Below are 57,671 nucleotides of genomic sequence, written 5' to 3'. Positions count from 1 at the left end.
AACTTGAAATTGCAGGGTATGAACCTGAAAGGGTGGATGACTTCAGGTGGCCATCAAACATCTATTACACCCTTGACCTCCTACCATCGGGCCTTGCACGCGCCATCAGGAAGCTCTGGTGGTCGAGACCTGCCATAGACCCTGAGAGGTGCAGGAACTGCAATGTCTGTGTTGAGAGCTGCCCGGTTGAGGCTCTGAAGGCGGGTGCAGTCATACCGGAGTTCGATTATTCCCGCTGCATCAACTGTCTCTGCTGCATGGAGGTATGTCCACACGCAGCATTCTATCAGGACAGGAGTCTCCTTTACAGGTTCACAGGCCTATTTTCAGGGGTGCTGAAGTAGCCAGCAATGCGGCTAGTATTCGCTTCAGACTGATCCATCAATTATCCAGCTCCAGTCCCATCAGAATCCCGCACTATCCCCTTCACTCCACACTTTCCCGGGTGAAGCTTTTATTAAAATGAGGGACATAAATGAAATGTGGTGTTTTTATGGAAGTCTATACACAGGAACTCCCCCTGAGGACATCCCGAAGGGTTGAGCTCATTGACATAACCTCCATGGTCTCGGGTGTTCTTGAGTCCTCAGGGATAAGGAACGGCATACTGAATGTCTTCTCAAGGCATTCAACATCAGCGATATTCATAAATGAAAATGAAAGCAGACTCCTCAGCGACATTGAATCCATGCTTGAGGGCACCGTACCGGTGGATGCATCCTATGGACACAACGCCATTGACAACAATGCCGACTCCCATCTGAGGGCCGTGCTCCTCGGGGGAAGCCAGACGGTTCCGGTTATCAACGGATCAATGGACCTTGGGACCTGGCAGAGCATCTTCTTCGCAGAACTCGACGGACCCAGAAACAGAAGGATAAGGGTATCAGTGGCTGGAAAGCCCTGAAAGTTCATATTCCATTTATTTCTCCTTAAATTCGATTTCAAGTGCAATAACAGGATATTCCAGGTTGAAGTTTGTTACAACCTCAGGATGGACCTCACCGAAGAATCCACCTATGGCTGAGGATTTGCCCTCAGATTCTATGGCTGCACATCTTCCCTCTATGAAGGATGGGTGTTCAAGGGGCTCTATCCTGAACTCGTAACCGAGGTTCTCAACCACAGCCGCTGCAAGGGACTTTATCTCGGTGAAACCTGCACTGGAGTGCGTGACTGCGCATGCAAGCTTCTTAACCACCCTGCTACGGGTCTCAGATTCAGGGTCAATGTACACCACATCCCCGACCTCGAATATCTTCTGTGGAAGATCCTCGTGCTTGTTGTCCTCGAAGAACTCAAGGAGGCCGTTGAGCAGACTCTTGCGGATCATGGTCCTGTCTTGGGAAATGGGCTGGGCAACCTCAACCCTTTCATCCTCCTCAAGCCTCATCCTCCTGTAGTGGCTCTCCTCACTGGTTAACATGAGGCTCATAACCTCCTGGAATCCGAGGCCCACCATGACCTCCCTTATAGACGCGTCTGCCCTGCTCCAGGTGTCCTCCTCTGCAATGGTCGCTATATCAGGAAGTTCGGGTTCAATCCTCCCTATGCAGTGCTGCACAGCTATGTTCTCAACAAGGTCAACCTCGTGGAGTATATCCACCCGGTAGGCGGGTATAACCGCAACCACCTCATCATCTGAGGTCCTCCGGGCGTCCATCCGGGCCTTCATGAGGAGATCCATGACCTCATCTGCACTGAGTTCAAGTCCGGTTATCCGTGAGGCTTCTGAGACAGATACCCTCATCTCACGTGGTGTGAGGTCTGGTAGATGCAGCTCTCCATCAGGACGCTTAACCCTCACCGAGCCTATCCTTCCACCCGCCTCTGCAAAGGATGTGCATATGATATTCAGGGTCTGTCTGACAGCCCTATCATCGGTTCCTGTGACATCCACAAGTATTCTGCGGGTGTTCACGGTTAACTTGGTGAGCTCCCCATTTATTATGGGGGGCATGGAGAGAACGTCCCCATTCTTATCTGTTATCAGGGGGTAACGGTCATGGTCCCGGAGGAGGTGGGCGTAACTGACACCCTTGGGGTGCTCCTCGAGTATTTCATGGGGTGTCATTTCACATACACTGTCAAGGGGTGTGAATGTGACTCCCTCCGGTTCAACGCCACTGTAGAGGAAGGGTGGCTCGACACGGTCAAGGTCATGGATACCTATGGCCACCTTCCTGCGGTCCCTGCCTATGACCCAGTGCAGGTCCTCCTGGAACTCCATGACCTGTTTAAGTTTTTTATCGGTGAACTGAACGTCCTCTATGACGGCCATTCCAAGGTATGGCCTCACATCAAGTACAGACTCATCTACTGTGACCTCCACCCCGGAGTCATGGACATCATAGGATGGCATACCCTTTTCAATTCCAAGGAATCCGCGGAGGCTCCTTGCAACACCCTCAACCGAGAGCAGGTCAGGACGGTTGGGAAAAAACTCCACCTTAATGCTTTCGTCATCAAAGTCCTCTATATCACTTCCCATCATCGGCAGAACGTCAAGGAGCTTCTCCCTATCAATATCAATGCCCAGTTCCTTCAGGTCATCGTAATCGAACGTTATAACAGGCATGGTGATCCTCCAGTAAATGTGATGTTTGAATGTTATCATGGTATCAAATAAATAATTAACCGCCACCAGCGAGTCCGTGGGTGTGGGCTGCATCAACGAGTCCACAGGCAAATAAATTATCTTAAGGATTTTCAGGGGTTGGTTTTTCCATTCCTCCGGCACACACCCGGTTATATATGCATCAAAATACAATTAAATATTAGAGATTTCTTGGGGGGTGTAATATGAATAAATACTGGGGGGTTGCTTTTCTGATTTTCCTTGCAATCTCCCTTGGAACGGCTTCAGCAGCCACTGAAAATGATACATGGAGTAGATGGGGGTCCAAAGGTAACCACTCCCATATTAAAGCCACCTCTAATTGCTGTTCAGTCATCGTCAACGTAAATGATACATGCGCGGTCTTCGCCTACCGGAGGGATTCGACCTACGCAGCGACCCTCAAAATCCAGAGGACGGTATGGAATGGCAGGGAGACCCTCAAGGAATACAAGACAACCAACGGTTACTTCTTCCACACAGTAATCTCAGAGGGCGGCTGGATGATGGGTGCCGGGGGGCCCGATATTGTATGGATAAACCGGGCACTTGAGTCCATTGGTGGTGACATTATCAGAAGGGGTAATGTGACCTCCTATGATATGAAGAGGGCCCACAGCCTTGTGAGAAGACTGGGACTCGGTCACTTTGTTATAAGAGGTCCAGGTGGACAGGCAGGAGTTTCAATTTACCGGAGGGGATATTCAAGGCTCTCAGTCTTCAGGTTGAAAAGTGGTGAATACCTGAGTGTCCCGAACAGCCCTTCATACTACCGGAGGGGCTACTATTCCAGGTGGAGCAGGGACCCACTGAAGGCCGCTGTTTATGTGGCAGGAACAGACAGGTGGGGTATTAACAGGAGAAACATACTGCTCTATGAGACATGTTCAGAGAAAAACTCAACATCTGTGAAGGTGCATGTAACCTTCGATGGAGGAAGTCTCATAGGAAGATACAGGGGAAGGCCTGATAACATACTGTTCCTTGGAAAATACATTTCAGCATCATCAATTCCCAGAATACCCAGAACAAGGTTCCTTGGCACTGTAAACCTTGCAAGAAGGATTAACTGATTAAAAAGGTATCCTGGGACTTCAGATGGACCTTATTTTACTTTTAGTTTCATGCCTGTAATCACCTATATCACGTATCAGCTCGTAAATGGTGTCCCTTTCATTTCATGATAGATTCAGGCTGCTGAGAAGATCATTATAAAGAAGAGGGATTCAACCGTGAAGTGAAGCGCCCTGTGGTACAGCCATCCATGATCAACCCCGCTCAGCTGGTGGTACAGATCAACAACCAGGTGTATTGTGGCTGCAAGGAACCCGATTTCGAGGGATAAAAACACGACCGACAGGATCACGAAGTGGAAAAGGGCCTCCAGACACTCGTGGACCAGCCAGAGCTGTATATTCGATGAGAATGTCTCCTTGAGAATCCCGGCCAGGAGTATGTAAAAGTCAAAGAACACATTCCAGAGTATCTTTGTATGTATCTCATCACTTATTGCAAGGAAAAGTGCTATGTAGAACCAGATTAACTCCATCGGTATTCACCATATGAGAACTTGCTTCCCCTTATTTCTCCTACAAGGTTAGAGTATTCAAACATCTTTATAAAGATTGGGTAGTGAATATTATCTATAACTACCGCAGCACTAATCACAGCTTCTATCAGGGAGAGAATAAGATGACCGATAATCAGATCCCGAAGGATTACAACCATAAAAACGAGGTTAAATGGCAGAAAAAATGGCAGGAAGAGGACATATACCGCTTCATAGGGTCAGGGACAAAGCCAAGGTACATTATAGACACACCACCACCCTACCCCACAGGTTCAATACACATGGGCCACGTGCTCAACTGGGTCTACATGGACATAATAGCCCGTTTCAAGAGGATGAGAGGTTTCGATGTTCTCTTCCCACAGGGATGGGACTGCCACGGCCTCCCAACGGAGGTTAAGGTCGAGGAGACCCATAACATCAAGAAGAGCGATGTTTCACGTGAAGAATTCAGGCGCCTCTGCGTGGAGCTCACACAGGAAAATATAAGGATGATGAAGGAGCAGATGCAGCGCCTTGGCTTCAGCCAGGACTGGAACCATGAATTTGTAACCATGACCCCCGAGTACATGAGGAGGACGCAGCTATCATTCCTCCGCATGTACAGGGATGGACTCATATACCAGGGTGTGCACCCGGTGAACTGGTGCCCGAGGTGTGAGACTGCAATAGCCTTCGCAGAGGTTGAATACATTGAGAATGAGACAAACCTCAACTACGTCAGGTTCCCTGTTGAGGGTGCAGATGAGCACATCACAATAGCAACAACAAGGCCAGAACTCATGGCTGCCTGTGTGGCCGTTGTTGTGCACCCCGATGATGAGCGGTTCAGGGAATTTGAGGACAAACTCATAGAGGTGCCCCTCTTTGGACAGAAGGTTAAACTCATAAAGGACCCTGAAGTGGACCCTGAATTCGGTACAGGGGCAGTTATGGTGTGCACATTCGGTGATAAAACCGACGTGAGCTGGGTCAACCGCCATGGACTTGACGTGATAGATGCAATAGACGAAAGGGGTTACATGACAGAGGCCGCAGGTAAATACCAGGGGCTTACCATAGCAGAGTGCAAGGAGAAGATAGTGGAGGACCTTGAGAATGAAGGCTTCCTCTTAAAGAAGGAGCCTGTCAGACAGAACGTTGGGACATGCTGGAGGTGCAAGACACCCATCGAGATCCTTGTCAAGAAGCAGTGGTTCGTGGCTGTCAAGAAACTCATACCCCAGGTTAGGGAAGCTGCAGAGGAGATGAAATGGGTACCAGGGCATATGAAGACAAGGCTCCTCAACTGGACAGGTTCAATGGACTGGGACTGGTGCATATCACGTCAGAGGATATTCGCAACACCCATACCCGTCTGGTACTGCAGTGAATGTGGCAGGGTCCACGTGGCCGATGAGGAGATGCTGCCAGTAGACCCCACAAGGGATGGACCCGGGATAACATGTGAATGCGGGAGTACAGAATTCATAGGAGAGGAGGACGTCCTTGACACATGGATGGACAGCTCGATATCACCCCTCTCAGTTGCAGGATGGCCCGATGAGTCCTACAGGGAACTCTTCCCAGCCGACCTGAGACCGCAGGGCCATGACATAATCCGTACCTGGGCCTTCTACACGATACTCAGATGCATGGCCCTCACAGGCGAGAAACCATTCAGTGAAATAGTTATAAATGGTATGGTATTCGGAGAGGACGGCCACAAGATGAGCAAGTCCCGTGGAAACGTAATAGCACCAGAGGAGGTCCTGGAGGATTACGGTGCCGATGCCCTGAGGTTATGGGCGGCAGGGAGCGTGCCGGGATCAGATGTCCCCTTCGCATGGAAGGACGTGAAGTATGGGTATAAGTTCCTGAGAAAATTCTGGAACGCCTTCAGATTCATAAGCATACACCTCACAGAGAACCCGGAGGTTGAAGCCAGACCCATGGACCGCTGGATACTCTCCAGGCTCATGAACCTGGTGGCTGAGGTAACAGAGAGCCTGGATGATTACAACTTCGCAGCAGCGGTTAACCGTGTCCAGACCTTCATCTGGCATGACTTCTGCGACGAATACATTGAGGCAGTGAAATACAGGCTCTACTCAGATGAGGATCCCGAATCAAGGATGGCGGCCCAGAACACCCTCAGAATGGTACTTGACACATGTCTGAGGCTCCTGGCCCCGGTGGCACCCCACTTCACAGAGGAGGTGCACCAGCACGTGGGAGAGGGATCCATACACCTGAGGGGCTGGCCAGAGCACATACCTGAAATCGTTGACCCTGAAATCGAGAGGAGCGGAGACCTTGCAGTTGAAATTATAGGAGAGATCAGGAGGTTCAAGTCCTCCTCCAAGATGCCCCTGAACGCACCACTCAAAGCAGCCACCATCTACACCGATAATGAATCCGCAGAAATGATAAAACCCTTCCTGGACGATATCGCAGGTACAATGAACATAGGTGATATCAGCCTCGTGGCTGGCAAACCCGAGATAACCGAGAGGGCCGTGGAACTTGAGCCAAGGATGGAAAAAATAGGTCCTGAGTTCAGATCAGATGCCCCAGCTATAATATCCTGGCTCACAGGTGCTGATCCCCATGAGGTCTACGAGGAGATCCAGAGGAACGGTGAAATCGAGGTCGAGGGTAACAGACTCACCATGGATCATATCAGCTTCAGGAAGGAGGTCATCGGAACAGCAGGCGAGAGGGTAGATGTTCTAAACCTGGACGAACCAGAGGTCATAATTGAAATAGTGCGCTGATCCATCTGGAGGTATCTGCAGGTGTTTTTATGGATCTCACAGTTGAAAAATCAGGTAACCTTGAAGGAACCGTTAAGGCACCCCCATCGAAGAGCTACACCCACCGGGCAGTCATAATCGCAGCACTGGCAGAGGGGGTATCAGAGATCAGGGACCCACTCATAGCCGAGGACACCCTTTCGTCCCTGAACGCCTGCAGGGCCTTCGGCATAAGGGTTGATGAGGGGGATGCCTGGACCGTGCATGGAAGCGGAGGGGAACTTGAAACCCCTGATGACGTTATCTATCTGGGGAACTCTGGCACAACCCTCCGCCTCATGACCTCTGTGGCTGGCCTTGCAGAAAACTACACGGTACTCACAGGGGACGAATCCCTCAGAACAAGGCCAATGCAGCCACTCCTTGATGCCCTGAGACCCCTCGGTGTCGAGGCACTGTCATCACGGATGAATGGACTTCCACCGATTATCGTAAGGGGTGGTTTAAGGGGTGGCAGTACATCCATCAGGGGGGATGTCAGTTCACAGTTCATATCATCCATCCTCATCGCAGCACCCCTCACCGAGGGTGTTGAAGTGATGGTGGAGGGCGACTTCATCTCAAGGCCCTACGTTGACATGACAGTTGATGTGATGGAGAGGTTCTCTGTCCCCGTTGATTACTCCGAAGGCACCTTCCGGGTTGAACCAGCAGTTTACAGGGGACTGGACTACACGGTTGAGGGTGACTACTCATCAGCATCCTACCTTGCAGGGGCGGTGGCTGCTGCAGGTGGGGATGTCCTCATCGAAAACCTCTTCAGGGATTCGAGGCAGGGAGACCGCATCATACTGGACATAATCAGTGATATGGGGGCCGAGGTAAGGAGGGGGGAGGACCACGTCAGGATAGCCTCCACCGGTGAGCTCTCTGGGGTCTCCGTCAACCTCCACGACGCCCCCGACCTCCTGCCAACGGTGGCTGTCCTCGGGGCCCTTGCAACTGGCCGGACCGAGATAGGCGGTGTTGAACATGCAAGGTACAAGGAAACAGACAGGATAAGCACATGCGCTGCTGAACTCAGAAGACTTGGAGTGGATGTCACCGAACTTCCCGATGGGATGATCATAGAGGGAGGTGCCTCCGGGGGGACTGTCTGGTCCCATGGTGACCACAGACTTGCAATGGCCTTCACACTCATAGGCCTCAGGGAGGGTATAACTATAAGGGATGCAGAGGTTTTCAGCGTATCATTCCCTGATTTCCCAGAGAGGATGATGCAGATTGGTTGCAGAATGAATTTATCCTAAAATATATAAAATAGGGTTAACCCATATTCAAATGTTAGACTAACTGAATGACTGTGAGTTGATTATATGAAGAAAGCCAAGGAGACAAAGGTTGTAATCTTTGGAGATTATGATACCGGTAAAACAACAACCCTTGAACAGCTCTGTGATAAGATAACCAAGGTTGAATACAAGGGCACAACACTTGCACTTGATTATGGTAACTGCATTGTTAATGGTGAGAAGATACACCTCTTTGCAACACCCGGCCATGAGAGATTCAAGTTCATGCTTGAGATAATATCAAACGGCCTTGACGCTGCAATAATAGTTGTTGATAACTCAAGGGGCGTCACCCTGGCGGAGAAGGAAATAATGGCTGAACTTGATGAGAAAAACATACCCTACGTTGTATTCTCAAATAAACAGGACCTCGATGATTCTGAACTGGAAATAGACTCCGAAGTGGAGGTATTCCCTACAGTTGCAACGGAGGGCAGTGGGCTCATGGAGGGCCTTGAAGTTCTACTTGAAAAGCTCAACTGATTTCATCTTTTTTTCTCAGGATAAACTTTTTTCTGGTGATCTCATCAAGGATATTGATGCCATAATTGGGGGTCTGAGGAGTGTATACTCCATGAGGGTCTTTGAGGACCGTGACCCCTACCGCGTACTTATAAGGACCATCCTGTCACAGAGGACAAGGGATGAGAACACCGATGAGGCCACAGCCAGTCTCTTTGAGAGGTACCCCTCCATTGAGGATGTGGCCTATGCACCCCTCGAGGAAATCGAAGCCCTCATCAGGAAGGCAGGCTTCTATCATGTGAAGGCCAGGAGGGTGAGGGAGGTTTCCAGGATAATCCTCGAGGAATATGATGGTAAGGTGCCGGATGACATCAACGAGCTCCTGAAACTCCCCGGGGTGGGCAGAAAGACAGCCAACTGTGTCCTGGTCTATGCCTTTGGCAGGCCAGCCATACCGGTGGATACCCATGTCCATAGGATATCCAACAGGATAGGACTTGTGGATACCAGGACCCCCGAGGAGACCGAGAGGGCACTGATGAAGGTGATTCCCAGGGAATACTGGATAGAGCTCAATGACCTCATGGTACAGTTCGGCCAGGACATATGCAGGCCTCTGGGTCCACGCCATGAGGAGTGCCCCATAGCAGATCACTGCGACTATTACTTCAGGATTAAGGAAGAGGGCAAAAAGAAAGTTTAGGCCATGCTCCAGAAAATTTAACGCCACTCATGGCTCCATGCCCTGTTTCAATCTTATTTAGTGGTCAGAGGGATCACCCCTTAAGGGCTGCAACCTTCTCTGCAAAGGCTGATAGCACCTTCTTTGAGAGTCCCTCAATATACTTGAGTGAACCGGCACATTCATGGCCACCACCATCTATCACTGCCTCTGGGATCTCCTCTGCGAGTTCCCAGACTATCTCGTTGAGGTTAAATCCAAATTTCTCATTGACAGCATCAGTGGCCCTTATAACACCGAAGTCAGGTCCGTAGGCCAGGGTGATTATGGGTGTGTCCTCACCATGCTTCTGGACCATGTAATCATGGACGAATCCACAGGTCTTCCCCGGGGCAGGGAATGTGAAGCGGTGTGAGTACTTCTCAACATCCAGGACATTGAAGAGTATCCCGTTGGGCAGCCTTGTGGATTTGAGGTTGGGTATGGCTGCCCTGAGCTGGGTGTCAACCTTCCTCTCGTATTCCCTGTAGAGCGCATCAACCAGTTTCTTGTGTTTATCAAGACTTCCAAGCCCAAGTATGGTGTCGATGATGCCCCTCCCGTTCATGAACCTGAGGTAGAAGGCCTCGAAGTCTATACATGCGGCGATCCTTTCAAGGTCCTCCCTTTCATAGCCGCGCTCTGCTGCAAGTTCAATGTAGGCCTCGGCCTCAGGGGAGTTCGCATGGTCACCAACCGCAGCGATACCAGGGAGATGGAGAATCCTCTCTGCAATTTCAGGGTTTATCATCTTGGCTATCTCCACTGACAGCGCCCCCGCAGTTATCTGGGAGTCGCCACCGACCAGGTATGGATTCACGTGGGTGTCAACATATTCATCAACCTCAACACGTCCATCCTGGACCTCGCCAGGGTAGTGGTGGTCCACAACCACGATTTCAATGTCATATATCTTGGCCTTCATGAGGGCAAGTATATCCTCCTCTGTCGACCCGTTATCAAGCAGTACAAGGAGCGGCAGTTTCTGCCCGTGCCTCTCGAGGTCCTCCAGGGCATATGAGAGGTCCTTCACAACGTCCTCGAGTTCATAGAAGGGTGCCTTGCTGGGGGCCCTCTTGAAGTAGTGCCACTCAGCATCTGTGCTGGGGTTGAGGTCACGGAGGAGGGGTAAAACAGCCTTTTCAATGGCAACACCGGCACAGATACCATCAGCGTCTGCATGGTGTCTCACAAGGATGGATCTTCCATCATAGACGGCCCTCCTTATTGCCTTGGCCGCCTCCACAAGTTTTGGTCTTAATTTTTCCAGGGTTTCGCTTTCAATTAAGAGGTCCTTTCTTTCTGGTTCAGCCCTCCTGTCTATGGCCTCATCGATGAGCCGCCTGGCTTCCGCAGCTTCATTACCTATGAGGCGTTCAATTGACTCGGATTCGATCTGAATCTTTCCTGTGTGCTGGTTAACCTCTCCTATAACCTCAACTATGTGGCCGATCTGTATGTGGGGGTAGACCCTTATACCTGGCTCATCGAAGGCCGCAGCCCATGTGGTCCCGGTTTCATCGGATACCGTGAATATGGTTGGACCGGATGTCTGCTGGATCTGAATGACCTCCCCCACTATCCGCACGGTTTTACCAAGGCTCTTTGTATCTATGTCTGCTATCCTCGTCCTTGGCAGGTCCTTCTTTAACTTGATAACCTCGTAGGGCCCCTTTATACTGGCCGGGATCATGTCCACCTCGCCCTTGTAGGGTTTCACCTGGGATACCCTGACGAATAGTTCATCCCCCACCTTGTAGTCTGGGAACAATCCCCTCATGAGTCCCCAGACGTGGCTGTTGAGGCTCACAAAGACCCCATATTTTTCAACCCTGGTTATCTTCCCACGGTATATGCTTCCAACCTCGAGGTCGTCCATTGTGCATGCAGGGTGGAGGATGTAGACCTTCTCCTTCTTCTGACATTCCGGGCAGTACTCATCCCTACCCTTTATCATCCTTCCACATGATGGGCAGATGTTAACCTCACCCTTACCGCCACAGGTGGGGCAGGTTTCCCTCACCTCCACCTCACCCTTACCCCTGCATACCTCACAGGGGACCTCATGGGAGTCCTCGAGGTCGAACCTCTGCCTTGCACTGTTTGAAACACCCTTGAAATGATCCTTTATATCCTCTGTTGATCTGAAACCTGTTCCATGGCATGCGCTGCATATCTTGTAACTCTTAACACGGTAACCTTTACCCTTACATTCATTACATGACTGAATCATGGTATTCCTCATAGAAACGATTTATTTAAATGATAAATGTTAGGTTTATTATATTAAACTGGAATCCATATATATTTGTGTGCCCTGAGAGGGAGGTTATGAATGTTTGATCCCCCAGCACTGAAAAATTCGGTCATAAGTTTTCTCAATAAAAGGAGACATTCCAGCGGCGGTTACACACTCTATGAGGGACTGCCAGATTCAAAGAACACCTACTATGCCATCAGGTCCTTCGAGGTCCTTGACCATGAGCCGCCCCGGCTTGAGGAGACCCTGGACTGGCTCGAGGATGTCCACAGGGGAGGGACCTTCGCTGCCCAGGGACTCTTCTACAGGTGCAGTATCCTCAGGGATTATGGCAGGAACTTTGAAATACCTGAGAAATTCACTGAGATGCTGAGGACATCATACAGGAAATCAAGCCTTGAGATAACCTTCTACATGGACTCCGTCCTCAGGATGCATGGGGAATACCTTGATGAAATACCGGAATGGGTCCTCTCAATTCAGAATGAGGATGGGGGATTCGGTGCCTATGGTTCAGATATAATCAACACCCGCTTTGCCCTTGAGATACTCAACGGCCATGGCATGAAGATTCCGGGCGATGAGGTCCTTCAGTTCACAGACTCCTGCTTCTCGGATGGTGCCTGGAACTTCACACCCATATCATATCCACCATACATTGAAACCGTCCATTCGGGGTTCCGCATCAATGAGATCCTGAGGGGTAAGGTGAGTGATGTCACACGGTTTATAATGAAAATAAGGAATCCCGATGGTGGTTTCAGGAGGTCCGTCTATATGGGGATATCTGAACCGGAGTACACCTACAGGGCAATTTACATGCTGGCCAGTATTCATGGATGGTGAAACACTGCTCGCATGCTGAGGAAATCTTGTTGAAGGGAGTACCATCATGAGGAAATCAACGGTATTCATTGTAATCCTCGGAATCGTGAGCCTCTTCGCTGATATGACCTATGAGGGTGGTAGGGGGATAACGGGTCCATTTCTGGCTTTTCTGGGTGCAAGCGCATTCATGGTTGGATTTGCAGCCGGTTTCGGGGAGCTATCTGGATACCTTGTGAGGTTTCTCTCGGGCTACATCTCTGATAGAACCGGGAGGTACTGGCTCATAACCTTTGCCGGGTACCTTATCAACCTCCTTGCAGTTCCCCTCCTTGCATTTGCAGGTAACTGGCAGGTTGCGGTTTTGCTGATCATACTTGAGAGGCTCGGTAAGGGCCTCAGGACACCACCAAGGGATGCAATGCTATCCTACGCCTCCTATGATATGGGTCATGGAGCCGGATTCGGGTTGCATGAGGCCCTGGATCAGATAGGTGCAGTTGCAGGTCCCTTAATGGTCTTCATTGTTCTTGCATCCGGCGGAGGCTACCGGGAGGGCTTCCTGGTTCTCCTGGCACCCGCCACTATAGCCATTGCAGTACTTGTCACCGGTTACCTCATGTTCCCGAGGCCCTCTGAACTTGAAGCATCAGGAGAAATTGATTACAGAGATTTCAGGGGGGCTTACTGGCTTTACCTTGCCTCGGTATGCTTCGTTGCCCTGGGGTATGCTGATTTCCCACTGATCGGATATCACCTTGGAGTCAGGAGTGTTCTGGATCCCTCAAACATCCCCATTATATATGCACTCGCAATGCTCACCGATGCCCTCTCAGCCCTGGTATCTGGCAGATACTTCGACAGGTACGGTTTCAGGGTGATGGCCCTCGCGGTTCTCGTTTCAATGTTCTATGCACCCCTCTCATTCCTTGGAGGTTCATGGGCTGCAGTTATGGGTGCTGTACTCTGGGGTGTGGGCATGGGGGCCCAGGAGTCTGTTATGAGGGCGGCTGTTTCTGCATTCTCATCTCCGGAGAGGAGGGGCTCTGCCTACGGTACATTTAACACCATCTTCGGCGTGGCATGGTTTTCAGGAAGCCTCATCATGAGTTACCTCTATGGACTCTCTGTACCGGGACTTGTGGCATTCTCGATCATCACACAGTCCGCAGCTCTGGTCATTCTTCTTGGACTTGAAGGATTCAGGTCTGCTGGTTAAATGCCTTCTCCTGGAACATGAATTCCCTGGTCCCGGAGATTTTCCACTTTTTTATACTAACTGAAAGGTCATGTTCAGCATTCATAAAGTATATAATGGATAAATATGGAGATAAATTACATCCTGCAGGTGATGGAGTCCACCTTTAACCGCTTTTTCTGGCTGATGACTCCTGCATAATAATGTGGGAGAAACTTTCCTCAAACTGGAGGTATAAATTTGGAGTACGTTGCATTTAGCGTAGCTGTTATCATACTACTTGGTCTTCTATTCAACAGGGTTTTCACCAGGGCAAGGCTCCCGGGAATCCTGGGGATGCTGATACTGGGTATCCTTATAGGCCCCCATGGATTGAACCTCATATCAAAGAGCATAATGGATATATCCCCCGACCTCAGGGTTATAGCCCTCATAATAATCCTTCTGAGGGCAGGGTTTGGTATAAACCTCGAGAGCCTCAGGAAGGTGGGAATGACTGCAGTCAAGATGAGCTTCATCCCGGACGTCTTTGAGGGCCTTGCGGTGATGGTGGCCTCACACTACATACTTGGACTTCCCATCATTGAGGCGGGTATACTGGGCTTTGTTATAGCCGCAGTCTCACCGGCAGTCATAGTTCCCCAGATGCTCTCATTCATTGAGAGGAGGATGGGAACAGCCAAGGGCATACCCACGATTATACTGACGGGGGCATCAGTTGATGATGTTGTTTCAATAACGCTGTTCTCTGTATTCCTCGGCATATATCAGGGACAGCAGGTTAATCTCCTTGTCGAGGCCATTGGAGTTCCACTATCAATCCTGACGGGGATAACTGGAGGCCTTGCACTTGGTCTTGCCCTGGTATATCTCTTCAGGAGGTTTGAGATAAGGAACACCGAGAAAACCCTCATAATCCTAGGTGCAGCCATCCTCCTCAAGAACATGGGGGACCTTATTAGCACCTATCTCCCGATAGCCGCCCTTGTGGGTGTCATGGTGGTGGGACTTGTCATCCTGGAGAGGATGCCCGAGACTGGACTCAAATTATCTGAGAAGTTCAACAAGGTCTGGATATTCGCGGAGATACTACTCTTCGTCCTTGTAGGTGCACAGGTGGATGTGAGGCTCATATTCCATGTCGGCCTTCTGGGACTTGCAGTGATCACCGCTGGACTGATGGTGAGGAGTATCGGTGTCCTGCTCTCCCTCAAGGGAACGGATCTTAACCTTAAGGAGAAGGTGTTCTGCATATCGGCGTACATACCAAAGGCCACAGTCCAGGCAGCTATAGGAGCAATACCCCTTGCTGCTGGAGTGGCTGCCGGTGAAACAATACTCGCAATGGCTGTACTTGCCATCCTCTTCACAGCACCCCTCGGATCCCTGGCTGTGAAATGGACAGGTGAGAGGTTCCTGGAGGTTGAAAGGGGGAATTAAAAATGACTTGGATGAGTCTGATCGTTTAGCTGAATTTTTCCGGATTTTTTTTCACAATTTCCATCCTTTCACTTTCAAGCTCCTTTGCGGTCCTCATGTAGCTGTTTGCCATTTCAATGTTGGAGTTACCGTTTCCTGTTTCATTGATACTGAACATCTGGATGGCATTTTTAAGTTCAATGGTTGCGTTTATCTTGGCCTCAAGTTCAGATACAAGGAGTTCGAGGTAATTAACAATTACCGGGTCTGCACCGTTCCTGGCATAGCCCAGGGCCTCCGATGCAAGGTCCCTGGCGGACCTGTACTCTGAAGCTGCGAGTTCACACTTTGATAGTGCCTCATCGAGTTTGAAGCTGTTGGCTGCAATGGCGGATTCATTGAAATAGGAGTCACCCTTCTTTATATGGTCGTTTATCTCGGGCACCAGCTGGTTTATGCTGCCGTTTCCCGAGTTTATACACCCACTCACAGCCACAACGAGAATTAAAAGGCTGATAAAATGGATACGCTTCATGTTGGATTTCTTTATATTCTGGAAAATAAAAGTTTTGGGGTTCAGGATGTTTCAGAGTGACGATTTATTTATTGATTAACGGTGCTCAATCAGGGCTATACGGACTCCATTCGGGTCCTCAATGAATGCCAGGAGCCCCACCGTTATTGGTGTCGGTTCCATAAGGACCCTTGCTCCACGCGATCTCAGATCATTCAGGGTGGCTTCGAGGTCATCGACCTCCATTCCTATTGAAAAGAATCCGGGTTTATCGGTGGGGTTTTTGATCAGCTCCACCATGGCTTCTCCTTCACCCCTCAGGATTGTTATCTCTCCGCTGGCTCCAAGATCGTAATGGCTGTCTACAGTGAACCCCATCACATCCCTGTAGAATTTAACAGACTCCTCCATCTCATCAACTATTATGGTGGCATACTTAATCTTCACATCGGGACCTCCTGGCTAAAAAAAGGTAATCCTGTGTCTCAGTACCAGAGACCATGTATATTGCAGTAGATCCTCACCATGAAGTCTGAAGCCATCTCAACAGGGAACTCTGCCTCTGGATTGTCTCCAGGGTTCAGGTCCTTCCTGTAGACCATGTCTCCGGCAATAACCTCTATCCACTGGATGTGGTGGTTCTCCTCCATGGGGTGTGGAACCTCACCCACCTTAACCCTGATGCCAGTACCGGTTTCTTCGACCACCGGGACATGCTTCTCTGGTCCAACATCGGTTCTTCTTGCAACCAGTAGTTCCATGGGCTGATTACAGCATACAAGCTGTCCAGCTCCGGGGTTAAGGACTTCAACGATATTTCCGCAGACGTTGCATCTGAATATCTGGTTGGTTTCTGTCATTGGTGACCCTTCAGTAGTCCTCACATTTCACCTGGAAGTATCTGGACGGATGGTCACATGATGGACACTTCTCAGGTGGTTCTGTTCCCTCATGGACGTAGCCGCATTTTCTGCAGACCCAGGTCACGGGTTCATCCTTCCTGTAAACCTTACCTGTCTCAACCAGCTTGAGGAGCTTTCTGTAGCGTTCCTCGTGGTGTTTCTCTGCCTCGGCTATTGCTCTGAGCCTCTTTGCAATTTCAGGGTATCCCTCCTCCTCTGCCACATCAGCAAATTCAGGGTACATCTCGCTGTTCTCATAGTGCTCACCCTCAATGGCTGCTATGAGGTTCTCATCTGTGGTTCCAAGTGTGAGGGGAGCCTCCGCATCTACCACGATTGAGCTGAGGTCCTCACCGACCTCCTTTTTGAGGTCATTTATCAGGCGGAAGAGCCACTTGGCATGCTCCCTCTCATTATCCGCCGTGGTCAGGAATATCTCGGATATCTGCTCAAATCCTTCCTTCTTGGCGATTTTGGCATAGAAGGTGTACCTGTTCCTTGCCTGGCTCTCACCAATAAAGGCCTTTGTAAGGTTTTCAAGGGTTCTTTTCATTTTCTTCACCCATCCTTTTTACATAGGATACTATGTAGAACATCATATTAAATCCTTTCATTTTATGTCTGGCAGCTGCTGAGGCATGGATTTTGATGGTACGTGGTTGAGGGAATGAAATGTCTAAGCCCATTTTTGTTGCTTAGACATGGATTTAACGGCCGCTCTGCCCACTGAAGCTGAAGGTCCTTGCGTTCAGGGCGACTATGACGGTGCTCAGTGACATCAGGATGGCTCCCATGGCGGGACTGAGGATGATACCCTGCCCGTAGAGGACTCCTGCCGCCAGAGGGAGGGCTATGACATTGTATCCTGTGGCCCAGATGAGGTTCTCCTTCATCTTGCTGTAGGTGGCTGCTGCAAGATCCATCAGGTCCACAACGTCAAGGGGGTTGCTCCTCACAAGGACAACATCGGCACTCTCGATTGCAACATCCGTTCCGGCCCCTATTGCAACACCAATGTCTGCCTGTACAAGGGCCGGGGCATCGTTGACACCATCACCGACCATTACAACCCTCAGCCCCTCCTCCTGAAGCTTCCTTATTTCATCATACTTCTCAATGGGTATGAGCTCAGCCATGTAATCGTCTATACCAACCTCTGAGGCCACCCACCCAGCCACTGCACTGCTGTCACCTGTTAACATGAGGCACCTGACACCCCTTGATCTGAGGATCCCCACAGCCTCCCGGGCCTCGGGCCTTATCATGTCTGCAAGGGCGATGCAGCCCCTTAGTTCATCATCCACAATCACAAATACGGTGGTCTTGGCCTGACCTATCAGTTCATCAACCCGGGGGTCACTGATGCTGAAACCAAGCTCCTCTGTGTAGCCGTAACTGAGCACCTTCACCACTGAGCCGTTAACATGCCCCATCACACCCCTGCCCTCAAGTGAGTTGAAGTTCTCCACCGGAAGGACCTCAGCAACGGCTTCAACTATCCCCCTTGCTATGGGGTGGCTTGATCCTGATTCAACGGCCGCGGCGTAGGATAATATTTCTCCCTCATCCATTTCAGGGTCAAAGGATATAACATCGGTTATTCCAAGCTCACCCATGGTGAGTGTCCCTGTCTTGTCAAATACAACCACATCAGGGTCCCGGGCATTCTCAAAGGATTCACGGTTCCTTATGAGTATACCCCTCCCTGCGGAGATGGCTGTTGAGACGGCTATAACGAGGGGTATTGCAAGTCCCAGTGCATGGGGGCAAGCGGTGACCATGAGGGTGACGGCCCTTTCAAGGGAGAAGAATACGTCCATCCCCAGCCAGGACCAGGCGATGAAGGTTAGAAGCCCACCGAGGAGGGCGATGGAGGTTAACCAGAAGGCGGCTTTGTCCGCAAGGACCTGTGTCCTTGTCCTGCCCTCCTGGGCTCTGCCCACGAGTTCAATGATCTGGGAGATGAAGGACTCCTCACCCACACGTTCAACCTCCACCGTGAGGGACCCCCCAGTGTTTATGGAGCCCCCGATGACACCATCCCCCGGCACCTTCTTTATGGGCCTTGATTCCCCTGTCAGCAGTGATTCATTGACATGGGACTCCCCCCTGATGACGGTCCCATCTGAGGGTACCCTCTCACCGGACCTCACAACCACAATGTCACCTGGTTTGAGGGTGCTCACATCAACGTCCTCAACCTTGCCGTCAACCACCAGGTGGGCCCTCCTGGGCAGCAGTCCTGCAAGCCTCTCAACAGCCCCTGATGCACTCATTATGGATCTCATCTCGATCCAGTGACCCAGGAGCATAACATCTATCAGTGTGACGAGTTCAACAAAGAATACCATTCCCTCGAGGCCCAGAATCACCCCGAGGCTGTAGGTGTATGCCACTGTTATTGCAACTGCAATGAGTGTCATCATACCGGGGGTGCGTGATGATAGCTCACGCAGGGACCCCCTGAGGAAGGGGTATCCCCCATACAGGAATATTGCTGATGATAGAATGAGCACCAGAAATTCGCTGCCCTCAAAACTGAACAGGACGTTGCCAGTTGGAAGCTCCCCTAAAAGGATCACGGGTATGGTCATGAGGAGGCATATGATGAACCTCCTCCTGTAGTCCTCCTCGTGGTGCCTGTGGCTGTCCATCATCTTACCCTTCTTCTCATGGTGCCCGTGGCTCTCCATAATTTCACCGGGACCTTTCTCATGGTCTTTCTGTCTGCCCATCTATTTCACCCCCAGGTACTCGATGACCCTTTCAGGGTCCTCTGCTGGCGGGTGGCATTTGCTGCCATCACAGAGGTAGTAGGTGCACCCATCACCCAGGGCCACCTTCTCATTGAGGTGTGCCGGGGCAAAGGACCAGTCACCTGATCCCCCCATAACTGTGAGGGTGAAATCCGGGATCAGGGTTTTCCTGAGAACTGCAGGTATTTCTGGTTCTCCACTGCAGACAACCACCAGGGACCTCCCACCATAAACTGCCCACTCTGCAGAGGACAGGAGGAAGGTGTGAGCCCCTGGAGACGATTCAACCCTCCTGGAGAAGGCTTTCAGTATCCCCCTGGCCTCCTCTATCAGTCCTTCATCCTCGAGGAGACCACCGAGCCTCAGAAGGTTCTGCATCTGAACAGAGTTACCTGATGGAATCGCCCCATCCATTGATTCCTTTGGCCTCACAATAACATCCGGATCATCTGTGAGATAAAAACCACCATCAGAGTCCCTGAAGTTATCCCTGAGGATCTCTGTGAGTTCAAGGGCCTTTCTGATGTACCCCTCCCGGAGGGTCGCATCATACATTTCAAGGAGACCCCATATCAGGAATGCGTAGTCATCCAGTTTCCCGTTTATGGCTGCCTCGCCATCCCTGTACCTGTGAAGTAGCCTTCCATCGGACATTAACCTGCCCTCAATGAATTCAAGGCACCCTTCAGCTGCCCTGAGGGATTCATCATGGTCAAGAACCCTGCTGCAGCGTGCAAGGGCACCGATCATCAGGCCATTCCAGTCTGTGAGCACCTTATCATCCACAGAAGGGGCCTCACGTTCAAGTCTTCTTTCAAGAAGGACCCTCCTTGCCTCCTCTATCCTCTCATTAAGTTCATCGAGGGTCAGATTGAACTCCTCTGCCACCCTCTCAGGGGAATCCACATGGAGTATGTTCGCACCCCTCACCTCGCCCCTGAAGTTACCATCCTCAAGAACATTGAAGTAGCGCATTACAAGGTCTGCATCATCACCGAGGGCCTCCTGTATCTCTGATGCCCTCCAGAGGTAGTAACCACCCTCAACACCACCGCTTTCAGCATCCACGGCCGAGTAGAATCCACCCTCCGGGGACTTGAGGTCCCTGAGGACATACTCTGAAATCTCAAGGGCGGTCCTCTGGTGGAGCTCATCACCCGTCACCTGGAAGGCCTCAAGGTAGGCTGTCATTGCGAGGGCCTGGTCATAGAGCATCTTCTCAAAGTGGGGTATCGTCCATGTTGGTTCAACAGCGTATCTGTGGAAACCGTAACCCAGCTGGTCATATATTCCACCGTACCTCATCCTCTCCAGGGTGAGTCTGACCATCTCAAGGGCCTCCCCCTCACCCCTCCGGAGGTGGTAGGTGAGGAGGAAGTGGATGTTGTGGGGAGTTGGGAATTTCTGCTGAGACCCGAAACCACCATTTTTCCTGTCAAAATTCCTCCTGAGGTACTCGTAGGCCATATCCACGGTTTCAGGTTTAATCTGGTATGAAGCGGGCTTTTCCTTCAGGGCCTCCACGACCTTCCTCGCGGTCTCAGCTATCCCGTCGGCGTCCTTCTTCCAGAGCATCACAACCCTCTCAAGGATCGTCTTAAGGCCCGGGACTCCACCCCTATCCTCTGGAGGGAAGTAGGTCCCTGCAAAGAAGGGTTCACCCTCGGGTGTCATGATGATCGTCAGGGGCCATCCCCCGGCACCTGTCATCATCTGGCAGACCCTCATGTAGATGGCATCAATATCCGGGCGCTCCTCCCGGTCCACCTTAACAGAAACAAAGTCTCGATTGAGTATATCTGCGATTTCAGGGTCCTCAAAGGATTCCCTTGCCATCACATGGCACCAGTGACATGTGGAGTATCCTATCGATAAAAATATGGGTTTCCTCTCTGCCAGGGCCTTTCTGAAGGCATCATCACCCCATGGATACCAGTTCACAGGGTTGTGTGCATGCTGCAGTAAATAGGGACTCTTCTCCTTTATGAGAGAATTGGTGTACTCATCTTTCATTGGTTCCCCCTCGTCATTATTTATGTTGATGGCGCTTTATTAATTGAGGGGTTGACTGTACCTCATTTCTTCAGTCACATTCTGCTTCACCTCTGTGTGGTATTTCATCTGGATTCGGTAGTAAGAAGACAGCAACCAGAGAGCTGCTTAATCTCTGCACTTCATTCATCTAATGATACCGTTTGACAGTTTTTCATTAAGGGGTCCATGTAGGGGACGCGATCATATCCTTTAATTAACTGTCCCATCAAATTCATGTGTATAGATGATCGGGTGATCCACAATGAGTCTCATCATAACCTACATAAGTAGCAAGGGATGCGTCATAGCTGGAGATAAACGGAGAATAGCCTACTTTGGTGATAAATCAAGTAGAGAGGTACTTGAGGAGGAGCTGTACACAGGCAAGATAAAAAGTGATGAGGAACTCCAGAGGAGGGCGTCGGAGCTTGGCGTAAATATAAAGGTCACAGATGACACATGCAAGGTCAGAAGCCTTGGCGACGTTGTTGTGGGTGAAATAAGCCAGAAAACACCCTTTGAGACAAGAAGAAGAAGGATATATGCAACAACAGGGGCCTATCAGATAATTGAACTCACAGGTTCAAAGATAACCAGCATGGAAAAGGGTGATACTGCAATAATAGTCTTCGGGAATAAGATAGCCAAGGAGATCACAAACAGGTTCCTTAAAAAGAGGTGGAAGACAAAGACAAGCCTCAAGGATGTTGCTGACCTCTTTAGGGAACTCATGGACCATGTATCCTCACAGACACCATCTGTTGGTAGCGAATATGATCTGTTCATAAAGAGCCCCTCACTGGATAAGAAGAGCGCCCACAAGCTTCTGAGTGATACCATCGTGAGGGATGTCCGCCTCCTCCAGAAATGGAGGGCCAAACTCAAACAGGAGATGCTAGACCGGCGGGAGGAGATAAAACTGGCCTCAAGGATCCTCACAGAGGGTGAGGTCGGCAGGGTTATGAGACAGGATGGGAGACACGTGGAGGTTAAACTTGCCGGTGACGTTGAGGCCTATGACACCCGCTGGAAGAAGGTTGCAGGTCCAGGGGACATGGTACTCATGAGGATATCAGATGGCGGCACCCTTTCACCCGGCGAGAAAATAGCTGTAAGGGATGAGAACCTCTGCGTGGAGGGGAGAGATATAAAGGTCGACTGTGACGTCATAATCTGTCGCAGGGAGGAATAAATTTTTATTGGCGGCGGAGAAAGATAGGATGGGTGATTGAATGAGGTTAACGTTTCTAGGGAGTGGTGGCGGACGATTTCGCCACCATAACACAGAAAAGGATGACCGGCGGGCTGAGGATTGATGGAATCGCCGGCATGAACATCCACATCGACCCGGGTCCAGGGGCGCTTGTGAGGTCCTATCAGTTTGACTCTGACCCCAGGAAGCTGGATGCTGTGATGGTCTCCCACTCACACACTGACCACTACACTGATGCAGAGGTACTCATAGAGGCAATGACCAGGGGCATGACGCGCCAGAGGGGCACCATCCTGGGAAGTTTAAGTGTAATGGAGGGTTACAGGGACTGGGGGCCATGCATATCAGAGTACCACATGAGAAGATCACGATGCATAACACTATCAGCCGGTGAGACAGTGGATATAGGGGATCTTGAGGTTACAGGTACAGGCACCGTCCATGGGGACCCGACAGGTGTGGGGTTCAGGTTAAGGGCTGATGATCTTTCAGTGTCCTATACCTCGGATACAGAGTACTTCGATGGACTTGCAGATTACCACCGGGGGGCGGATGTCCTCATATCAAGCGTCATAAGACCCGGGGATGAGCATATAAGGGGCCACATGTGTACGGATGATTTCATAAAACTTGTGGAGGATGTGAAACCGGGTATTGCAGTGATGACCCACCTTGGAATGAAGATGATACTCAACGACCCTGAGATGGAGGCATTCAGGGTCCAGGAGGCAACGGGTATCAGGACACTGGCAGCGAGGGATGGCATGAAACTTGACCTGGATGGAGACAGCCCGACCATTTCCTGAAGGCTCTCTTCATCCACACACAGGTTCCTTCAAAAAACCTTCAGGTTTTGAATTATACAAAAAACTCATATATACTACGGATCTGCAAAGTATTTACCTGATGGAAAGAGTGGAAAGCCAGGACAGAAATTTAAAGGGACTCCTCAAAAACAGACCAGAACTTAGAAAAAAGCCATGAAAACGTTAACGATGATGATTACCTGGTCAGAGATGAACATCCTCCGAAATTCCCATTTAGGATAGGGTTCGATCATGATAGGGCTTCATAACACATATAAACCTTAGAACAGGGACCAGATGGGAGTTTTCAAACATCAAGGCAGGGTTCAGGATCATACATGCGGACCATTAATTATTTAAGGCTTCAGTTTCAATAAGTCATAAAAAATTACTTCAGGCCTCGGTAGCTTAGGTGGGAGAGCGCGGGATTCGTAATCCCGAGGTCGCGGGTTCAATCCCCGCCCGGGGCTCTTATTTTATCACTGAATGGTTCCGTGAGCAGTGCGCCAACAAGCAGTCCAAGGGCTATTGCAACCACAGTCATTGCGAAGAGTGTTATCTCAGCCACGGATGTCAGATAGTTCCTCCCCAGGAGATTTGCGAGTCCTATGAAACCCAGGGACCCGGGAGCAAGGAACCAGAAGGCCGGGTAGAGGGTGACGAAGTGCGGAGTCTTACCTGCAAGCTCAATGCCCCTGGCAACCAGTGTCATTGACAGGGCCCCCAGAAATGCCCCGAGGAGTCCTCCTCCAGCTACATTTCCCAGCTGCTGTCCCATGAGTGCACTGTAGAGCACAAGAAGTATCCATGGAAAATCACTCCGGTAGACAGAGAGGAAGAGATATATACCAACGGCAAATATGAATGCCCCCAGATACGGGCTGTAGCTCATGGCTGATATTTTTATGGCTGCAAATTCCTCCTGCGGAAACCTGTTAAGCTGCATACCCATCAGGACACCAAACAGGAGGAGGAGAAGAACCATGCAGCCGTATATCACCCTGCTTGACCCTGAAACCAGTTCACCACTTGCAAGTTCATAGATTCCTGTGGTTAGGGTTACACCGGGGATAAAGTATATCAGCGGCGGTACAAGGAGTGTGAGGTTCCCGCTCACGGCACCCGTATTGATCAGGAAGAAGGCAACACCAGAAACCGTGAAGGATGCCAGTACAGGCATGATGAGGGAGAGCCTCCTGTTACCGTAACCCACCACTATCAGGGAGCCTGCTATAAGGCTGAGAAATGATGAATAAACTACAAGATCAGGGTCTGGCTGTATAAGCAGTGCTATACCTATTGAGAGAATAAGATAACCCAGAAGGATCCCGTAGCGGCCGAACCTGTGGGATCCCCTCAATATCCCCCTGAGCTCACCCAGGGCCTCACCCACCTCCATCCTCAGGGATGTCACATCATCGGTGAGTCTGTATATTTCTGTGACCTGGTGAAGGGGCATCATCCCGGGGGACTGGGCTGCAAGGCCCATCCTTGAAACCTCTCCCTCCGCCTTTATTATGATCATGGTTGGGAGGACCGAGACCTCAACCTCCACGCCCTGGGACTCGGCGACACTCCGCAGGATCCTCTCGGTATCTGTAACAGAATTCCCTGAGGCTATGAGGGCGCGGCTCAGCTCCTCAAGGAATTCGAGCAGCTCTGCTGTCATCTCTCTGGTCAGATAGGGATTCTTTCATTCTTTTCCAATGTATGTGGGGTGGATGAAGCCGGCCCTTATCATATGGTCGGCAAGGACGATTGCAACCGCAGCCTCTGCAACAGGCACAACCCTGGGGCAGATGCAGGGATCATGTCTTCCACGGACCTCAATGGTTGTTTCCTCCATCCTTTCAAGGTCAACTGTCTTCTGGGGGACTGATATGGATGGTGTGGGCTTTACTGCTATCCTTGCAGTTATTGGCATGCCGCTTGATATCCCTCCAAGTATGCCTCCAGAGGTGTTTGTTGTTGTCCTCACCTTACCATCATCATCCAGGTAGAACTCATCGTTTATCTCACTTGCACGGTGTTCTGCAACCTCGAATCCCATCCCGATCTCAACACCCTTCACAGACCCGATACCCATTAGGGCCCTGGCCATATCTGCATCGAGTTTACTGAATACCGGATCACCAAGTCCCGGGGGCGCACCAAGGACAACAACCTCAACAACCCCACCAACGGAGTCTCCCCTGCTGCGGGCATCGAGTATAACCTCCTCCATCTGTCTGGCCGCCCTGGGATCTGCACAGCGAACAGGATTGCTCTCAGCATACTCGCCTATCCTTTTAAGGCTTACAGTGTCTGCCTTAACATCACCCACCTGCACAACGTGGCCTGTTACAGTCAAACCATAATTACCGATGAGTTTCTTTGCAACGGCCCCACCGATTACGTGCCCAATGGTAACCCTTCCACTTCCACGGCCACCGCCACGGTAGTCGTAGTTCCTGAACCTCGCCCTCCAGGTGTAGTCACCGTGCCCCGGCCTTGGTGTATTCTTAATGTTACTGTAACTTTTTGAGTCGGCGTCCAGGTTTCTGACGATTCCAGCTATTGGAGTGCCATCTGTTCTTTCCCTGAATATACCTGAGAGTATCTCGACCCTGTCGGATTCAGCCCGTGGAGTGGTCAGGGCGCTGGTTCCAGGCCTCCTCCTGTTAAGTTCCTGCTGTATGTCATCCTCACTCAGTTCGAGACCTGCGGGGCAGCCGTCGATAACGGCACCCACTGCAGGACCATGGCTGGATCCGAAGGTCGTTACTCTGAACATTTCACCGGTACTGTTCCCGGCCACCGAATCACCACACAGTATCAATCTAACTCCTTGAGGGGAGCATGGGTGTTAACCATCCAACGAAGCTATCAATGCTCCGGCTCTGCATGTATACGGTTCCTGTACCTTCAAATTCTGCAACCAGGCCTTCGCCACTCAGAAAAGTACTTTTAAGTCCACCAACCTTTCTCACACTGAAATCAAGACCCTCTGTGAAGGCTACAATGTGGCCTGTGTCCACTATGAACCTCTCATTTACAAGTTCCCTGCTGTAAATTGCCCCGAAACTTGAAAGGAACACCGGTCCTGAGGATTGGATTTTAAGAAGGAATAATCCCTCCCTTGCAAAGAAGGTCTTGAAACCTCCCAGTTTTGTGTCTATCTCCACATCCTCTGGTCCGGCCATGAATGCGCCACTCTGGGCATAGATGGCCTCCGTGGTCTCAAGGACCTCAACATCACCCGGATAGGCCGGTGCGAGCTGCACATCCCCCCTACCCTGTGCCCTGAAGGTGTTAAGGAAAAGGCTTTCCCCTCCAATGGATCTCTTAAAAGCCCCAAGAAGACCCCCTGTCTCCGTCTGAAGTTCTATGTTTGAGCTCATGCTCACCATTGCACCTGTCTCAGCCTTTATTGCTTCACCGCTTTCAAGCTCGATGTGAGCCATACTAAAACTTGGTCTGTGTAAAATTTCATATCTCATGGATTTACTGTGTAACTTTTAATTAATATATCATCGGGTATTGCTGGTTTACTGATTGTGCTGCTTTTTATGTTCTGTGATCATGAGGATGGGGGTTGATGTGGATTCCTTACAATCAGGGTTTTCACGCAGGACCTAAATGTTTAACCGTGGTGTTTATTTACCTATTAAACATGAAAATGCTCAGGCATATCTACCGTTTCCTCATGGAACTCTATGGGCCCCAGGGATGGTGGCCACTCCTTGATAGGGATACAATGACACTCAGGTACCACCCCGGCGATTACACCCCACCATCAGATGATGGGGAGGTCTTTGAGGTCATCACAGGTTCCATACTCACACAGAACACGTCCTGGGACTCTGCTGCATCTGCACTCAGAAACCTTGCGGCAATGGACGCCCTTAAACCCCAGAGGATACTCTCCCTGGACGACGCTGAACTTGAGGCGGCCATAAGGTGTGCTGGTTTCTACAGACAGAAGGCATCATACCTCCGCGAAATGGCAGGGTTCTTCATATCCCTTGAGGGCTCAACACCATCCCGGAAGGAGCTCCTGAAGGTAAGGGGTGTCGGTCCTGAAACCGCGGATTCAGTGCTGCTATATGCCTACAGAAAACCGGAGTTCGTGGTTGATGCATACACAAGGAGGATCCTGACCCATCTGGGACTCATAGCCGGTGATGAGAGCTACCACAGAATAAAGGAACTCTTCGAAAGGTCCATTGAACCCGATTTCAGGGTCTTCCAGGAGTACCATGCCCTTATAGTCAGGCATGGCAAGTCCTACTACAGGGGAAGGGTCCATGGGGAGGGCGATCCCCTCACAGAAAAACTGGGTGGTTCATGTGATTGACTTCACAGATATAAGTGTTGCGATAATAAGGAGGACATTCAGGTCCCGATTTAAACTTGCATCCCTCACAGAAAGGTCTGTGATATTCAGGAACCTCGTAAGGAGACTCTTTTTTGAGGGGGACGATATACAGGTCATACCAAGGAACTCATCCATCGAGATAAACCACCGTATCCAGGTGCCTGAGAATGTTGCCCTCCCCTTGGAGGTCCTGAGGAGGATGATACTCCGGTCCAGGTACATCTTCCGGATGGACTTCTGTATATGCCGGGTCTCATCGGGTTGCAGCAGCTACCCCCATGACCTTGGCTGCCTCTTCCTGGGCCCCGGAGCCCTGAGGATCTCAGAGAAGGTCGGAAGACTCATATCTGCTGAGGAGGCACTTGAACACATTGAAAGATGCCAGGAGGCAGGACTGGTCCATATAATAGGGAGGAACAGGATAGACTCTGTCTGGCTTAACTCCGGGCCCCATGATGAACTCCTCTCGGTCTGTAGTTGCTGTGAATGCTGCTGTCTCTGGAAGATGACGCCACTCCTCTCTGAGGACATAGCATCCTCCATAACACCAATGGAAGGCGTGGAACTGAAAAGGGAGGAGTCCAGCTGTATTCTATGCGGTCGCTGTGAGGAGGCCTGCTTCACTGGTGCCATAGGTGTGGGGAAGGAACTGGTGCATGACGCCAGAAAATGCCTCATATGCGGCAGGTGCGCTGAGAGGTGTCCTGAAGGCGCCATAAAGATAATTATGGACCCTGAGGCTGTTGATGAGGCCATAAAACGTGTTGAGGTCCTTGTGGATGTTGAGTCATGATCTCCATACATCAACCGCGGTGTTCATGAAGGGCCCGGAATTTATTTTCTGCGCGGGACATGGTTATGTTTTTTACCCTTGAGGATGTAATAAGAAATATCACAATGAATCCAACAGTTACCTGTGAGTGATAATATGGAGTTTCCCACAAAAAGGATGCGAAGGTTACGTAAGAGTCCACAGATAAGGAATATCCTTAGAGAAACACGGCTGCACCCATCGGATCTAATATACCCAATGTTTGTGAGTGAAAAACTTGGCAGGGGTGATGTGGAGGCCATAGATACAATGCCAGGCCAGTTCAGGTACTCTGTGGATGATGCGGTTTCCGAGGCATCCAGACTTGAGGATGAGGGACTATCATCCGTACTCATATTCGGAATGCCATCAGCCAAGGATGAGCTCGCCTCAGCAGCCCATGACCCCCACGGTGTTGTGCAGAGGACTGTGAGGAGGCTCAAGGAGGAAACAGACCTTGTGGTCATGACTGATGTCTGCCTATGCCAGTACACCAGCCATGGGCACTGCGGTATCGTCGTGGATGGCGAAATTGTCAACGATGAGACCCTGGAGGTCCTTTCAAGGATAGCACTATCCCATGCTGAGGCCGGGGCAGACGTGGTGGCCCCATCGGATATGATGGATGGTAGGGTGGCAGCCATAAGGAGGAGCCTTGATGATGCAGGCTTCCAGGACACCCTGATAATGTCCTACGCGGTTAAATATGCTTCAGCATTCTATGCACCATTCCGGGACGCCGTATCATCGGCCCCTGCCTTCGGTGACAGGAGATCCTATCAGATGGACCCTGCCAACATTGACGAGGCCCTCATTGAGGCTGAACTGGACCTCAGGGAGGGTGCTGATATACTCATGGTGAAACCGGCCCTGGCATACCTTGATGTTATAGGTAAGGTCAGGGAGAGGTTCAGTGTGCCACTTGCAGCATACAACGTCAGCGGCGAGTACTCAATGCTGAAGGCAGCCATAAAGAGTGGATACCTCACTGATGGGGCCATATATGAATCCATATTATCAATAAAACGTGCAGGTGCAGATCTTATAATATCGCACTTCGCACCTGATCTCCTGGGGGTGATCTAGATGGATCCCCTCCATGTTTCAAGGATAGCAGAGCTGGCCTCTGTCCTTGAGGTCAGCGGATACCCGAAACCAGGCAATGTCCACAGGACCCGTGACTTCGATGATATGGTCTACGAGGACTTCCTCGTGAGCGGGATAGTCACAGGTGATACCATGAGACTGGCCGCAGAGAGGGGGGAGAAACTGAGGGATACTCTTGACCTTTCGACCCTCGGGCTGGGAGAGCTCATACTCAGGGCGGTTGAGGACACCAGGAGGTGGGTTTCAACCAATACGAACCTTGGTATCATAATGCTGCTCACACCCCTCTCAGCAGCCGCAGGGATGGTTGACAGCGGGGATCTCCAGGGACTCAGGGAGCAGGTAAACCGTCTTATACTTCAGACAACATCAGAGGACGCTGTTAACCTCTACAGGGCCATTTCAACTGCGGAAGCCGGTGGAATGGGTGAACATGACACCCTCGACGTTAATGACCCTGCTTCACAGCAGAGGATAATCGATGAGAACATCACCCTCTTTGACACCCTCAAGATGTCAGCTGACTGGGACCTCATTGCAAGGGAGTTAACGTCCAGCATGCCTGTCACATTCAACGTCGGCTTCCCGGTATTTAAGGGAACCGTGGAGGAGCATGGCATGAACCGGGCCGTGGTCCAGACATTCCTGACCATACTTTCAAGATTCCCCGACACACTGATATCCAGGAAGTATGGCGAGGAGATCGCCGCGGAGGTTTCAGAGGAAGCCTCAGACATCGTTGATAGGGGAGGTGTGCTCACTGCAGCGGGTCTCAGGAGGGTTGAGAAATTTGACAGGAAGCTCTACCGGATGGGATGGAACCCCGGGACAACCGCGGATCTCACAGCTTCCTCTGTCATGGTTGGATTACTTGATTACTACTCAGAACTGGCTTGAAACGCTTATTTGAGTAAACTGGAGGAGAATTATTATGATGGATCTTGACAGGATCATTGACCAGCTTCACATTTACGAGAAGAAGGTTCTGAAAGCATTCGAAGGCTCAGATAAACCATTAAAGCCTGAAGAAATAGCAGAATCCCAGAAAATTGATATAAAATCCGTCATGAGTGCGTCAGGCGCACTTGAATCAAGGGGATTTGTGAGGGTTATGAAGGACGCGGATGAGGTTGTATCCCTCACAGAGGATGGAGAGTCCTGTGCCAGGGAGGGACTTCCTGAGCGCAGACTCATAGAGGCCCTTAAAGGTGAAGAAGAGCTTGAAATGTCAGAACTTTCCAGGAGAGCGGGTCTTGATAAGAAAGAGGCAGGTATTGGTATTGGCTGGCTCATGAGGAAGGGATGGGGGAGGATAAGCCAGGGGATGGTCTCAGCGGTGAGCGATGAAACACCTGAAAGGGGTGCGGATGAGAGGCTGCTGGAACTCTTACTTGAAAGGGGATCCGTGAGGATCAGAGAACTCCCTGATGAACTCAGGGGTGCACTGAAGGATCTGAAGGGACGGAAGGGAATAGTTGATATAAGGAAAATTAAGAGGCATACAATTGAACTCACCACAGAGGGCAGAAAACTCCTTGAAAGGGGAATCGAGATAGTTGAGGAGGCAACACAGGTCACCCATGAACACCTCAAGAGCGGGGCCTGGAGAAAACTCCACTACAGGGGATACAACATTGATGCAGAGTACCCTCTGGTCTACCCTGGAAAGATGCACCCTCTGAGGCGCATAATCGATGAGATAAGGTCAATATTCCTTAAACTTGGATTCACAGAATCAAGGGGCCCCATCGTCGAGTCTGCCTTCTGGAACTTTGACTGCCTCTTCCAGCCCCAGGACCACGCTGCAAGGGAGATGCAGGACACCTTCTATGTTAAAAACCCCGCCGTCACGGATCTCCCCTGTGAGGACCTTGTAAGGGCTGTGCAGGACGCACATGAAACCGGCGGTTCAACAGGATCAGAGGGCTGGCAGTACGAATGGGACAGGGATGTTGCAAGACAGAGCGTGCTCAGGACCCATACGACCTGCGTCTCTGCAAGGTTCCTCAGTGAGAACGAACCGCCCCTCAAGATGTTTTCTGTTGGACGTGTTTTCAGGAGGGAGACCATCACCTACAAGCACCTCCCTGAGTTTCATCAGGTTGAGGGGATCGTTGCAGGGGATGAGGTTAACTTCAGGAATCTTCTGGGTATACTGAGGGAGTTCTACAGGAAACTTGGATTTGAGGTCAGGTTCAGACCGGCCTACTTCCCATACACATACCTATCAACCGAATGTGAAATCTATCTCCCGGAGAAAAAAAGCTGGATAGAGCTTGGTGGGGCCGGGATGTTCAGGCCCGAGGTCCTGGAACCTCTGGGAGTTGAAACACCTGTAGCCGCCTTTGGTCTCGGTATAGAGAGGCTTGCCATGATAAGATTTGATATAAAGGATATAAGGATGCTCTACCAGAGCGACCTCGGATGGCTCAGAGGTCTCCCTGTAACCGGGGACCTGGAGCTTTAGTCCCTGTTTTTACCTGGCAGGGGACTTTAAATCCATGGATCAATTTTCAGTCTTCTCCATGATTGGACGGTAGTACTCACCATCCTCAAGGAGGACCCTTTCAATGAGCCCCCTGTTTTCAAGGGAGAGGATGATGTTGTACATCCTTCTGGTCCCAAGTTTAAGAGGACCGTAGAGGAGGTGGCCCTCAAGGAGGTAGCGTGGGATTGGAGCTCCACTCCCGATTTCCCTGAGGATCCTGAGGGCCTCCTCTTCGATCTGGTTGAGTTCGGCGACCCTGACATCTTCCTGGGTCTCCATCACCCTGACCTCTTCATCGAGGTTTTCGGCCACTATACGGCCATTTTCCCGTGAAATAAGTCCCTTATTCTCAAGAGCTGTGATGGTGTCATGGTATTCGTGTTCTGGCAGGTCAAGGTTCCTTTTGAGCATATCCTCAGATACGGGGGTGTTAAGGTCAAGCTGCATGTACCTGATTTCCCTGTAGACCATGTTTTCCTTTCTGGTTATAATCTTCAATGGGGACCTCCAGTTACTTGTGGTCACTCACTCCTGGACATCAGGAGGGAACCAGTATCTCAGCTGCAACCAGCCGGCATATGTCAGTTTTTGTTATGACTCCCACAGGTCTTTCATCATCCATTACAAGGAGTCCTGATATATCAGCCCTCAGCATGAGGTTGGCGGCGTCCTCTATGTTGTCATCTGCGGAGATGGTTATCACCTCATCCACCATGATGTCCCTCACCTTAAGGTCCCTCTCAGGGTGTTCACTGTCGGGTTTTATGGTTCCAAGAACTCCTATTAGGTCAGTGTAGGATACCACACCCACAGGTTTACCATCATCTTCGAGTACGAACAGTCTCCTGACTCCATGTTTGTACATCTTCTCGAAGGCCTCGAGGGGCCTTGTCTCGGGGCTCACAGTTATTATCTCAGGGTTCATGGCTTCTTTAACCTTCATTGAAATCCCTCAAAGTCATACTTCTAATTAATATATCACTGTATCTTTTTATGCTTTGTTATCCTGAGGGCATTGTTATGCAATTATGCCGGTGCCGACATCACTGTATCTTTTATCCTCGGGGACAGCCATGGTGTCTGCGATGCATTTAAATAGTCGTGTTAATTATTCATGTAATAACCTGTTGTTTTCTGCAGACAATACTGCAAGCTAAAAAAAGGTTTAAATATGACTTTAGAATAATAATATAATAAATTCATATCAAACCACTTGTGGGGTAATAGTTATGATGAGAATAAGCATGTCTCTGCCAAAAAAGCTCTTGAATGAATTTGATGAAGTTCTAAGGGATCGTGGCTACCAGTCAAGATCAAAGGGCATAAGAGACGCCCTTAAGGACTACATTGTAAGGTACCAGTGGATGAATGAAATGGAAGGTGAGCGAATCGGTATTATTGCTGTGATCTATGACCACCACTACACAGGGGTCATGGAGGACCTTGCAGACATACAGCACGACTACCGTGAATACATCAACGCTGTTATGCACGTACACATGACCGAAAGACACTGCCTTGAGGTCATAGTGGTTAAGGGAGATGTTGCAAAGATAAGGGAACTCACCGAGAAGATGATGAGGCTCAAGGGCGTTGAACACGTGAGGCTCACCAGCACATCAACCGAACAGAAAATAGAACATGAGCACTGATCCAGCAAAGCCTTCAGTACCTAAATGAGATTCAGGGTCACACCGTATCACGGAAACCTTCTGGGGGATCATGAACGCCTCGCAGCCTTCCGCGAGGCCATATCATCCAGGGCCAGGGGCCTCACCTATGACCTCGGGGCAGGCAGCGGGATCCTCTCATTCTTTGCTTCAGAGTATGCTGATCGTGTCATTGCAATTGAAAGGGACCCAAAGATAGCTGCATGTGCAGGGGAGAACCTATCAGGTCTGGATAACGTCAGTGTTGTCAACGAGGACGCCCTGCACTATGAATTCAGTGCGGCTGACACGATCATATGTGAGATGCTTGACACAGCACTCATAGATGAGGAGCAGGTCCCGGTTCTAAGGAGGGCCCTAAAGTTCCTGAGGAATGATGGGACTGTAATACCACAGGCAGTCTTCAATGCAGCAGAACCCGTCACCGTGAACTTTGAAAACATCATGTATGATGAAAATCTTTCACAACCATCATCAGGTCCAATGAGGGTTTATGACCGGGTCGAGTTCAGGGGGAACCTCCCTGAGATTTTCAGGGGTTCATTGAAGCTGCAGGCATCGAGTCCCTTCAACGCTATCAGAATAATATCCTTTACCCTGACGGCTCCTGGAATCATATGCGGTCCCACACCCATGATGAACCCCCCGCTCATCATACCCCTCGAGGAGACCGGAGATAAAGGTGAGGTCGAGATAAAACTTTCATACAGGATGGGTGGCGGCCTTGATTCAGTTGAAGCATCCATCATATGATTTATCTGATTATTTCTGGTGGTTTCTATCACGTTGAAGCGGCTTCTGAGTGATTTTCTCACTGACTGCAGAAGGCTCCTCGTCCTCACAGTCGGGAATGAATTGAGGTCCGATGATGGCCTTGGCCCATACCTGGCGTCCCTCATCCAGGAGGCAATGGAGGAGAGGGGCCATCTCGTTATCAATGCGGGCACGGTGCCTGAAAACTTCACAGGAAAAATACGCTCCGAAAGACCGAGCCACATACTGATTGTGGACGCTGTTGAGATGAGAGAGGAGCCGGGAACCGTAAGGCTCATTGAGAGGGATAGTATATCAGAGTACAGCATATCCACCCATGCCATGCCCCTATCCTTCCTTGTGAGGTACCTTGAGGATCAGGGTGCTTACAGGATTGCCCTCATGGGTGTACAGCCAGAAAACCTTGAATTTGGGACTGGACTCTCACCCGCGGTTGAAGACGCTGTACATGACCTCGCAGGGATGATAATCTCTGCCCTTGATGACTTTGGAAGCTGCGGATGATTTTTAGGGTTGAATTCAATCAGCCCTGTATTTTGAGGGTATTGAGAATTCTGGATGAATTTTACCTGAACCGGTCAAGATTAAGTTTTTATAAGATCCCACCAAAGAGTAAACCAGTCCTTGATTTTTTTGAGTGATCATCATGAGGATTCTGTTCATAGGTTCAAGACTCTTCAATGACGTTGCAGAGTACGCCTCAGCGATGGGTGTGACCACCATTCTCTCCGAGTCAAATCCAGACGCCCCAAACCTTGAACTCGCCGATTCATACCACATAGTGCCCAGGGGCATGGAGGGCCCTCTGGAAATAGCCCTCAGGGAGGACGTTGATGCGGTGGTACCCCTGATAGGTGTCGACGGACCCCTCAGGGATGTGGCCTGGCTCAAGGAGAAACTTGAGGCTGACTACGGAGTGCCGGTGGTTGCATCAGGGCCGGAGGCTGCTGAGATATCCACAGATAAATTTAAAACCAAGGAGTTCTTCTCCAGAAACAGGATAAGAACGCCGGAATACGATTTAATCGATTCACCGGAGGATGTAACTGAAATGCCGGTGGTTCTCAAGCAGAGGGAGGGACAGGGCGGTTCAGGCGTGATGGTCGCAGCCACCCCTTCTGATGTCAGGGAATATCTCCACGCCCATGACCATGCCCTCATGGAGGAATACATACAGGGCCGTGAAATATCCGTTGAGGTACTCCGATGGAATGATGAAACCCTCCCCCTGGTGGCCGTTGATAAGGGAGACACAAGGATGGACGGACTGCACCCCCTGAGGAAGGTGAAGAGGGCCCCCGCTATTATCAGGGGATTCGATGGAATGGAGGCCCTTGCAATGGCTTCAGAAGTCACAGAACTCCTTGGTGCGGAGGGTAACACCGATGTTGACATGATAGTCTCGGAGGATGGAAAACTCTATGCCATAGAGGTCAATACACGCCCAAGCGGGACCAGGTACATCTCAGAGGCGGCAACAGAGATAAATCCCATGCACTGCCTTGTGGACATGGCAGCAGGAAACTGGAAACCTGGTGAAATCAGGAGGAAGAACCATTATGCTGTTGAGATACCCATAGGTAACCCCGGGGACCTGGAGTCCTTCATGCCAGATGGGACAAGATGGGTGCTTCACGGCCCGAGGAACCATATGAGGGTAACTGTGGGGGCCAATGATCCTGAACTGCTTGAACTGGTCATTAAAAAACTTGGTGATCTTGATGTACACAGAAGGCAGGTGATATGATGGAGTTTTTGATGGTTTTCATTATAAGCACTGTTTCAGCTGCAGTATTCACGCTCTTTATAAGGAACATTCTGAGGAGTGCGGATATCGGTGATAAACCAATAGTCACTGAGCACAGCCACAAGGCAGGAACACCTACAATGGGGGGGCTTGGGATGCTACTGGCTCTCCTCCTTGTAACGGTACTCTATCGAAACAACCCCTACCTCGTCCTGACATCACTCATAGTCCTCACAGCAGCAATTGTAGGCCTTCTGGATGACCTTCTGGGCCTCAAGGTGAAGGAGGTCCAGAGGATAATAAGGAACGTATCTGAAGGGCCCCTGGAGGTTGGCCAGCTTGTACTGAAGCCCGGAGAGGAGGCAAGGGCGGCAACAGACAAGGCAAAGAGGGATGTTGAGGCTCTGCTCTCTGAGGGACTTGTTGAGGTGGTTGGTGAGGCTCCAATAAAGAATGAGGTGAGTGAGGGTGAGAAGATACTGGCCCAGCTACTGATAGGTGTCTTCCTTGTACTCTCAGGAGCTGTTGGTAAGCTCGGAGGGTTCTACCTGGGTCTTGCAGCCGCACCCATCGCCATAGCAGGTATGGTGGGGGCCATAAACGCAGTTAACCTCATAGATGGAATGGATGGGATGGCAGCCGGGATAATGCTCATAGCATCCTTATCCTGCGCAATTTTCCTTGGCCTATCGGGTCAGGCCCTGCCCTTCCTGGCACTGGCCGGGATGTGTGCCGGGTTCCTCGTATTCAACAGACACCCCGCGAGCATATTCATGGGTGATACCGGTTCATTTGCCCTGGGGGCAGGCTATGCAACTGCAGTGATGCTCACAGACACGGTTTACTTCGGTGTCCTTGCAATAGCAGTGCCTGTGGTCTCGGTTATCGTGAGCCTCCTCCACCGTGCAGGGGTTATAAGACTCCCGGTTGAACCGCTGCACCACACACTCCACTACCGTGGGATGTCCGAGAGGAGGATAGTGCTCCTCTACTGGCTCATAACACTGATTGTCTGTGCACTGGGACTCTACATGACAGGGAGTATCCTCTGATGGGTGAAGGTCATGTATCTCCATGAAATCGCAGATAAGATTTCAGGAAGACTCAAAGGTCCAGATAGAGCATTTCGGGGGATATTCACGACCCTTGGAGCTGCTGAAGCAGGTGACATTGTTATAAGACACTGGATCGATGAGAAGGGCATTGAAATCGCCTCAGAAAGGGGTGTATCCGCCATCATAACCCAGGATCTCCGGGGAAAGTCTTCCAGGCTAGCCGAAGAGCACGGGCTCCCGGTTATCCTCGTTGACAGGATTGAGAATGCAAATGCCCTTGCACTCTCCTGGACAATAGAGCGATTCGCCCCCTCCTCCAGAAGGGTTGTGGTCACGGGTACCAATGGGAAGTCCACCACAACCCACATGATCCATCATATAATAGAGACCACCGGTGCTTCATCCTACACAAACACAGATTCAAGGTCAGAGTTCAACACCCTCATAGACCCTGTGGTATCACAGCAGATAGCCGAGGCCTCATCTGATGGGGCACCTGAATTCATGGTTATAGAGGTCTCAGAGGTGCAGGGGTGGCTTGGAAGGGTCATGAGGGACCACGCCCGCATGATGACCGCGGCCATAGGCCCAGAGGTGGTCGTCATAACAAACGTTGCAATGGACCATATAGGGCTCGTTGAATCTGTGGAAGATGTTTTCAGGGAGGTAGCAGGGGCCCTGCGGGCCATTGAATCTGGGGTGGCTGTACTCAATGCCGACGATGAACGTGTGAGGGCAATGGCCCATGTGAACCCGGGTCTCAGGGTGGTCTTCTATGGCTTGGACTCCCCTGTGAGGTATGATGGGGAGGGCATCCACATTGGAGGGGACCTCATAATCCCTGCAGATGAACTCCCCTTCAGGAGTGAGCACTTCATACAGAACACCCTGGCTGCCGCTGCAGCATGTCTGGAACTGGGCTTCTCCCCTGAGGACATAAGGATGGGTGTTAAAACATACAAGCCCCTCAAGAGGAGGTTTTCGGTCCTCATGGCTGAGCCCCTTGTCATAGACGACTTCGCCCACAACCCTTCAGGTATCAGGTCCACCGTGAGGAGCGCTGCAGCGAACCTCAGGGGGAGGTTGTGGGTGGTGAATGCCATCAGGGGCTCCCGTGGAGAGGATATAAATGTGATGAACGCAGCCGCCATTGCCGATTCCCTCAGGGGCCTCAATGCAGAACTCATAGTAACCTCAAGCAGTGACGTTGTTGATGAACAGAACAGGGTACTTGAAAATGAAAGAAGAGCATTCCTGGGGGTCCTTGATGAGAGGGGTGTATCCTACATCCACGTGGAGAAACTCAGGGACACCCTGAGGATGGTGCTGGATGCTGCCGAACCCCACGACACCATCCTCCTCCTCGGAGCCCAGGGAATGGACCCGGCTGCAGGGATACTGGATGAAATCAGGATGTGACTGATGTATCGCAGCGTATCACGGTTTCTGGTCTCAGCCGTGCAGGGGGTCCATCTCTGCGGTGGATTCAGAGGGTCCGGTTTCAGCTCTGCATTGGATGGGTGTTCATTTCTGTGGTCAATCTTTATAAAGATGTAGTCAGAGAACTAAATATTCAGTAACTGTGATGAAACGCAGTTAAAGGTGAACTGTTATGCTCATAAAGATCAGAAGGGATACTCTCGTGATACTCCTGCTGGCATTCATCTTGATCCTCTCAGGTCGTGCTATGACCTATCTTGCCTACGCATCATCAATGGAGGATACAGGTGGAGTTCCAATAGCAGGTGTCATAGTTAAGGGTAACGATATAGTTCCACTGTCCTCCATAAAGACAAACGTATATGCGGCAGGTTTCCGGCCCGGAAGCTACATAAAGGGGGACGTGCTTGTAACCTCCAAGAGAAAGGTTCCCCTTTCAGAGGCGATGGAGAATGCCGAGAAGTTTGTTAAGATGACAACAATTCCCGGCACCCGTGTAACGCCCATAGCAGCCGCTGATGTGAAGGTGGACACCAGAACAGGCATAGTCACTGTTAATGTTATCGAGGACTTCGCCACGGTTAAAGTTACCAACAGAACAGGGGGAGTGGGCTGATGAACAGGCTCGGTAGACTGGTAGTCCTTATATTCATCTTCAACCTGCTTATAGGTCCTGTATCCGCCACAATGAACGTTATTGTAATCACTGACCCCACAGGAGCGGATCCTAATGGTGCTGCAGCCGGGAGTATGTCCTTCGCCCAGAACATGTTCCAGTCAACCTTCCTCATGTCCAAGGAGAAGAGGTTCGCTGTCCTCTCAGGGGGTGAGGGTGCATCAACACCGAGGCTCATGGCAATAATGGACGTTATTAACCGCCTGGAGAATGGTGCAACAGCGGCTGAGGCGGCATCAGCAGCCAACAGTTACCCGGGAATCAGGGTCATGTGCGGAGGTCCTGGCATAGGTGCAGCCGTGGGTGGTTCATTCGATGCCTACGTGGTTATCGTGGAGGATGACGGTACCATAACAGTTACACCCTACTCTGGAGGTCTTGCGGTTCTTCCTCCAGGTAAGAGGGGAGCCATAATACACCTGAGGAACACACATGGAAACCCCAAGTATGGTACAGCAACCCGTGTACGTCAGGAGACAGCCATCAACATAGGTAAGATGATAAGGGACGGCTACTCTGCCACTTACATCGTGGGAAAGGTCTTTGAGGAGGTTTCAAAGGACGCCGGTGAAAAGTATGGTGGTGGTGCAGTTAACCTTGCCTCGGGGGTATCCACAGGGGACATGTTCACACCCGAGAACCTCAATGAGACCGGTTACCCCATGGATGAACCCTACGTCAAGGTATGCGATGAGTGTGGCTGGAGCATAGGGTACCCTGCTGCAGAGAACTACCAGACCTGTCCGGTGGATGGCAGCAAGTTAAAGGTTATCTATGCATACGAGGCTCTCAAGGACGCCATAACCGTGACCAACGGCTCTGTATCTGTTTCTGTCTACGGAACAGAGGAGGCCGGTGTTGTTCAGACAACCCAGGAGATTGTGAGGGCGTCGGTGAAGAAGAACGGTTACAGTGCAGAGGCAATAGCCAGATCCATAAACAGGGCCATAAAGAACGGGTTCCTTGTGGGAGTCAACTATGTGGAGCCAAAGGACATAAATGTGAAGCCAAGTTCAAGGGCTGTGGGTGTCTACTACACACCCCTACCGGATGATAGGACAGCCCCTCCGATGGAACTGCCCGTTAGTTCAGGGCTCCTTGAGATACTCGGTAACATCCAGACGGCACTGGGATTCATCATGGTGCTCCTCGTCCTCTTCAGGAGCAGCCTTATAAGTTCATTCAGAAGGGGTTAAAACGTGTCTCTAATAATTCTGAGGGCAGATAGCAGGAAAAAGATTCTGAACGCCATAGCGGACCTTGAAAGGCATGCTGGCCTTAAGGTCCGTGGAAAACCCAGGATTCTGAGGAATGATATTGCAGACAGGATGGCATCATCCATACTCGGGGAACTCCGCATGAAGTCCTCTGTGGCGGCAGCCGTTGAGGTGGAAGATGATGACACCAGAAGCATAATGGCCATCAGAAGGATACACCCCCCAGCACATGTGATGGTGGTTAGCAGTGAATACGATGAATACAATGACCTCAGGGAGATGTTCGGCGGTCTGAGGGTCCTCAGGGGCTACTACTCCCATAAGGGTAGTTGAAGAGAAAATTCAGATGAAATCGGATTCTAAAAATAATTTTTAGAAATGGACTTCAATTCATTTTTATTCCTGCAATATCCGCCGTGGGTGTCTAAAATAATTTTTAGAAATAATTTTTTGGGACTTTAACCCCTCTTTATTCTTGCAATGTCACCTATCGTGGCTCCACGGAACCCGCCACCCTCTGATTTCTCCAGATCATCGGCCTCAAATTTTTCAAGGAGTTTTATTTTGAGGAGCCTTTCAAGCTTCCTTGCGAGCTTAATATCGGGTTCCATCCTCTCGGTTTCAATCCTGTTTATGACGGATACCTTCTCGTTGATCCTCTCAGCGAGATCCTCCCTTGACCAGTCCCTCTTCTCCCTTTCACTTCTTATGATCCTTCCGTAGTCCTCAACGACCTCGTACACGGTATCCATAGGTCTCCTGGACCTTTTCTGGGGCTTCCTGAAACTTTTTTTACGGGGTGTTGTGGGTTCTCTGATGATTTTACCGAACTTTGAGCATTCCCTGCATACTTCCATGACTGAACTGTCGATTTTTGTCTTTAAAGGTTTTCCAACAATCTTTTTACCGCAAATCTCGCATCTCATGAAGATCCCTTTTTATTTTATACTAGATTTATCCCACCCCAATATTTAAATATTACTAGAAACAAGATAGTATACAACAAAATTTAAATAGGAGTGTTCTAAAATCATGGAAAATAACTCCCAGAATGTATTAAAAAAGATTGAGGACCTCAAAAAAGAAGTTAGAATGCTTAAAGAGGAAAACTCCAAGACAAAAAGAAATCTGATGTGGAAAATCAGAAAACTTGAGAAGGACAAACTTTTAATTGAAAATGAGAAGACAAGGCTTGACAGGGAAGTTAAATCCCTTCGTGGTGAAATCGAAAGGTTCAGAACCCCTCCACTGGTCATAGCCACAGTAACAGAGGTTCTTGATGATCACAGGGTCGCAGTTAAGAGTACAACCGGACCCCACTTCGTAATAAATTATTCAAGATTCATAGATAGAAAGCAGCTGGAGCCCGGTGCAAGGGTTGCACTGAACCAGCAGACCTTCAGCATAGTGGATGTACTTCCATCTGAGAAGGACCCCGTTGTGACGGGTATGGAAGTCGAGGAAAAACCAGATGTCTCCTATGAGCAGATAGGTGGCCTTGAGGAACAGGTACGCGAGGTCAAGGAGACAGTTGAATTACCGCTCAAAAAACCGGAACTGTTTGAAAAGATAGGTATAGAGCCACCCAAGGGCGTACTCCTCTATGGACCACCTGGTACAGGTAAAACCCTCCTGGCAAAGGCCGTCGCCCATGAGACCAATGCAACATTCATAAAGATAGTTGCATCCGAGTTCGTCAGGAAATACATAGGTGAGGGCGCAAGGCTCGTGAGGGGAGTCTTTGAGCTGGCCAAGGAGAAATCCCCAAGCATAATATTCATAGACGAAATTGACGCCGTGGCAGCCAAGAGGCTTAAGAGTTCAACAAGCGGTGACAGGGAGGTTCAGAGGACACTCATGCAGCTCCTTGCAGAGCTTGATGGATTCGAATCAAGGGGTAACGTCGGTATAGTTGCAGCAACCAACAGACCGGACATACTTGACCCGGCACTCCTCCGTCCAGGAAGATTTGACAGGTTCATTGAGGTACCTCTACCAAATGAGGATGGTAGAAGGGAGATACTCAAGATACACACCTCAGGAATGGCCCTTGCAGAGGAGGTCGATATTGAACTCCTTGCAAGGATAACCGATGGGGCATCAGGCGCAGACCTAAAGGCAATATGTACCGAGGCAGGTATGTTTGCAATCAGGGAGGAGCGTGATGAGGTCACAATGGCTGACTTCATGGATGCCGTTGATAAGATAATGGGTGTTGAGAAGGAGGAGGAATACAAACAGGAAACCGGCGTGATGTTCGGTTAATACTTATTATGGCCTGTGATGAACCCTATGAGCTCTGAGAAGTGATGACTGATGGGCGATCTGAGGCTGTAATCCTATAACCCCACTTCTTTTTTAAAGTGTTTTAACTTATCACATTAAATTCTGTTCTTAGAATCAAGTGCTCTTCTAATTTGAGTTAGAGAATTACTTATTCAGTTATTTGTGTCGGAATTGTATCTGCTATGGTTTCAGTTATTCCTATACCTCATCCCAGAGGTCACCAAGAACAGCCTTTCTATCAGTCATTACAAGTCGAGGTATTCTGCCGACGGTACCTGCATGTTCACCCACCACAACCATAACACCCCGGAAATGCTCCCTGAAGTCATCAGCCCTTTCAAGGGCATTCTCAACGGCTGATATATCATCAGGGCCATCCGCACTGTTTGCTATTGAGGTCGCAAGGGCGTCTGCTGTGCTGGCCTCAGATGCGAAAACTGTCACAGAATCTGCCCTCCCGAAGCTTATGGAGTGCCCCACAGTCCCCGAGGATGTGCAGATACCCCTGGGACCGCCTGGCTTCAGAAGGAAGCCCACAGTCCCTGAGAGTGATGAAGATCCAGCATAGAGACCCACAGTGATTTTGCGGTTGTTAACAAGGGCGATGTCACCGCCGTTGTCGATTATGCTGCACCGGGAACCCTTACCCATGAGGTGCATGAGTGAGAGCTGGGATATTGTCCCTGCAACCGCTGCCATGGGTCCAACCTCAGCCTTCCGTGAGGCCCGGGACATCATCCTGACGATGAGAGGGCCCTCAGACACCACAACAGGTTCAAGGGATGTTAAAAACTCGGGATTTCTCCGGATATAATCCATGAGCTTCATCCTCTCTCCCAGAACGAATCCAGAGAGTCCATGGTTCCTTATTTCTGTCCTGAGATTTATGCGGGTCTCACCGATAACTATCCTTTCCATGGTTCCACACCAGCTATCTAACATACATTAAATGAGACATCAGAGGGAATCCATCTCCAACCATTACATATAAAAACATATACAACAAATTAATCCTCATTGTAGTTAACTTCTTTTAACAACTATATGTCAGTTCTGTGATAACATGTTTGGCAGGGACAGGTTACATCCAGGTGAGAGAATTTTATATGAGACAAGGCCGCGGTTCATCCTCAACTCAAAATCAACCATAATAAAGGCCCTGTCAGCCGTGATAATACTATACCTCTTCCAGGGGATAGTTGAGGGAGCCGGAGCACTTGACAATGTCCTGATTGCAAATTATGGTGTCACAGTAGCTGAGAAGGTCGCATGGCTTCTTACGGGTATAATAATCATAATCCTCCTCTCCATCCTCTGGGATGTGATCTCCTGGAGGAACAGGCGCTACATAATCACCGACCAGAGGGTCATGGTTGAGGAGGGGGTCCTCTGGAAGAGGAGGTACTACATAAACCACAGGAAGATAGTGGACGTATCCTTCTCACAGAGCATAACAGAGAGGCTCCTTGACTCTGCGGATCTGGAGATCCATGGGGGCCACGAGGGCACCAACATAATACTCAGGGATGCACCATCCCCCTCAAAGATCGAGTACCATATCAGCAGGTTCACAGAGAGGGGATATGATGATGCAGAGGAGATCCTCAGGGAACTATCATCCAGTAGAAGGAGAGAGCCAGGATTTGCAGACCCGGAATTCTGGGAGACCCCTGAGGATGAGAAGGAATCTGACGGTAAGTTTGCGGTGGATAGGCGCGGTGATGAATCCATGGGATCTGACGGTAAGTTTGCGGTGGATAGGCGCGGTGATGAATCCATAATGGAGAGACACTCAAGGAAATTTAAGAGATACAGAAGGGAGGGCAGGGATGACTGATTACGATGTTCTCATAATGGGGGCCGGGCCTGCCGGTTCAACCCTTGCAAGGCTCACAGCCAGTAAAGGATTCAGGGTTGGCCTCTTTGAGAGGAAGAAGATAATCGGTCTGCCACTTCAGTGTGCAGGACTCGTATCACACAGAATAATGGAGGTTAACGTGCTCCCTGATGAATTTATACTGAACAGTGTGAGGGGTGCTGTTCTCCATTCACCATCAGGCATAAAACTCAGGGTTTCTAAGGACAGACCAGAGGCCCATGTAATTGACAGAACAGCCTATGACCAGCACCTGGCAGAACTCGCGAGGGAAGCAGGCGCAGAGTTGACGAAGGGAACTGCGGTGAGGGATTTCAATGAGAAAACAGGTCATGTCAGGGTAAATGGCGATGAACTCAGTGCGGATGTTCTTGTGGATGCAAGGGGGCAGTCCGCCGCACCCAGCAGGTACCATGCGAGACAGTACCTTGTGAGGTTCAGGGACAGTGAGATGGACACTGACTTCGTGGACCTCAAGGTTGACTCCCGCCTCTCTCCAGGCTTTATGTGGAGGATACCTATAGATGAACAGACGGCGAGGGTGGGTGTCTTCGGACCCCAGCAGAACCTGAAGGAATTCCTTAAAGGCTTCCTCTCAGACCTCAGCAGCGACTTTGAGATCCTTGAGTCCCACCATGGGTTCATCCCCAGACCAGACCTGGATTTGAGACTCGTAAGGGGGAGATGCATTCTTCTTGGAGATGCTGCCGGGCAGGTTAAACCCACAACTGGTGGGGGCATAGTCCTGGCTTCCCGTGCTGCAGGGGTGGCGGCAGAGGTCATCCAGGGGGTCCTTGAGGGAGATGCAGACCTCAAAGAATATGAGGATGCCTGCAGGAAGATCCACATGTCAGAGATGAAGAACCAGATGAGGGTTCAGAGGACCTTCAGACTACTCTCAGACAAGGACCTTGACCACATATTCCTTAAGATGAAGGAGTACGGTGCAGAGGATATAATATCAGAATACGGGGACATGGACAGACAGACACCCCTCATCAGGGAGTTCCTGAAGAGGGGAATCCTGTTCAGGATAATACCATCCATCCTCACGTCTAAGGTGGCAGGAATATGGAAATGATGGTGTTACTCTCACAGGAGCACCCTGAACTCCCATCGGCGGAACTAAGGTCCGTTTTGAGGTCGGAGGGGATAGATTTCAGTGTTATCGAATCCGGAAGTGGATATGAGGTCATAGATGCTCCCAGGAGTACATGGAAGATCCTTAAAAAAAGGTTAGCCTATGCCCATGAGATCTCTGAGGTCATAGGATATGCGGCTGCTGATGATCTGGATGATGCTGCAGCGGAAATTGACTGGAGCAAATACGTCAGGGAAAGCTTCGCGGTGAGGATAAAAAAACTGTGTGGCGATGTGGATTCCAGGACACTCGAGAGGACCATCGGAGCGATCATAAAGGAGGATACGGGACTGAAGGTTGACCTTGAGAAGCCCTGGACCCTGATAAGACCGGTACTCATTGATGACAGGTTCATCCTTACAAGGAGGCTCGCAGTCATCAGCAAGGAACACTTCAACCAGGCCAGACCCCACAAGAGACCATTCTTCTACCCTGGTTCAATGAGCCCCAAACTCGCAAGGTGCATGGTCAACCTCTCAGGGGTGAAGGCAGGTGACAGGCTCCTTGACCCCTTCTGCGGTACAGGCGGGATACTCATAGAGGCGGGCCTCATGGGTGTGAGGGTTGTGGGGGCCGATATAGACTGGAGGATGGTTGAGGGCACCCGTGAAAACCTTCAGCATTACGGGATAACCGACTTCGAGGTTATAAGGTCTGATGCAAGGGATCTGAGGCTCGACGAGAAGGTCGACGCCATAGTGACCGATCCTCCCTACGGCATATCAGCTTCAACTGCAGGTGAGAAGAGTGAGAAGCTTTACAGGGAATTCCTGGACTCTGCACACTCAAACCTTGCAGAGGGGGGCATGATCTGCATGGCAGCACCCCACTACCTCGACCTGGAGAGCCTCATTGATGAAAGATTCAGCATCAGGGAGAGGTACTCAATGAGGATGCACAGGAGCCTCACAAGGGTTATAAGGGTCATTGAGAGGGTTTAGTACGTCAGGTGGAGCTTGTATCTGACACCGGTACCCACAGACGATGAAATCGCCAGTATCCACTGCACATAAATGGGCACTTAACCATATATACCATTTAAAACCAAACTCTACATAACTATTTTCTGAACACCTTAAAGGGGATTAAATTGCAGGTTAGAGTACTTGATACCACACTGAGGGATGGAGAACAGACACCAGGGGTTTCACTCACCCCTGAGGAAAAACTGAGAATAGCACTCAAAATCGATGCACTGGGCGCAGACATCATTGAGGCAGGCTCAGCAATCACATCAGAGGGTGAAAGGGAAGGTATCAGGAAAATCACAGCTGAGGGTTTGAGTGCAGAGATCTGCAGCTTCGCAAGGGCTGTGCGGGAGGACATAGACGCTGCAGTCTCATGTGACGTTGACAGTGTGCACCTGGTGGTCCCAACATCTGACCTGCACCTTGAACACAAACTCCGAAAGACAAGGGAGGAGGTCCTCGAGCAGGCGGTGGACTGCACAGAGTATGCAGTGGACCATGGTATTCTGGTCGAACTCTCAGCAGAGGACTCAACAAGAAGTGACATGGACTTCCTCCGGACCATCTTCAGGGAGGGTATAGAGGCCGGTGCAGAGAGGATATGCGCCTGTGACACTGTCGGCATACTCACACCAGAACGTTCCTATGAGTTCTACAGGGGACTCTCAGAACTGGGGGCACCACTGAGTGTGCACTGCCACAACGACTTCGGCCTGGCAGTCGCAAACTCCCTTGCAGGTCTAAGGGCGGGGGCATCGGAGGTCCATGCAACAATAAACGGTATAGGTGAAAGGGCAGGCAATGCAGCCCTTGAGGAGGTTGTCGTGGCCCTTAAATCCCTCTATGATGTGGACACCAGTATCAACATAGAGATGCTCTATGAGACATCGAGGATGGTTGCAAGGATGACCGGTGTATACCTCCAGCCAAACAAGGCCATAGTGGGAGAAAACGCCTTCGCCCATGAATCAGGGATACACGCCGACGGTGTCCTCAAGAAGGCTGAAACCTATGAGCCAATAACACCTGAGATGGTTGGTCACAGGAGAAGGTTCGTGATGGGCAAACATATAGGCACCCATGCCCTCAGGAAGCGACTTGATGAACTCGGAATGAAGGTCGCCGATGATAAACTCATGGAGATATTCAGGAGGGTCAAGACACTGGGAGATATGGGTAAATGCGTTACCGATGTGGATCTCCAGGCAATAGCCGAGGATGTCCTCGGGGTCATGGAGGACAAGGTGGTTGACCTCCAGGAGGTCACCATAGTCTCAGGTAACCGGGTGACGCCCACAGCATCCGTCAAGCTCCGGGTCGATGACAGGGAGGTACTTGAGGCAGGTACCGGTGTTGGTCCCGTGGACGCAGCCATAGTTGCCATAAAGAAGAGCCTCGAGGACTTTGCAGACATAACACTTGAGGAGTACCACGTGGATGCCATCACAGGGGGTACAGATGCCCTCATAGACGTTGTCATAAAACTCAGACACGGGGACAGGATAATAAGTGCAAGGAGCACACAGCCAGACATCATAATGGCCAGTGTCGAGGCCTTCCTCAGCGGTGTTAACAGGCTCCTGGCAAATGAAAAATCTGAAGGGACTCATTGAGGGTGCTAATATGAATTTAGACGTTAAAGGCTACCGTGGAGTTGTCAGAGACCTCACGGGGCTCCTTGATGAGCTGAAAGGTTTTCCATGCACGGTCCAGCTTATGGATGCCAGGGCAGTTGCAGGCAGGGAACATGCCATCCATGGGGCAATCCATGCACTGAAGGCCTTTGAGAGGGGCCAGAACATCTCCAGTGACATGGGGATAGAGATATGCCTTCGCGTTGCGGGTATGAGGCAGATAAGCAGGGCCATTGAGCTCCTGGGCATCAAAGAGGGTGAAATGGAGATCTGCGCCGTCCTTGTTGACTGTGGAGATGAAGTGATTAAATTTCTGGATTCAATTTTTGAAAGGGATGATGGTGTCCTCGAACCTGATGAGGAATATCTGAGGAGGATCTACGACCTTGGAGGGGAGGCTGAGACAGTCGGTGTTGGAGAGGCCCTCATGGAGAGGACCACAATGCTCACCGTGGCCTAGTCGCCCCCATGGTTGAAGAGATTAACTCGGCCATCGCCTCAAGGTTTTCAGGGGTCAGAGAACCCACATCAAGGTTTTTAACCTCAACTGCAACTGCACTCTCAATGACTCGATCATAGGAGGGACAGGGAGTGAATATGCTTCTCCCGTCGGCGTTTATAACCTTTCTGAGGCGCTTCACATCACCACGGGGATCACTGGATGGTATTATGACGTTTATACCCCTCTTATCGGGGTGCAGGACCCCTTCAAGGTTCTCCTTGAGGTAGCTGCAGGCTCTGAGGGTCTCTGTAAGGTTCCTCTCTGCAACTTCTAGCTCAAGGGCCACAGCCGCCCTCACGTATGGGTCAGCTTTGAGGGCGGAGAGGAGCATGTCCTGCTGCACGATTTGCGGGACTGATGTTGATATGAATCCCCCACCACCCGCGTTCACGGTCTTCGGTGCACCTGTGGATGCTATTATAATGTCACTGATTTTGCCATTGCAAAGTCTCTCCAGGGGGTCTGAGACGCTCCCTGAGGCGTCCTCAACCAGAAGAGCCCCGTGGGATCTGCAGACATCTGCAAGTTCCCTGATGGGCTGTTCTGCCGTGTAACCTGCAAAGCTCGTCACAAGGAGTGCACTGGCACCCGTCTCAGTCAGTCTCGCATCGAGGACCTCCGGGTCCAGGAGCCCAAGGTCTGTCTTCACGGTCAGTACCTCCATCCCGGTTATTTCAGGGATCCTCATGAATCCCCTCCAGCCGCCCTGGTCGGGTACCAGGAGGGGCCCCTCAAGGCGGTGGGCCAGGAGAAGTATGGCCGCATTTCCGCTGTTGAGTAACCTGGCGTATCTGTGTCCGGTCACCTTCCTGATCCGGGCCTCAGGGTCATGCTTCTCGCCGTAGAGTGCAGCGCGGCACACGGCCCTCCTCGCCTCTGCAGAGGGTTCTCTGAATTTCAGCTTCATACTATCACCTGAAGAACGAGTCAAGGGTTGTCTGTCTGGATATTTCAAGTTCCTTCAGGAGGTTGCTCCTCACCCTGAAGGCCTCAAGTCCAAGTTTAAGCTTACTGTCAATGAATTCAAGTGCACCCCTCAGGTCGTTGAACATGGTGGGTTCTGTATCCATGGCATTTTTCACGTTCTCCCTCACATTGAATACTCCGAGGGGCACGTAGCCCGGGTAGGCCTCCCTCAGGATGATTGCCCCTGCCTGTTTTTCCTCCCGGTCCAGGGCATCGAGAACAGCCATCTTGGCGCTGTAGTAGCAGCCACCCACCCTTGAATATTCCCTCTTACCCTTACCGGTCTCATGGTCTGAGAATATCATTGCACGGCCGTCCCTCTTCATGAAGGCCTCCATCCATTCATACTGCCACTCTGAGGGTGTCAGGAGTATCAGGTAATGGTTTTTGAGGCTCTCAAACTCATGGACCCTGAAGGTGTCTATGGGCTCATATTCAAGGACCCTTTCGAGGAAGTGGTCGGCGAGGGTGCTGTCACAGGCTGTTATTGACCACCTTGTCGGTACAAGTTTTCTCCTTTTCCCTTCGCCGAGGGCACCGACTGAGAGTGCCTTCTGTACGGCCGAGAAGGGTGTACCCCTCCTGTGGAGCTCGACTATGGCCTCCCGTGCCCTGAGGTCAGTGTCGTGGTAGGCCCTCTCAAGTTCACGGTCCCATTTCACGTTTTCTATCTCAAAGTTCTCAAGAACTGCGCTGGGACCATGGGGCGTCTGTTCTTCGCTGAAAAAGAGTCCTCGTGGTTTCCTTCTGAACTGGGCCTCGCTTTCAATGGCCCCTGATGAGAGGGATATCTCCTGGAGTTTTTCCACGAGGTGATTGTCCAGGTCGCGGACGCCCACCAGCTGTTTTCCCCTTACAAGGTTGAGACGGTAGTCTATGATCTCCTCCTGTGTCTTTCTCTCTGGTATCCATCGCTCGGGGGAGTCAAATATTTCCACTTCCTCCTGTACAGGGGCTATCATGGGGCCCGCATAAACCTTAGGGTAATTCCAGCTACCTATGAAGACCGATGGGGGTGTTGCTCCCTCCAGTTCCTCTCCTATGCTTATTGATTTCATTTTGAGGTCCCTTGTGAGCCTCTGGAGGAAGGCGTACTTTGACCTTATCATCATATAAGAATTTCATCCAGGGGTTATATCTTTTTTATGAAGCAGTTCTTCTAATTGTTCCCTTCAAATCTTTTTCATGTTTTTTATTCGCCGTTAAGATGATGCTATTTTTTGGGTTTAGGGTAATGTTAAATAATGATTTAATAATATAATTAGTTGGTGAAAATAATGTCGAGGATCTCATTTCTAGTGCTAGTTTTAGCAGTGGCGTTCTTGCTTGTAAATGGGGTATCAGCAACAGTTGTTAACTTAAATACAACTGAAGAATTCAGCACAATCCAGGAAGCCATAGATAACAGTACAGATGGACATCATTTAATCGTCAATTCAGGAACCTACAATGAAAATGTGCTCGTTAACAAAACTCTAACATTAGAGGCTAACGGAACAGTAACCGTATCCGCAAGCAATAGTAACATGCCAGTATTCAATGTCACAGCCAACAACACACAGGTCAAAGGATTCACAATAACAGGTGGCAACCCCGGAATCCACCTAACTGGATCCAACAACACTATCTGTAACAATACCATCACCAGCAACGGCGAGGAGGGAATCTACCTACATAGTGGATCAGGTAATAACACCATCTGTAACAATACCATCACCAGCAACGGCGAGGAGGGAATCTACCTACATAGTGGATCAGGTAATAACACCATCTGTAACAATACCATCACCAGCAACGGCTATGGAATCGGCCTATATGATGGATCATGTAATATTATTTGTAACAATACTATCACCAGCAACAGCTACGAGGGGATCTACCTACTTGGATCAGATAATAATACTATCTGTAACAATACCATCACCAACAACCAATGGGGAATCTACCTATATGAATCAAGTAATAATACTATCTGTAACAACACAATCACCAACAACAGCAATGGAATCTACCTATATGGATCCAACAACACCATCTGCAACAACACAATCACCAACAGCAGCTATGGAATCGTCCTATATAGTGGATCAGGTAATAATATTATCTGTAACAATACCGTCACCAACAACCAATGGGGAATCGAACTATTTGGATCCAACAACAATACTATCTGTAACAATACCATTATCATCAACAGGTATGGAATCTTCCTATCTGGATCAGGTAACAATACTATTGTTGGGAATTATTTCATTAACAACACAAACCAAACAGCAGGAGATTTAAGTGGCAATTATTGGAATGGGACAGAAGTGGGTAATTACTGGTCAGATTATGCGGGAGACGATCTCGATGGTGATGGTATAGGTGACACACCATACAATTTGGATCAGAAACCATTAATCGTTGACTTAATGATTGAAAATATCAGCACAAGCGGCGGTATACAGGTAAGGGTTAAAAATAATGGGAAAGCAGATATAACAAGGATAGATCTGAACGCAAAAATCCCAATCACAATACAATATAACAGCCAAGAATTCACACGAGACATAGACCCCCTACCAAACGGAGGAACACAAACAATCACACTGAATATCGTCCCAGCAGGAAACTATCAAATCATAACAACAATACTATACAACGAAACAACACACTACCTGGAAACTACAACCATAAGAGACGCTAACACCAGCAACAACATCAAAAACATCAACATAACAGCAGGGAACCTTAAGGTGACTCCAACGAGTGGAGTGGCGCCACTGAACATTAAAGTGTCTGCTGATTTGACAAATACCGGCGACTTTCCAGGAAATTATACAGCTGGACTTATAGTGAATGGTCGGAGAGTAGCTACAAAGACCGTGGAGGTTCCTGCTGGTGGTGTGGTGGTTGTGAGCTTCAATTACACCTTGACTTCAGCGGGTAATTATACCCTGGCAATAAATAATCTGACAGCCTTTGTGAGTGTTAAAATTAGTGTTAAACAGCTCACTGATGCTGCTTCTTGGGTTAGAGCTTATTATGGGCGTTATGGTAGATTGCCAGGTAAAGTGACAATCAGTGGACAGGGGTATAGTATGGCGCAGTTCCTTTACCTGCTTTGCAGGGCAACGGTTAATATAAATGCTGGTAACGTGGCTCCGATTTCTGTGAAGAGTGTTGCAAGTCCGACAGCTCCTGGTGGATGGTATAGGCATGGCAGACTTTACAGGTCAAGTTATGTGGGGGTTGCAAAGAATATCCTTTCATTCATTGACAGGTATGCTCGAGCACCAAATTACACCATCACTGGCCTTGGAAGAATACCATTCCAACGTCTGGTTTACGTGTACAGTGAAATCATAAAATTTTATGGAACCAATAAGCGGCTACCAAACTACGTCACAATCTAAACCTTTTTTTAATATTTTTTTGGTTATATAGCTCCTCAGCAGAGTGTTCAGGGACATATCAGGTGAAATCCAAGGTCCGGGTTTTTTGCTGATCTTCACAATTTTGATAGTTAGAGTCGCCGGGACTACCTTGAGATCATAGGGTATTTCCTGTGATTCTATGATGATCACTTCGTTCACTCTGGGCTCATGATAAACGAGGCCAACGAGTTAATGAACCAGGCTGCTGCAATGTTTAACGGCCTCTGATCAGCCCTCACCACTGATGAAGTGGATGTAGACGAGCTCCACGAGGCGTCCGTAGATCCATGGGACCAGTATGAACATTGCAATACCGGCGATCCCTGTAAGGAGACCGAGGATCCATTCAGGATAAAAATTGGGTCTCCATGTTCCGATGATGTATGTCAGGGTGTTGATGAACCCTGTTGCAACTGCCATTATGAGTCCAGCCACCCAGTACCTTCCAAAGTCCTCAGCCATTCCAGCACCTTCCTGCATTTCACCCTATCTGATCCCTCGGGATGAACTTCAGTGCCGCTGAGTTCATGCAGTACCTCTTCCCTGTGGGCCTGGGACCATCATCGAATACATGGCCAAGGTGGGCGTCGCACCTGGCACAGAGGACCTCACAGCGTACCATCCCGAGACTGCGGTCCTCCCTCAGTTTAATGTTGTGTTCTGATACCACATCATAGAAGCTCGGCCATCCTGTCCCTGAATCGAATTTGGTTTCTGAGTCAAAGAGGTCTGTACCACAGCATATGCAGCGGTATATGCCGTCATCGTGGAGGTCATGATATTTACCTGTGAATGGTGGCTCTGTGCCGGCTTTCCTTGCAACACGGAAGGCTTCGGGGTCAAGTATCTCCCGCCACTCATCATCTGAGAGTTCAATCCTCTCAACCATTTCAACACGGTTTTTTGCAACAGAGAATATCGGGATCCTGTCTTTCATACGTCAAATTATGTGACTCATAACTTATTTAGTTAATGAGGGATTCACTTTCATAATCTCCATCTCTTGAAGGGGAACTGCTGGTGTTTTTTCAAGCATCTTAAGAAAAAAAGGGTTTTGTTTTTTTCTGTGGTCTGATATTCAGAAAAAAAGATTTCGTGGCTTTTCAGGCAAATTCAATGGTGCTTGGCGGCTTATCACTTACAGAAAGAGCCACATGGGTTACCTCAGGTATCTCGGCGGTTATGCGCTTTGATATCCTCTTTATGAGATCCCATGGAAGTTCAGGGACACTTGCTGTCATTGCGTCAAGAGATTCAACCATCCTTATAACCACGAGGTATCCGAAGTCCCTCACGTCCCCCTTGACCCCGGTGACCATGGTGTCAGTAAGTACAGCGAAGTACTGCCAGAGACTCTCGTGGAGGCCGCTTTCAACGACCTCCTCCTCGACGATGGCGTTGGCCCTTCGGCATATCTCAATCTTCTCCCGGGTTATCTCCCCGACTATCCTCACTGCAAGTCCTGGACCCGGGAAGGGTTGCCTCTGGATCATCTCACGTGGAAGACCCAGTTCAAGGCCAATTTCACGTACCTCATCCTTGTAGAGCTCCCTTATTGGTTCAACTATCTCGAGTACAAGTCCGTGTGGGAGTGCGACGTTGTGGTGGGACTTTATCTGACCCTCACTTTCAATCCAGTCAGGGGCTATTGTGCCCTGCACCAGGTACCTGGCACCTATCTCCTCGGCTACCCTTTCAAAGACCTCAATGAACACCCTTCCGATTATCTTACGCTTCTCCTCAGGGTCTGTGACACCCTCAAGTTCCTTCAGGAACTCCTCTGAGGCGTCAATGTAGCGGAAGTTCAGGCGTTCACTGAATGTTTTTCTCACGTACTCTGCTTCTCCCTCCCTGAGGAGTCCATGGTCAACAAATACCGCTGTGAGGTTATCTCCGATGGCCCTACCGGCAAGAACAGATGCCACGGAACTGTCAACTCCTCCTGATAGTGCTATTATGGCCTTTTCGTTACCAACGGTACTTCTTATCTCTTCAACTGCTTCTTCAATAAAATCAGATGGATTCAGCATAAGCATCACCGAATAAAAATGATTGATTTATTATCTTGCAGGACATCTATTTAATGTTAAGGATGGACGGTGTTCTGACCCGTGTTAGGGTGGGTACCTTCAGGTCCCAGTTCATGACCTGCAGACATCATAGAAGTTCTCGAAGACCCTGTGGCCCTCCCTCGTATGGTGGACCTCGGGGTGGAACTGTATACCATACACAGGTTTATCATGGTGTTTCATGGCCTCCACTTCACATATGCTTGATGTTGCGAGGACGTCAAACTCGTCAGGTAGCTTCTTAACCTCGTCCTTGTGGGAGGCCCATACACTCATCCTTGGCCCGAGTCCCCTGAATATGTCGTCCTCGTCGAGTATCTCAAGTTCGATCTGGGCGTAGCTCTCCGCCTCTGCCGTTGCAACTTCTCCACCGTAGGCCTTTGCTATCAGCTGGTGGCCCAGGCATATGCCGAGGATGGGTATTTCAAGCTTCTGTATGTACTCCACACAGTTACCGGACCTCTCAAGTGATGGTCCACCACCGAGTATGAGGCCCTCGGGGTCCCTTGAGATGATCTCATCAAGTGGTGTGGTGTTGGGTACAAGCTCGGAGGGTATCTGGAGGTACCTGAGTGTCCTGTGTATCCTGTGATTGTACTGCCCGTGATTGTTGATGATGAGTATCATAAACATTCTCCTCTTCTGATTCTGAAAAGCTATTTATATTTTACCGAATAATTAAATATTATGGAGGCAGTGGATATAATTTACATTCTGGTTGCACTCGTCCTTGCAGTTGTCGCTTTCTATGTTCTGGTATGGCTGCTACCCGTGTTAGTGGTCCTTATAATTGCATACATCATATACATCTTCCTGCGGGGAAGGAGTGTTTGATACTCAAGCTGATGCTATCCTGAATAATCATATCTGGAGAGTAGCAGATGCGCAACCTGATTTAAACTCATTTCATAAAAAGAATTAGTAGGTAAGTGACTTTCAGTAGCTCTGTATTTCACGGTAGGCGTAGGTTGCTGCGATGGCACCCTCTGCACATGCCGTTACCCACTGGTTCAGACCCCCTGTTATATCCCCTGCGGCATAAACGAGGGGCACGTTTGTCCTCTGGAATTTGTCTGTGATGATGTAGCCTCCTTTATCCACCTCAACACCGAGGTCAACTGCAAGCTGGTTGAGGGGCTCTTCGCCGATTGCTATGAATACACCGTCAACCTTGAGGGTCTCGTCCCTGCCGGTTACACGGTTGTGGATGATGACCTCCTCAACCCTCTCATCACCCCCTATCTCCTTAACCACAGAGTTCCAGATCACAGGGATCTCCATCTCACGAAGCTTGTCCTGGAGGTACTTATCAGCCCTCAGCTCATCCCTCCGATGGACTATACTCACATCACAGCCTATGTTCTTTAGGAAAACGGCCTCCTGGGCTGCGCTGTTACCACCTCCAACCATCAGGACCTTTCGACCCTTGTATAGGGGGCCATCGCAGGTTGCACAGTAGCAGACACCCCGCCCCAGAAGGTCGTTCTCACCTGGGACTCCAAGCTGCCTGTGTTTGCTGCCGGTTGCAAAGATGATTGCCGAGGCGGTGTAGGTGTCCCTTGATGTCTTGACCGTGAACACATCACCTTTCTCTATCTCCTTAACCTCCTCCATTTCCCTCAGCTCTGCAACAGCGGTGGCCTGTTTCTTCATCTTTGTAACGAGGCTCATTCCCGCGATCATCTCGAATCCCGGGTAGTTCTCCATCATGGGCACCTCGAGGCCCAGTCCACCGGCCGGGCCCTTATCCAGCATCAGGACGCTGCTTCCCTGCCTTCCACCATAGATACCGGCTGTGAGCCCTGCAGGGCCAGCCCCTATAACTATCATGTCATAATCAGTCATCATACCACCTTAATCATTATCTTGGTCACCGGTGGAGATAAAGATTTCACATTCAGTTAACCGGTTCATATTAAAAAGGAGGTGGAGCTTTAGGGTCTGCTGAGCACCCTCAATAATAAAAAAAGGGGGCTGGTTTTTTCAGAGCCTCTCCTGGATCTTCTCCCGGAGGATCCTGTTTACAACCTTACCATCTGCCCTTCCACGGAGCCTGCCCATGGCCTGCCCCATCAGAGGAC

The 57,671-nt window shown here is 50.1% G+C and carries 59 protein-coding genes, 1 tRNA gene and 1 riboswitch (2 of these 61 only partly in view); of the genes, 36 read left to right on the top strand and 24 right to left on the bottom strand.

Annotated features, from left to right (window positions below; all coding sequences use genetic code 11):
• Positions 1-344, top strand: partial view of a DUF362 domain-containing protein gene (locus tca_RS03630; RefSeq protein WP_010876410.1) — the 3' portion only. 784 nt of this gene lie to the left of the window's left edge; 344 of the gene's 1,128 nt are visible here — the last part of the coding sequence; the start codon falls outside the window, past its left edge; it ends in the stop codon at positions 342-344.
• Between the two features lie 149 nt (positions 345-493).
• Positions 494-907 (top strand): secondary thiamine-phosphate synthase enzyme YjbQ, encoded by a 414-nt coding sequence (locus tag tca_RS03625; RefSeq protein WP_048060896.1) that lies wholly within the window; start codon positions 494-496, stop codon positions 905-907.
• Between the two features lie 15 nt (positions 908-922).
• Here the strand turns inward: tca_RS03625 and pheT are convergent, their stop codons facing one another.
• Positions 923-2,578, bottom strand: a complete 1,656-nt coding sequence (pheT, locus tag tca_RS03620; RefSeq protein WP_286709155.1) for a phenylalanine--tRNA ligase subunit beta — start codon at positions 2,576-2,578, stop codon at positions 923-925.
• A gap of 224 nt (positions 2,579-2,802) precedes the next feature.
• Between pheT and tca_RS03615 the strand changes: the two genes are divergently transcribed.
• Positions 2,803-3,690 (top strand): hypothetical protein, encoded by an 888-nt coding sequence (locus tca_RS03615; RefSeq protein WP_286709154.1) that lies wholly within the window; start codon positions 2,803-2,805, stop codon positions 3,688-3,690.
• A gap of 116 nt (positions 3,691-3,806) precedes the next feature.
• On the opposite strand, the gene tca_RS03610 is transcribed toward tca_RS03615, so the two are convergent.
• Positions 3,807-4,166: a hypothetical protein gene (locus tag tca_RS03610; protein ID WP_048175483.1), complete on the bottom strand. Its 360-nt coding sequence runs from the start codon at positions 4,164-4,166 to the stop codon at positions 3,807-3,809.
• A 143-nt stretch (positions 4,167-4,309) separates the two neighbouring features.
• Between tca_RS03610 and valS the strand changes: the two genes are divergently transcribed.
• From valS to nth, 4 genes are all read left to right on the top strand, one after another.
• Positions 4,310-6,943, top strand: coding sequence for a valine--tRNA ligase (gene valS / locus tca_RS03605; RefSeq protein WP_048060895.1), 2,634 nt, complete (start codon positions 4,310-4,312; stop codon positions 6,941-6,943).
• A 29-nt stretch (positions 6,944-6,972) separates the two neighbouring features.
• Positions 6,973-8,232 carry a 3-phosphoshikimate 1-carboxyvinyltransferase gene (gene aroA, locus tca_RS03600; RefSeq protein WP_010876404.1) on the top strand — a complete coding sequence of 420 codons (1,260 nt, stop codon included), beginning with the start codon at positions 6,973-6,975 and terminating at the stop codon, positions 8,230-8,232.
• Positions 8,233-8,298: 66 nt separating this feature from the next.
• Entirely contained in the window at positions 8,299-8,757 is a 459-nt protein-coding gene (locus tca_RS03595) for an ATP/GTP-binding protein (protein ID WP_010876403.1), read from the top strand.
• Between the two features lie 91 nt (positions 8,758-8,848).
• On the top strand, positions 8,849-9,442 hold the full coding sequence (gene nth, locus tca_RS03590) for an endonuclease III (protein WP_143485759.1): 594 nt from the start codon (positions 8,849-8,851) through the stop codon (positions 9,440-9,442).
• 73 nt (positions 9,443-9,515) lie between these two features.
• On the opposite strand, the gene tca_RS03585 is transcribed toward nth, so the two are convergent.
• Positions 9,516-11,693 carry a DHH family phosphoesterase gene (locus tag tca_RS03585; RefSeq protein WP_286709153.1) on the bottom strand — a complete coding sequence of 726 codons (2,178 nt, stop codon included), beginning with the start codon at positions 11,691-11,693 and terminating at the stop codon, positions 9,516-9,518.
• A gap of 102 nt (positions 11,694-11,795) precedes the next feature.
• Here tca_RS03585 and tca_RS03580 point away from each other — a divergent pair, with 102 nt between their 5' ends.
• The 3 genes from tca_RS03580 to tca_RS03570 all read left to right on the top strand — a co-directional run bounded on the left by tca_RS03580 (position 11,796) and on the right by tca_RS03570 (position 15,183).
• On the top strand, positions 11,796-12,566 hold the full coding sequence (locus tca_RS03580; protein ID WP_010876400.1) for a prenyltransferase/squalene oxidase repeat-containing protein: 771 nt from the start codon (positions 11,796-11,798) through the stop codon (positions 12,564-12,566).
• Between the two features lie 46 nt (positions 12,567-12,612).
• Positions 12,613-13,764 carry an MFS transporter gene (locus tag tca_RS03575; RefSeq protein ID WP_010876399.1) on the top strand — a complete coding sequence of 384 codons (1,152 nt, stop codon included), beginning with the start codon at positions 12,613-12,615 and terminating at the stop codon, positions 13,762-13,764.
• Between the two features lie 119 nt (positions 13,765-13,883).
• A riboswitch (Fluoride riboswitch) is annotated at positions 13,884-13,946 on the top strand.
• Between the two features lie 37 nt (positions 13,947-13,983).
• Positions 13,984-15,183 carry a sodium:proton antiporter gene (locus tca_RS03570; protein ID WP_010876398.1) on the top strand — a complete coding sequence of 400 codons (1,200 nt, stop codon included), beginning with the start codon at positions 13,984-13,986 and terminating at the stop codon, positions 15,181-15,183.
• Between the two features lie 25 nt (positions 15,184-15,208).
• Here tca_RS03570 and tca_RS03565 read toward each other — a convergent pair whose 3' ends face one another.
• From tca_RS03565 to tca_RS03540, 6 genes are all read right to left on the bottom strand, one after another.
• Entirely contained in the window at positions 15,209-15,697 is a 489-nt protein-coding gene (locus tag tca_RS03565; RefSeq protein WP_010876397.1) for a hypothetical protein, read from the bottom strand.
• Between the two features lie 75 nt (positions 15,698-15,772).
• On the bottom strand, positions 15,773-16,123 hold the full coding sequence (locus tca_RS03560; protein WP_010876396.1) for a VOC family protein: 351 nt from the start codon (positions 16,121-16,123) through the stop codon (positions 15,773-15,775).
• Positions 16,124-16,161: 38 nt separating this feature from the next.
• Positions 16,162-16,536, bottom strand: coding sequence for a desulfoferrodoxin (locus tca_RS03555; protein ID WP_010876395.1), 375 nt, complete (start codon positions 16,534-16,536; stop codon positions 16,162-16,164).
• Positions 16,537-16,546: 10 nt separating this feature from the next.
• Positions 16,547-17,131, bottom strand: a complete 585-nt coding sequence (gene rbr / locus tca_RS03550) for a rubrerythrin (protein ID WP_048060893.1) — start codon at positions 17,129-17,131, stop codon at positions 16,547-16,549.
• 154 nt (positions 17,132-17,285) lie between these two features.
• On the bottom strand, positions 17,286-19,313 hold the full coding sequence (locus tca_RS03545; RefSeq protein ID WP_269889805.1) for a heavy metal translocating P-type ATPase: 2,028 nt from the start codon (positions 19,311-19,313) through the stop codon (positions 17,286-17,288).
• Positions 19,314-21,347, bottom strand: a complete 2,034-nt coding sequence (locus tca_RS03540; protein WP_286709152.1) for a thioredoxin domain-containing protein — start codon at positions 21,345-21,347, stop codon at positions 19,314-19,316.
• A 283-nt stretch (positions 21,348-21,630) separates the two neighbouring features.
• Here tca_RS03540 and tca_RS03535 point away from each other — a divergent pair, with 283 nt between their 5' ends.
• The 4 genes from tca_RS03535 to tca_RS03520 all read left to right on the top strand — a co-directional run bounded on the left by tca_RS03535 (position 21,631) and on the right by tca_RS03520 (position 23,857).
• Entirely contained in the window at positions 21,631-22,560 is a 930-nt protein-coding gene (locus tag tca_RS03535; RefSeq protein WP_286709151.1) for a DUF2121 family protein, read from the top strand.
• Positions 22,561-22,622: 62 nt separating this feature from the next.
• Positions 22,623-23,387, top strand: coding sequence for an MBL fold metallo-hydrolase (locus tca_RS03530; protein ID WP_342769714.1), 765 nt, complete (start codon positions 22,623-22,625; stop codon positions 23,385-23,387).
• Positions 23,362-23,565, top strand: a complete 204-nt coding sequence (locus tca_RS03525; protein WP_286709150.1) for a hypothetical protein — start codon at positions 23,362-23,364, stop codon at positions 23,563-23,565. The genes tca_RS03530 and tca_RS03525 overlap by 26 nt, the downstream gene beginning before the upstream one ends.
• 219 nt (positions 23,566-23,784) lie before the next feature.
• Positions 23,785-23,857 (top strand) — tRNA-Thr (locus tag tca_RS03520).
• Here tca_RS03520 and tca_RS03515 read toward each other — a convergent pair.
• From tca_RS03515 to tca_RS03505, 3 genes are read right to left on the bottom strand one after another with little or no spacing between them, the layout of a single operon-like run.
• Entirely contained in the window at positions 23,839-25,056 is a 1,218-nt protein-coding gene (locus tca_RS03515) for a threonine/serine exporter ThrE family protein (RefSeq protein WP_084126167.1), read from the bottom strand. The two genes, tca_RS03520 and tca_RS03515, sit on opposite strands and share 19 nt — an antisense overlap.
• Positions 25,057-25,080: 24 nt before the next feature.
• Entirely contained in the window at positions 25,081-26,160 is a 1,080-nt protein-coding gene (aroC, locus tag tca_RS03510) for a chorismate synthase (RefSeq protein WP_048176569.1), read from the bottom strand.
• 46 nt (positions 26,161-26,206) lie between these two features.
• Positions 26,207-26,866, bottom strand: coding sequence for a TIGR00266 family protein (locus tca_RS03505; protein ID WP_048175473.1), 660 nt, complete (start codon positions 26,864-26,866; stop codon positions 26,207-26,209).
• 173 nt (positions 26,867-27,039) lie between these two features.
• Between tca_RS03505 and tca_RS03500 the strand changes: the two genes are divergently transcribed.
• From tca_RS03500 to tca_RS03480, 5 genes are all read left to right on the top strand, one after another.
• Positions 27,040-27,723 carry an endonuclease III domain-containing protein gene (locus tag tca_RS03500; RefSeq protein ID WP_286709149.1) on the top strand — a complete coding sequence of 228 codons (684 nt, stop codon included), beginning with the start codon at positions 27,040-27,042 and terminating at the stop codon, positions 27,721-27,723.
• Positions 27,716-28,537 carry a 4Fe-4S dicluster domain-containing protein gene (locus tca_RS03495; RefSeq protein WP_286709148.1) on the top strand — a complete coding sequence of 274 codons (822 nt, stop codon included), beginning with the start codon at positions 27,716-27,718 and terminating at the stop codon, positions 28,535-28,537. The genes tca_RS03500 and tca_RS03495 overlap by 8 nt, the downstream gene beginning before the upstream one ends.
• 135 nt (positions 28,538-28,672) lie before the next feature.
• Positions 28,673-29,641, top strand: a complete 969-nt coding sequence (gene hemB, locus tca_RS03490) for a porphobilinogen synthase (protein WP_286709147.1) — start codon at positions 28,673-28,675, stop codon at positions 29,639-29,641.
• On the top strand, positions 29,642-30,559 hold the full coding sequence (locus tag tca_RS03485; protein ID WP_286709146.1) for a triphosphoribosyl-dephospho-CoA synthase: 918 nt from the start codon (positions 29,642-29,644) through the stop codon (positions 30,557-30,559).
• Positions 30,560-30,593: 34 nt separating this feature from the next.
• Positions 30,594-32,129, top strand: coding sequence for a phenylalanine--tRNA ligase subunit alpha (locus tag tca_RS03480; protein ID WP_010876381.1), 1,536 nt, complete (start codon positions 30,594-30,596; stop codon positions 32,127-32,129).
• A gap of 39 nt (positions 32,130-32,168) precedes the next feature.
• Here tca_RS03480 and tca_RS03475 read toward each other — a convergent pair whose 3' ends face one another.
• Complete coding sequence (locus tca_RS03475; protein ID WP_143485758.1) at positions 32,169-32,648, bottom strand: hypothetical protein; 480 nt, start codon at positions 32,646-32,648, stop codon at positions 32,169-32,171.
• Between the two features lie 40 nt (positions 32,649-32,688).
• Positions 32,689-33,093, bottom strand: coding sequence for an HPP family protein (locus tca_RS03470; RefSeq protein ID WP_010876379.1), 405 nt, complete (start codon positions 33,091-33,093; stop codon positions 32,689-32,691).
• Positions 33,094-33,379: 286 nt separating this feature from the next.
• Between tca_RS03470 and nikR the strand changes: the two genes are divergently transcribed.
• The 9 genes from nikR (at position 33,380) to tca_RS03425 (ending at position 41,062) form a co-directional block, all read left to right on the top strand.
• Complete coding sequence (nikR, locus tag tca_RS03465) at positions 33,380-33,802, top strand: nickel-responsive transcriptional regulator NikR (protein ID WP_010876378.1); 423 nt, start codon at positions 33,380-33,382, stop codon at positions 33,800-33,802.
• A gap of 24 nt (positions 33,803-33,826) precedes the next feature.
• Positions 33,827-34,573 (top strand): methyltransferase domain-containing protein, encoded by a 747-nt coding sequence (locus tca_RS03460; RefSeq protein ID WP_010876377.1) that lies wholly within the window; start codon positions 33,827-33,829, stop codon positions 34,571-34,573.
• Between the two features lie 33 nt (positions 34,574-34,606).
• Positions 34,607-35,098, top strand: coding sequence for a hydrogenase maturation peptidase HycI (gene hycI / locus tca_RS03455; protein WP_238374240.1), 492 nt, complete (start codon positions 34,607-34,609; stop codon positions 35,096-35,098).
• Between the two features lie 142 nt (positions 35,099-35,240).
• Complete coding sequence (locus tag tca_RS03450) at positions 35,241-36,341, top strand: acetyl-CoA carboxylase biotin carboxylase subunit family protein (RefSeq protein ID WP_269889803.1); 1,101 nt, start codon at positions 35,241-35,243, stop codon at positions 36,339-36,341.
• Complete coding sequence (locus tca_RS03445) at positions 36,338-37,393, top strand: glycosyltransferase family 4 protein (protein ID WP_010876374.1); 1,056 nt, start codon at positions 36,338-36,340, stop codon at positions 37,391-37,393. The genes tca_RS03450 and tca_RS03445 overlap by 4 nt, the downstream gene beginning before the upstream one ends.
• Before the next feature lie 12 nt (positions 37,394-37,405).
• Positions 37,406-38,815 (top strand): Mur ligase family protein, encoded by a 1,410-nt coding sequence (locus tag tca_RS03440; protein WP_286709145.1) that lies wholly within the window; start codon positions 37,406-37,408, stop codon positions 38,813-38,815.
• A gap of 193 nt (positions 38,816-39,008) precedes the next feature.
• Positions 39,009-39,452, top strand: a complete 444-nt coding sequence (locus tag tca_RS03435) for a hypothetical protein (RefSeq protein WP_286709144.1) — start codon at positions 39,009-39,011, stop codon at positions 39,450-39,452.
• Positions 39,452-40,708 carry a hypothetical protein gene (locus tag tca_RS03430; RefSeq protein WP_286709143.1) on the top strand — a complete coding sequence of 419 codons (1,257 nt, stop codon included), beginning with the start codon at positions 39,452-39,454 and terminating at the stop codon, positions 40,706-40,708. Before tca_RS03435 ends, tca_RS03430 begins: the two co-directional genes overlap by 1 nt.
• 3 nt (positions 40,709-40,711) lie before the next feature.
• Complete coding sequence (locus tca_RS03425) at positions 40,712-41,062, top strand: DUF356 domain-containing protein (protein WP_048175464.1); 351 nt, start codon at positions 40,712-40,714, stop codon at positions 41,060-41,062.
• A gap of 125 nt (positions 41,063-41,187) precedes the next feature.
• On the opposite strand, the gene tca_RS03420 is transcribed toward tca_RS03425, so the two are convergent.
• On the bottom strand, positions 41,188-41,655 hold the full coding sequence (locus tag tca_RS03420) for a multiprotein bridging factor aMBF1 (protein WP_048175463.1): 468 nt from the start codon (positions 41,653-41,655) through the stop codon (positions 41,188-41,190).
• 106 nt (positions 41,656-41,761) lie between these two features.
• Between tca_RS03420 and tca_RS03415 the strand changes: the two genes are divergently transcribed.
• A complete protein-coding gene (locus tca_RS03415) occupies positions 41,762-42,994 on the top strand; it encodes a proteasome-activating nucleotidase (RefSeq protein ID WP_048175462.1) in 1,233 nt (410 codons plus the stop codon).
• Positions 42,995-43,213: 219 nt separating this feature from the next.
• Here tca_RS03415 and tca_RS03410 read toward each other — a convergent pair whose 3' ends face one another.
• On the bottom strand, positions 43,214-43,933 hold the full coding sequence (locus tca_RS03410; RefSeq protein ID WP_048175461.1) for a UPF0280 family protein: 720 nt from the start codon (positions 43,931-43,933) through the stop codon (positions 43,214-43,216).
• Between the two features lie 145 nt (positions 43,934-44,078).
• On the opposite strand from tca_RS03410, the gene tca_RS03405 reads away from it, so the two are divergent.
• The 5 genes from tca_RS03405 (at position 44,079) to cgi121 (ending at position 49,094) form a co-directional block, all read left to right on the top strand.
• Positions 44,079-44,852, top strand: coding sequence for a PH domain-containing protein (locus tag tca_RS03405; protein WP_048175460.1), 774 nt, complete (start codon positions 44,079-44,081; stop codon positions 44,850-44,852).
• A complete protein-coding gene (locus tca_RS03400; RefSeq protein WP_286709142.1) occupies positions 44,845-45,972 on the top strand; it encodes a geranylgeranyl reductase family protein in 1,128 nt (375 codons plus the stop codon). The genes tca_RS03405 and tca_RS03400 overlap by 8 nt, the downstream gene beginning before the upstream one ends.
• Positions 45,969-46,973, top strand: a complete 1,005-nt coding sequence (locus tca_RS03395; RefSeq protein WP_231855357.1) for a TIGR01177 family methyltransferase — start codon at positions 45,969-45,971, stop codon at positions 46,971-46,973. Before tca_RS03400 ends, tca_RS03395 begins: the two co-directional genes overlap by 4 nt.
• 149 nt (positions 46,974-47,122) lie before the next feature.
• Positions 47,123-48,613, top strand: coding sequence for a 2-isopropylmalate synthase (locus tag tca_RS03390; protein WP_048175457.1), 1,491 nt, complete (start codon positions 47,123-47,125; stop codon positions 48,611-48,613).
• Positions 48,614-48,623: 10 nt separating this feature from the next.
• Positions 48,624-49,094, top strand: coding sequence for a KEOPS complex subunit Cgi121 (gene cgi121, locus tca_RS03385; protein ID WP_048176564.1), 471 nt, complete (start codon positions 48,624-48,626; stop codon positions 49,092-49,094).
• Here the strand turns inward: cgi121 and tca_RS03380 are convergent.
• Positions 49,081-50,043, bottom strand: a complete 963-nt coding sequence (locus tag tca_RS03380) for a DegT/DnrJ/EryC1/StrS family aminotransferase (RefSeq protein ID WP_048175456.1) — start codon at positions 50,041-50,043, stop codon at positions 49,081-49,083. The genes cgi121 and tca_RS03380 overlap by 14 nt on opposite strands.
• 4 nt (positions 50,044-50,047) lie before the next feature.
• Positions 50,048-51,211, bottom strand: a complete 1,164-nt coding sequence (locus tca_RS03375; RefSeq protein ID WP_048176563.1) for an Nre family DNA repair protein — start codon at positions 51,209-51,211, stop codon at positions 50,048-50,050.
• 159 nt (positions 51,212-51,370) lie between these two features.
• Between tca_RS03375 and tca_RS03370 the strand changes: the two genes are divergently transcribed.
• Positions 51,371-53,500 carry a NosD domain-containing protein gene (locus tca_RS03370; RefSeq protein ID WP_286709226.1) on the top strand — a complete coding sequence of 710 codons (2,130 nt, stop codon included), beginning with the start codon at positions 51,371-51,373 and terminating at the stop codon, positions 53,498-53,500.
• A gap of 249 nt (positions 53,501-53,749) precedes the next feature.
• Here the strand turns inward: tca_RS03370 and tca_RS03365 are convergent, their stop codons facing one another.
• From tca_RS03365 to tca_RS03350, 4 genes are all read right to left on the bottom strand, one after another.
• A complete protein-coding gene (locus tca_RS03365; RefSeq protein WP_231855355.1) occupies positions 53,750-53,983 on the bottom strand; it encodes a hypothetical protein in 234 nt (77 codons plus the stop codon).
• A 19-nt stretch (positions 53,984-54,002) separates the two neighbouring features.
• Entirely contained in the window at positions 54,003-54,458 is a 456-nt protein-coding gene (msrB, locus tag tca_RS03360) for a peptide-methionine (R)-S-oxide reductase MsrB (protein ID WP_010876350.1), read from the bottom strand.
• A 166-nt stretch (positions 54,459-54,624) separates the two neighbouring features.
• On the bottom strand, positions 54,625-55,551 hold the full coding sequence (guaA, locus tag tca_RS03355; protein WP_048060888.1) for a glutamine-hydrolyzing GMP synthase: 927 nt from the start codon (positions 55,549-55,551) through the stop codon (positions 54,625-54,627).
• 111 nt (positions 55,552-55,662) lie between these two features.
• Positions 55,663-56,217 (bottom strand): GMP synthase subunit A, encoded by a 555-nt coding sequence (locus tca_RS03350; protein WP_048060887.1) that lies wholly within the window; start codon positions 56,215-56,217, stop codon positions 55,663-55,665.
• Between the two features lie 60 nt (positions 56,218-56,277).
• On the opposite strand from tca_RS03350, the gene tca_RS03345 reads away from it, so the two are divergent.
• Positions 56,278-56,424 carry a hypothetical protein gene (locus tca_RS03345; protein ID WP_162828724.1) on the top strand — a complete coding sequence of 49 codons (147 nt, stop codon included), beginning with the start codon at positions 56,278-56,280 and terminating at the stop codon, positions 56,422-56,424.
• Positions 56,425-56,526: 102 nt separating this feature from the next.
• Here tca_RS03345 and trxB read toward each other — a convergent pair whose 3' ends face one another.
• Both trxB and gatE read right to left on the bottom strand, forming a co-directional pair.
• A complete protein-coding gene (gene trxB, locus tca_RS03340; protein ID WP_048060886.1) occupies positions 56,527-57,435 on the bottom strand; it encodes a thioredoxin-disulfide reductase in 909 nt (302 codons plus the stop codon).
• A 138-nt stretch (positions 57,436-57,573) separates the two neighbouring features.
• Positions 57,574-57,671: the 3' end of a Glu-tRNA(Gln) amidotransferase subunit GatE gene (gatE, locus tag tca_RS03335; protein ID WP_010876346.1), read on the bottom strand. 1,762 nt of this gene lie beyond the right edge of the window; only the last 98 of its 1,860 coding nucleotides appear in the window; the start codon falls outside the window, past its right edge; the stop codon is at positions 57,574-57,576.

This window comes from Methanothermobacter sp. EMTCatA1 (assembly GCF_002356395.1).
GTDB lineage: Archaea > Methanobacteriota > Methanobacteria > Methanobacteriales > Methanothermobacteraceae > Methanothermobacter > Methanothermobacter thermautotrophicus.
This window is presented reverse-complemented; position numbering and strand designations above follow the sequence as displayed.

What these genes read in the sequence shown, in the direction of transcription:
- tca_RS03625 (WP_048060896.1), top strand. Translation starts at nt 494, where the DNA reads ATGGAAGTCTATACACAGGAACTCCCCCTGAGGACATCCCGAAGGGTT.
- pheT (WP_286709155.1), bottom strand. Translation starts at nt 2,578, where the DNA reads ATGCCTGTTATAACGTTCGATTACGATGACCTGAAGGAACTGGGCATT.
- tca_RS03615 (WP_286709154.1), top strand. Translation starts at nt 2,803, where the DNA reads ATGAATAAATACTGGGGGGTTGCTTTTCTGATTTTCCTTGCAATCTCC.
- tca_RS03610 (WP_048175483.1), bottom strand. Translation starts at nt 4,166, where the DNA reads ATGGAGTTAATCTGGTTCTACATAGCACTTTTCCTTGCAATAAGTGAT.
- valS (WP_048060895.1), top strand. Translation starts at nt 4,310, where the DNA reads ATGACCGATAATCAGATCCCGAAGGATTACAACCATAAAAACGAGGTT.
- aroA (WP_010876404.1), top strand. Translation starts at nt 6,973, where the DNA reads ATGGATCTCACAGTTGAAAAATCAGGTAACCTTGAAGGAACCGTTAAG.
- tca_RS03595 (WP_010876403.1), top strand. Translation starts at nt 8,299, where the DNA reads ATGAAGAAAGCCAAGGAGACAAAGGTTGTAATCTTTGGAGATTATGAT.
- nth (WP_143485759.1), top strand. Translation starts at nt 8,849, where the DNA reads ATGAGGGTCTTTGAGGACCGTGACCCCTACCGCGTACTTATAAGGACC.
- tca_RS03585 (WP_286709153.1), bottom strand. Translation starts at nt 11,693, where the DNA reads ATGATTCAGTCATGTAATGAATGTAAGGGTAAAGGTTACCGTGTTAAG.
- tca_RS03580 (WP_010876400.1), top strand. Translation starts at nt 11,796, where the DNA reads ATGTTTGATCCCCCAGCACTGAAAAATTCGGTCATAAGTTTTCTCAAT.
- tca_RS03575 (WP_010876399.1), top strand. Translation starts at nt 12,613, where the DNA reads ATGAGGAAATCAACGGTATTCATTGTAATCCTCGGAATCGTGAGCCTC.
- tca_RS03565 (WP_010876397.1), bottom strand. Translation starts at nt 15,697, where the DNA reads ATGAAGCGTATCCATTTTATCAGCCTTTTAATTCTCGTTGTGGCTGTG.
- tca_RS03555 (WP_010876395.1), bottom strand. Translation starts at nt 16,536, where the DNA reads ATGACAGAAACCAACCAGATATTCAGATGCAACGTCTGCGGAAATATC.
- rbr (WP_048060893.1), bottom strand. Translation starts at nt 17,131, where the DNA reads ATGAAAAGAACCCTTGAAAACCTTACAAAGGCCTTTATTGGTGAGAGC.
- tca_RS03545 (WP_269889805.1), bottom strand. Translation starts at nt 19,313, where the DNA reads ATGGGCAGACAGAAAGACCATGAGAAAGGTCCCGGTGAAATTATGGAG.
- tca_RS03540 (WP_286709152.1), bottom strand. Translation starts at nt 21,347, where the DNA reads ATGAAAGATGAGTACACCAATTCTCTCATAAAGGAGAAGAGTCCCTAT.
- tca_RS03535 (WP_286709151.1), top strand. Translation starts at nt 21,631, where the DNA reads ATGAGTCTCATCATAACCTACATAAGTAGCAAGGGATGCGTCATAGCT.
- tca_RS03525 (WP_286709150.1), top strand. Translation starts at nt 23,362, where the DNA reads ATGGAGACAGCCCGACCATTTCCTGAAGGCTCTCTTCATCCACACACA.
- tca_RS03515 (WP_084126167.1), bottom strand. Translation starts at nt 25,056, where the DNA reads ATGACAGCAGAGCTGCTCGAATTCCTTGAGGAGCTGAGCCGCGCCCTC.
- aroC (WP_048176569.1), bottom strand. Translation starts at nt 26,160, where the DNA reads ATGTTCAGAGTAACGACCTTCGGATCCAGCCATGGTCCTGCAGTGGGT.
- tca_RS03505 (WP_048175473.1), bottom strand. Translation starts at nt 26,866, where the DNA reads ATGAGATATGAAATTTTACACAGACCAAGTTTTAGTATGGCTCACATC.
- tca_RS03500 (WP_286709149.1), top strand. Translation starts at nt 27,040, where the DNA reads ATGAAAATGCTCAGGCATATCTACCGTTTCCTCATGGAACTCTATGGG.
- hemB (WP_286709147.1), top strand. Translation starts at nt 28,673, where the DNA reads ATGGAGTTTCCCACAAAAAGGATGCGAAGGTTACGTAAGAGTCCACAG.
- tca_RS03485 (WP_286709146.1), top strand. Translation starts at nt 29,642, where the DNA reads ATGGATCCCCTCCATGTTTCAAGGATAGCAGAGCTGGCCTCTGTCCTT.
- tca_RS03480 (WP_010876381.1), top strand. Translation starts at nt 30,594, where the DNA reads ATGATGGATCTTGACAGGATCATTGACCAGCTTCACATTTACGAGAAG.
- tca_RS03470 (WP_010876379.1), bottom strand. Translation starts at nt 33,093, where the DNA reads ATGAAGGTTAAAGAAGCCATGAACCCTGAGATAATAACTGTGAGCCCC.
- nikR (WP_010876378.1), top strand. Translation starts at nt 33,380, where the DNA reads ATGATGAGAATAAGCATGTCTCTGCCAAAAAAGCTCTTGAATGAATTT.
- tca_RS03460 (WP_010876377.1), top strand. Translation starts at nt 33,827, where the DNA reads ATGAGATTCAGGGTCACACCGTATCACGGAAACCTTCTGGGGGATCAT.
- tca_RS03450 (WP_269889803.1), top strand. Translation starts at nt 35,241, where the DNA reads ATGAGGATTCTGTTCATAGGTTCAAGACTCTTCAATGACGTTGCAGAG.
- tca_RS03445 (WP_010876374.1), top strand. Translation starts at nt 36,338, where the DNA reads ATGATGGAGTTTTTGATGGTTTTCATTATAAGCACTGTTTCAGCTGCA.
- tca_RS03440 (WP_286709145.1), top strand. Translation starts at nt 37,406, where the DNA reads ATGTATCTCCATGAAATCGCAGATAAGATTTCAGGAAGACTCAAAGGT.
- tca_RS03435 (WP_286709144.1), top strand. Translation starts at nt 39,009, where the DNA reads ATGCTCATAAAGATCAGAAGGGATACTCTCGTGATACTCCTGCTGGCA.
- tca_RS03430 (WP_286709143.1), top strand. Translation starts at nt 39,452, where the DNA reads ATGAACAGGCTCGGTAGACTGGTAGTCCTTATATTCATCTTCAACCTG.
- tca_RS03420 (WP_048175463.1), bottom strand. Translation starts at nt 41,655, where the DNA reads ATGAGATGCGAGATTTGCGGTAAAAAGATTGTTGGAAAACCTTTAAAG.
- tca_RS03415 (WP_048175462.1), top strand. Translation starts at nt 41,762, where the DNA reads ATGGAAAATAACTCCCAGAATGTATTAAAAAAGATTGAGGACCTCAAA.
- tca_RS03410 (WP_048175461.1), bottom strand. Translation starts at nt 43,933, where the DNA reads ATGGAAAGGATAGTTATCGGTGAGACCCGCATAAATCTCAGGACAGAA.
- tca_RS03405 (WP_048175460.1), top strand. Translation starts at nt 44,079, where the DNA reads ATGTTTGGCAGGGACAGGTTACATCCAGGTGAGAGAATTTTATATGAG.
- tca_RS03400 (WP_286709142.1), top strand. Translation starts at nt 44,845, where the DNA reads ATGACTGATTACGATGTTCTCATAATGGGGGCCGGGCCTGCCGGTTCA.
- tca_RS03395 (WP_231855357.1), top strand. Translation starts at nt 45,969, where the DNA reads ATGATGGTGTTACTCTCACAGGAGCACCCTGAACTCCCATCGGCGGAA.
- cgi121 (WP_048176564.1), top strand. Translation starts at nt 48,624, where the DNA reads ATGAATTTAGACGTTAAAGGCTACCGTGGAGTTGTCAGAGACCTCACG.
- tca_RS03380 (WP_048175456.1), bottom strand. Translation starts at nt 50,043, where the DNA reads ATGAAGCTGAAATTCAGAGAACCCTCTGCAGAGGCGAGGAGGGCCGTG.
- tca_RS03375 (WP_048176563.1), bottom strand. Translation starts at nt 51,211, where the DNA reads ATGATAAGGTCAAAGTACGCCTTCCTCCAGAGGCTCACAAGGGACCTC.
- tca_RS03365 (WP_231855355.1), bottom strand. Translation starts at nt 53,983, where the DNA reads ATGGCTGAGGACTTTGGAAGGTACTGGGTGGCTGGACTCATAATGGCA.
- msrB (WP_010876350.1), bottom strand. Translation starts at nt 54,458, where the DNA reads ATGAAAGACAGGATCCCGATATTCTCTGTTGCAAAAAACCGTGTTGAA.
- guaA (WP_048060888.1), bottom strand. Translation starts at nt 55,551, where the DNA reads ATGCTGAATCCATCTGATTTTATTGAAGAAGCAGTTGAAGAGATAAGA.
- tca_RS03350 (WP_048060887.1), bottom strand. Translation starts at nt 56,217, where the DNA reads ATGATACTCATCATCAACAATCACGGGCAGTACAATCACAGGATACAC.
- tca_RS03345 (WP_162828724.1), top strand. Translation starts at nt 56,278, where the DNA reads ATGGAGGCAGTGGATATAATTTACATTCTGGTTGCACTCGTCCTTGCA.
- trxB (WP_048060886.1), bottom strand. Translation starts at nt 57,435, where the DNA reads ATGACTGATTATGACATGATAGTTATAGGGGCTGGCCCTGCAGGGCTC.